We start from the raw sequence: 56569 nt of genomic DNA, 5'->3' as shown, positions 1-56569 counted from the left end.
ATGCCGTCTAGCGCACGCCTTCCGTGGAAGCGATGGGGCGCTGGAACTGCGAGATCATCGCTGTCCGGACCGATGATCTGAAGCGCGAAACCGAGATGCGGCAGAATGTCCGGCAGCAACACGGCACCGGACGAGTCAACTACGAGGACAGCCGGCCTTTCCCGTTCGAGTGTTTGGACGACACGCGATGCGGGATCCCCGGCGAACAGCGGCATGTAGGTCCAACCGCTCATTGGAGCGGCGATGCTTGCGACATACTGGGCAGCCTGACGGCTGCCGAGCGCTGCCATCAGCGACGGCTTCGCGTCCCGTCCGGCATTGTGTGAGCGGATTGCGACATTGCTCAGCCGGATCGCCGCGTCGAGCAGATCGCCGTATGACCAGCGCTCGCCGTCGATCACTAGCGCGATCCGGTCGGGTGCCGCAAGCGCCTGCCGATGGAAGCGGCTGACCAGGTTCGTGCGGGGGCCGACAGCGGCGGGCACGCTACGGGACAGATCGTGATCGCCCATCGCTCAACCCTCCACGAAGGCGGCGGCGGCGAACACCGCGCCGATCCCCGCCGTCGCGATCATCACGGCATCCCCGCGCCCAACCTGTCGGCGCTCGCGGCCCACGGCCCAATTGAACAGCATGTCCGCGCCGAAGCAGTGGCCTGTTTCCGGCAACAGATCGAGAAAGATTCGCTCGAATGGAAGCTGCAGAATCTTCGACACGCGCTGCCACGAGAACAGATTGACGTTGTGCGGAAATACGACCTTGATGTCGCTCCACTCGAGGCCCGCATCATCGAGGGTCTGCTTCATCACCTCCGCGAGCCGTTCGGGATAGGTCCGGTCGAATTCGCCGGCCTCCTCCCGCCGCTGCCAGATACCGCGCGAATGCTGGCCGAAGGTGTTGGTCCGCAGCGCGACCAGCCGGGCGCCCCGGTCGCGCTTGCCGAGCAGCATCGCGGCGGCGGCATCGCCGCAGAACGTCGTGTTCGGAATCCATCGCAGCGTTCGGGAAAATGCCTGGTCCGCCGTGACGACGATCGCTAGCGCGTCGTCGTCGGGATCTGTGGAAAGCAGCGACTCAAGGTTGCGCAACGCCACCATCGTCGACGCGCAGTTCGACGCTGTCATGCCGAACCCGACCGCATGGGTCAGCCCCACGTCGTTGCAGATTTCGGCCGGGAGGCTGCGCATGTACGGCCACGTCATCTGCGCGGTATGGCAGTGCACGAGGTACTTCACTCTTGCGGGATCAACGTTGTTTCGCTCGATCAGCGCCCTGACCGCCGGCGTCATCATCTGCTCGATTGGGCCGCGATGCACCGGCACGCGCGCGAGCCCGTAAATGCGGGTGTACACCTTCATCTCGGCATCGCTGAGCCCGATCTTGTCGCGCATCGGAGCGATGTCTTCGCGCTGCTCGGGAATCACGTAGCAGATGTCTTCGACCGTCAACATGAATGCATCCTTTTCACTGAATCCTCAGATGCCAGCAGACACGCCTGCCGCGTGTACCGCCGGCGCCGCGACCGCTAGCTCCTCCTGCGCCATCTGCACGAGGCGCTTGCGATCGACCTTGCCGTTTGTCGACGTCGGCAGGCTGCGCACATGGAAGAAGCGCAGTGGCCGGTGATAAGCGGCGAGGCGGCGGTGCGCCTCCGCGTCCATCAACTCCTCGAACTCATCGCCGAACGGGCCGCGCACGAACGCCACGAACGCGTCGTCGGCAGTAGCGGGCTGCGGGACCGGCGCGATCGCGACGTCCGCAACGCCGGGGAACGCGCGAATTGCCGCCTCGACCTCCAGCGGCGACACCTTGCGTCCACGGATCTTCATCGTCTCGTCGGCGCGTCCGATGAAGAAGAAATAGCCGTCTTGGTCCAAATAGCCGAAGTCGCCCGTGTACAGCGCCCGGTCGCCATAGACCGGATGCACGCCGATGCGCCGCGCGGTCAATTCCGCTCGCCGCCAGTAGCCGCGCATCACCGTCGCGCCGCGCACGACTAGCTGGCCGACGACACCCGGCGCGCACAGCTGGTTCTCGTCGTCGACGACGACGATCTCGGTGTTCGGGATCGCCACGCCAACGCTGTCCGGTTTGCGCTCGAGATCGTCTGGTGGCAGATACGTGCACCGCTTGCATTCGGTCAGCCCGTACATCGAGAACAATCGGGCGTCGGGAAATACGGCGCGCACGACATCCATGTGCTTCGACGTCAATGCCGCGCCGGTGTTGGTCACCATGCGTACCGAGGCGAGCGATGCCGTCACGCGCAGCCGGAATTCACCGAGCAGTGTCGCAAGCGAGGGCACGATCGGCATCACGGTGCAGAGGTGCTCGTCGATGCGCTTGAAGACTGCGGCGGGGTTGAGCAAGCCTTGTTCGAGGACGATTGTCGCGCCGACCGCAACAGCCATGATCGCCTGATAGAGGCCGTAATCGAACGATAGCGGCAGCACGACCAGGATCACGTCGTTCGCGTCCAGGCCGAGATAGCGCGTGATCGAATCGCACGCTGCGACCATGTTGTCGTGGCCCATGACCACACCCTTCGGCTCGCCCGTCGATCCCGACGTGAAGATGATCGATGCAAGATCGACGGACAGCGGCGGCGTCCAGCGCATGGCGAGGTCCGCCGGCCGGGCGATCCACTCCTGCAAGCAGTCGGCACCCGGCGGCACGAGCGCGCGTTGTGCATCGTCGCGGCAGTGCGCGACCAGACGTACCCTGCCGCTCGCGAACACTTCGTCCGCGGCGAGTTCGTTAGCCAGCTCGATCGTGCACACGAGCGCCTTCGGCTCGGCGTCGGCGACGATGAATCGGATCTTGTCCGTGCCCTGATCCGGCGCGATCACGGACGGACAGACGCCCATTCGCAGCGCCGCCCAGAACACCAGCAGCGTTTCGGGCACGTTGCCCATGCAGATCACGATGCGGTCCTGACGCTCTACGCCGGCATCCAGCAGCGACTGGATGATCGCGCGCGTGGCGCAATCGAAATCGCGATACGTGTACGAGCGCTTTCCGAAATGGAGCGCAACCTTCTCGGGAACATTTTCAAGAGTTTGGCCGAAATATTCGGCGAGCGTGCGAATCATAGGGAACCTCCATGAGCAAGCGTGCGGGGTGGACGATGAACCGCGGATTTGCGGACAATGACGAACAACGCGAGCGCGGTGACCACGTTGCACGCCGCGATCGCGATGAAGACGTCGCCGATCAGATGGCTGCGCGCCGCGACGGCGTATGCGCAGACGAACGTCATGCCGAGTGACGCCACGTTGAACAAAAGCGCGAGCCGGCCTTGCCCCATCTGCTCCAGGTAGATCAGCAAGGCCAGCATCGGGCCGAAGAAAACGAACGACGGACAAACGATCAGCAGGTATTCGCCCAACACCGCCGCTGCGCCGGCTTCGGCCATCAACGGCGTGATCAGCGGCCGCGCGGCGATCACGATTGCCGACACGAGAGCGTAGAGCACGATGCCGACGACGAGCCCGCGGCCGGCAAGGCGCGCGACACTGACGTCGCTGGCCGAGGCGCCGATGCGGTGCATGCCGCCCGCGCGGATCGCAAGGGCGGTGCCCAACGCGACCGCCGGCATCATCAGTAGGCTCTGCAGGCGATTGGCGATACCGAATCCGGCAACCGCATCCGGTCCAATCGACATGAGAACGTCGTTGAGGGCCGCGGCATAGATGCTCAATACCAGATAGCTGCCGAACACTGGGATCGCAATGCCGCGCGTCATCGCGATCACACGGCGAGCGGCGGATCGCCAGTGTTGCCAAACTCCCGCCGAGCGAGGCAGGCTCGCGAACGAGGCCGCGAGCATCACGCTACCGGCGACGCCCGTCCCCCACGCGCCTCCAAGCGCCCCTTGCCGCAGCAGGAACGAGCAGCCCGCGGTTACCACGAGGTTGACAAGGTTGGCCGCGATCGAGATTGCCAGCGCGCGGCGTGCGAGCCCGCGCGCGAAGACCGCCGCGTTCGCGAGTACGCCGGCCGCCAGCACGGCGCTCGAAAGCTGCATGCAGGTCACGAAGCGTGCCGCGTGCTGCAGCGTTTCGCGCGGCGCGTCGAGGCGGATGAAGACGCGATCGCCGACCACGCCGACCACGGCCGCGACGAGCAGCATCAGCACGGCGCCAAGCCCCGCGAAGCCGCCGACCATCAGGCGCAGCTCGCGCGCCTGCGCCGCCTGCGTGACATACACGGTCAATGCCGCACGCAGGCTTTCGGTGACAGCGACGATCAGCATGCTGAACGGCAGGAACAGCCCCGACAGCAGTAGACCGCTCGGCTCCGAGCGCCCAACGATCACGGTGTTGGCGAGAATCGTCAGGCTAGACAGCACCGAGCCGGTCAGCAACGGCATCATCAGGCCCAACAGGGTTCGGACATCCTGCCTGAAGGGTTTCACAGCGATGGCACCGGGTTCGGACGAACAACGTGGAGTCATGGCGGCCCGACCTTATGCCAGTGCGGCGACTTGCGTCGTTGCGAGCTTGCGGCGGCGTGCCAAATGCGCGCCGGCGTTGTCGAGGTGGACATTGGCCGTGCCCTCCATGAACTCGAACGCGCGAGCATCACGGACGGCCTTCTCCAGCCACGGATGGTCGAGCAGCGCTGCCGTGCCCAACAGTGCGGGAACTTGGTCGGCGATGCGCTCGCAGAGCTGTGTCGCGGTCACCTTGCACAGCGGCACGTGCCAAGCAGCATCCGAGTCGCGATCGACCTCGTCCGCGGCGAGGTGAACGAGACGGCGGGTGGCCGCGAGCTGCGCGCACCAGAAGTCGAGCTGCGAGCCTGCAACGCCTCGCGGCGCGACGTGTTTGCGGGCGAAATCGACCATCGCCTGAGCGTGTCCGAGCGCCAGCGCGGCGACGGTCGGGCGGAACCGGCTGAAGGTCCGGATCAGCGCCATCATCCCGCGCTGGAGTGGATGCAGATGAGTGCCGAGCAGCGCCTGCGCGTTCAGCTGATGGCCGTCGAACGCCATGTAGCCCAGGACCGCACCGCGCAAACCAACGGTTCGCAGGCTCTCCCGCCGCAGCGTCGGCCCCTCGTGCAGATCGTCCGGCGTCAACAGCACCGCTCCCAGGCTCAGCGGGCCGGGGCCGGTCCTGACCATCAACACACCTACGGAACCCGTGGCGGCATGGCCGACCAGCCATTTTTCCCCGTGCAGCCGGCCGTCGTGGTCGAGACTTGCAGTCATCGCACCTGCGTCGGATCCCTTGCCCGGCTCGGTCACGGCGAGAAAGGTACGGGAACGGCCGAGCTCAACATGGTCGAAAAAGATGTCCTGCTGAGCCGGCGATCCGAGCTCGCGCACGATCACGCCGGGCAGACCGGTGCCGGGTGCGCTCAGCAACGCACCCGGATCGCCATACGATAGTGCCTCGAACATCCGCACCCGCTGCGCGGCCGTGATCGGACGCCGGTCGCAGAGCAGGCGGATCAGCGGGTGATCCAAGTGCGACAGCATCGCTTGCGGGTCGCGGTCGATCGCGGGCCCAAGATGCCGCAGCCAGTCCGCAAGCTCATACAGCTCCGCGGGATAGAGGCGCTTCCAGCTCGTGTGAGAAATATCATTCATGTTGGAGACCGGGGTAGATATTGACGAGGAATGCGTACATCGCCGCTGCGTCACAAAGGTTGCCCGACAGGAAGCTGCGGCCGCCTCCCAGGCGTGCGAGCGAGGCGCTGAATGCCGCGAGCTCCGTCGCTAGCCCGCTCGATGCTTCGCCAGCTGCGTGCAGCCACTCCTCGAAAAACCGCAGCTGACGTTGCGCGTCGCCGAGCTGATGGCGTAACGTGGCGATCTTCGCCAGCGAACCGGTGCCCGCCTGTCGCGCGCTGAAGTAGTCCTGAAGCAGTTCGAGCACTTGCTCGCACCACGCAAGCTGCGCCGACACGATCGCGGCGCCGACGCGGCGGGCCGACGACGCCGACGACTCGATGCGCTCGCGCGCCGAGGCATCGACGCGCAGCACCTGAAGCGAGAAGCGCTGCGCAAGGTCGAAGCTGTCGTCAGCCTGCAGAACGGCGCGCGCGTCCGCGTCCTCGATGTCGGCGATGCGGGAGCCGCCGGCGGGCAGGCAGCCTGCGCTCGTTACAGCCCAGCCGCCGCGCACGACGATCGTCCGTCCGGTTCCCCCATCCAGCGCTTCTGCGAAATCTGGCAGTGGGACCTCTGGCACGCAGCCGCCGAAACGGCAATACGCGTCCAGACGATCGGCGCCGTCCGTCGGCGTCGCGACGGCGGTGTAGTTTTCGATCATGTCAGTCTCCCTTGCGCCACGCGCGCGGCCCTTCGAACATCGCCCAACCCAACGCCAACGTCTCGACGTCCTCGTCGATCAGCAGCGTGTGTCCCTGCTCGCGGGTGAGATCGCCCCTTAGGCCCACATGCAATTGCTCGAACAGGCGCATGCTCGTCACGCCGGTCGGCGCCCACTGCACCGCAAATGGTGTGCGCTCTCCGGGCGGTCGGTCGTGGTGCCGATAGCGATAGTGCTTGCCGACGAAGCAGTCGAACGGCATTAGCACGGTCAGCCCGGCCGGATCGATGCCAAGCCGCTCGCACAGCCCGTTCACGAACCAGGCGAGACGGAAGCGGCCCTCCTGCAGAGTGCTCTCGGGTTCGACGCCGGCGTCGAGCAACTTCCCGGCGCGATCCGTCGCGCGTGCGGACAGCACGATCGCCCCCGCGGACGATCGCAGCGGCACCGGCAGGTGATCCCGTGCGTCGCGGGCGATCGTGGTCTGCTCGAAGCCGACCACCACGATATCGCGCACGCGGTCGGCCGGTCGCGTCGCCCTCTCCATCACGAGCTGCGCATGCGCGAGCTTCAGCGCCGCGAACGCGCCGACGCTGCCTCGATCGCAAACGTCGGCGATCGTGCCGCCGGGCACATAGGTCTTGAGGAAGTACATACCGAACGCGGAATGCTCGGGGTTGTATTCGGGTGTCCAGTACGCGAGCACGATGCTGCCGACGTTGTCGAGCATCTCGTTGCGCTTCAGATCATCGAGCACCGGCGATCCCAGCTCGGTGTACGAGTAGCCGCCGCCGTCCGCGACCGTCCGCCAGTCGAGACGCTTGCCCGCGTGCTCGAACAGGTCTTCCTCAAATTCGAGCGCGCGCTGGCGCCCTCCAGACGTGGACGTATTGCGCGGATAAGTGCGGAACAGCACGTCCTTGATGCAGGTGTGGATCGCGCTCATGCCGCGGCCACGCGTGCATGGACGAAGCGGGCAACCGACGCGATCGTCTGCAGATCGTCGTGCTCGAGTTCGTCGACCTGAATGCGAAAGTTGCCGATCCGTTCTTCGAGCGCCATGAAAAACGCCAGGACGCTCATCGAGTCCAGCCCAACGTCGTCGACGAGGCTCGCTTCGGCTGGAAGCTGCCCGATGTCGGAGCGGCGCGTGACTTCGGCCAGTGCATCCTTGACGCGATTGACGAGGTGGTCGAACGACAGGGCTGCTTGAGATTGCGACATATCCCCTTCTCCTATTTAGATATCCAAAATTAAGTGAATGCGGCCGCGTGGCGCGGGCAGTTACTCAGCGTTCAATGGGCGAAAACGTTGCGCTGCAGGCGTGTCAGATCCGCCGGTGTATCGCGCTCGCGTACTAGGTACGCGCGTTGCCGAACGATCAGCACCTCGGCCGGATGGCCATGCCCGATGAATCCGACCGGCGACGCGGAAGGGCCGTATGCCCCCGCACAGTCGATCGCAATCAGCGCGCCTTCGTACAATGCGTTCAGGCGTAATCTGCGTGCAAGGACGTCGCCGGGTGTGCACAGCGGGCCTGCGAGGTGCACTGGTCTGGCATCGATGTCCTGGGCAGACGGTGCCGTTCCGGTGTCGATCGTGCGCACGGGGAAATTGCGCTGAATGACGGAACCCATGCCCGCCGCGGCCATGAAACAGTTGTAGCCTGCGTCGATCACGGCGAAGCGCTCGCCGTGGGACTCCTTGAGCGCATGTACGCGGGCGAGGAGCGTCCCGGAAGTCGCGACGAGAAAGCGACCGCTTTCGGTGATGAGGCGGCACTGCGGGTGCCGCTGCCGGAACGATTCGAAGATCGGCCTCAGTGAACCCGCGAGCGACGCTTTGTCGAGCGGCAATTCAGAGGCGAAATATGGCACCCCCCAACCTCCGCCGATGTCGACGATCTGCGGTTCGATATCGAGTGCCTCCGAGATTCTCTCGGCTAAGGCGATAATTCGCTCGATATTCGACGCCAGGGCCGTAGCAGACAGTACGCGGGAGCCGTTGTAAATGTGGATGCCGAGTATCTCGATTCCGGGCAGCTTGAATGCCGTGCAGCCCTTAAGGACGATGTCCTCGGAGATGCCGAACTGCGTTGCCACGCCACTCATCTTGATTGGTGCGTCATCCATCTTGAAGTTGGGATTGATCCGTAGCAGCACCGGGATGGGGCGATCCAATCCTCGCGACAGCGCGCTGATGCGCGAAAGCTCCTCGAGCGAGTCGACAACGATTGCGGCGATTCGAGCATCGATGGCCATCCGCAGTTCGGTATCGGTCTTGAACGGCCCAACGAAGATGATGTCGATCGGAGCGAAACCGGCCGCCAGTGCGGTCTGCAACTCAGTCAGCGAGCTTACTTCTGCGCCCGATCCCAGCAAGCGCAGCTGAGCCGCTATTGACACGTTGGGGTTGGCTTTGAGCGAAAAGAAGATTTCCGCTTGACCGCAACATAACGCGTTAAGCTCGTTGTAATTTGACTTGATTCGAAACGCGTCGTAAACGAAAACGGGCGTCCCGAATGTCTTGATGATATCCAGCTCTGGAGCATCACGATCAATTTCAATGAAATCAGGGCACGGCATCTTGACTACCCTCGGAAAGATTGCAATTTATTTTTGTAAATCTATTTCTTGAGGCGCGGTGCTTTTATGGTTTGTCCGGCTTTTTCCGGTAATCTCGCCGCTAATAAGCTTAATCACCGGCAATATATAAAATCACGAACGACATGTGGAAACCCAGTAGGACACGTGGCTTGAAGCGACTGCGCCTGTTTAAGTCGCTGAGCAGCTTCTGTCGCCGCGCACTGGTCACCGAAAGCATCCCGATGAGGCGTATCGATGCGCCCCGAGGTGAAAATGTGAATCGATTGCGTTATGGCGATAGTTTGCCAACTCAAGGCGGCCGTCAACCCCCTTGCCATGTGCAAGGTTGCTTTCCCCGCACCAATGCCTCCAGATAGGGCGGTGTGCGATACTGAGGATTGTTAAATAAGGTTAAGGATGGACGGGTAACTACGGCGAGCGCGGCCTGCGCTCGACTGTCCGCTCGTACGGACACAGACCACAAGTCGCAGAGGGCTTTCGCACGGAGAATCTATAAAAATCAATGAGCTACGTTTTCGATTTATAGTGAGGCGGAATTCTTGGATTGCCGGGGTTTGGGCGTGTGACCGGAGATGGCGGAATTTTTGAGTATTGAAGAGGCGTGAGGGGAATTGAAGGAGCCGCGCGGCCGAACGTCGGCGCATGATCTGAAGGGAATAGTGGAATGGCGGCGCCCTAGGACGTGCTGTGGCGATGGTGCCTTGGGGCAGCGCATCTCCAGGATTCACTCGCCGTTTCGCGATTCCATCTTCGGCGGCAAGCTTGCGTACTGGGGAAACAGGCGCTCCGAAACCGACCACTACGCCGGTCGTACGCCAAGCCCTCCGCACCGACCAATCCCATAAGCGCCTTATCCACCTTTTCCACCGGTGAGCCGGACGGGAAGTGCGAACGATCTTTGCTGCGACTGTAGAACGAGCAATGTTGCCCGAATCCCATTGCCATGGGGCCTATTCGGAGAGTGGTTGATAGCGTTGACGCTTGCTGCTTAATCTCTAGTTCCAAGTGCAACACCTTGAATCAAGTAAGGTGTTGCGATGAAGAAGAAGTACCAGCATCTGAGCGCGGAGGACCGCGCGGCAATCATGATCGAACGTCAGCGGGGAACCAGCATGCGAGAGATCGCGCGGCGGTTGGGGCGCAGCGCTTCGACGGTTTCTCGCGAACTGGCTCGTAATCGGAATGCGGCAACGCCGCGCTACGACGCAACCCAGGCGGCCTCGTCCTATCGGCTTCGCCGTCGGCGTTGCGTACGGCGTCGTAAGTTGAGCGAAGGCAGTGCGCTGTACTGGCATGTGCATCATCAACCGATCTATCGACGCTGGTCGCCGCAGCAAATTGCTGCCAGACTCCGCGACATGCATCCAGACAATCCCGACCAGCGCGTCAGCCACGAAACGATTTACGCCGCGATCTATACCCATCCCCGAGGTGGACTCAAGCAGGCGATGATCGAGGCGCTTCGCCAAGAGAAGCCTGCGCGCGGCACCACCCGTCGAACCCTTGCGCGCAAGAGCTTCGTGCCGGAGGAATTGCGCATCATTCATCGGCCTGAGCAGATCGAAACGCGGCAATGGCCGGGACATTGGGAAGGCGACCTCGTCAAAGGCGCGTTCAATCGATCCTGCGTTGGAACGCTGGTCGAGCGTAAAACACGGTTCGTAGTGCTGTGCCGCATGGACGGCTGTACCGCCCAGGACGCACTCGAGGGCTTCACGCGCCAGATGAAGAAGGTGCCGGCCTTCCTGCGTGAGAGCCTGACGTACGACCGAGGATCGGAGATGACCTGTCATGTCGAGCTTGCCGAGCGACTGAACCTCGATATCTGGTTCGCGGACCCATACGCTCCGTGGCAGCGCGGCAGCAACGAGAACACAAACGGCCTACTACGCCAGTTCTTGCCAAAGGGCATGGACCTGTCGAGCGTCACGCAGACGCAATTGAACGACATCGCCAAGCTGCTCAATGGACGCCCTCGCCAGACGCTCGGTTGGAAAACGCCCGAGGAAGCCATGGCCATGGAACTGGCAGCCGAGGGGTTAGCAAAACGTTGCACTTGACTCTAGAAACCGCCCTGTCATGCCTCGCGTTACGCACAGAAGGGACGCGTCGTAGCGCAACCATCCGTGCCGCCGTCATTTGCAGTGTCGGACGCATCGGCTGGCGGCTCCGTGGCTTTCGCAGAGCGCAGGTTCAGTGTGGCGCATGGGATTTTGCGAATCCACTGGGGCGAGCAAACAAAGTTGGCAAGTGTCACGGCTGTACTTGCGCGCTCGCGGCAAGCGAGGTTCCGACCGTGGGACTATCAAATGTCCGAACTCTTTTATGCGTTGCTCGCAGCAAGCTCGCGCCGCGCGTCCAGCCGCGCGAGTACCGCGCGCTTCGCGTCGTCGTCGGATGCTCGCCACGCCTTGATTTCGTCGCGGGTCCGCAGGCAGCCCGCGCACCATTCGGTGCGCGGATCGATCTTGCACACGCCCGTGCACGGCGACGCGACGGCGCTTTCCGGTACGTCGCTCATGCGGTTTCGCGCAGCGCGACGTCCGCGACCGGCGCGCCGGTCAGCGTGACGAGTTCCTGCGGCGACAGGTTGAACACCGCGTGCGGATGGCCGGCTGCTGCCCACAGGCTGTCGAGCGCGAGCAGATCGGCGTCGATCAGCATCACAGGTTCGACGAGATGGCCGATCGGACACACGCCGCCGATTGCATAGCCCGTGTTGTCGCGCACGAATTTCGCGTCGGCGCGGCCGACCTCGCCGACCTGCGCGGCCACCTTCTTCTCGTCGACGCGATTCACGCCGCTAGCGACCACCAGCACCGGCGCACCGTCAGCCTGGCGGCGAAACAGGATCGACTTCGCGATCTGCGCGACCGAGCAGCCGAGCCCGGCTGCCGCCTCGGCGGAGGTCTTGCCGGTTTCGGCGAGCATCACGATGCCTTTCGCGTGGCCGCGCTCGCGCAGCAGCATCGCGACGCGTCGCGCCGAATCGGGGAGGGAGTCGAGAGAAGTGGGTATCGTCATGGTCAGGAATCCGTTGGATGCGTGAGGGTCAGACGCAGCTCGACGCGTCGGCCGCGCTTTGCGCCTTTGCGATGAGTGCGCGGCCGGCGCGCGACACGTTCGCGCGGCCGATCGCGTTCGAGATGAACTCGCCGGCGGCGACTACCTGCGCGAGATCGACGCCCGTATCGATGCCGAGGCCCTGCATCAGGTACAGCACGTCCTCGGTCGCGACGTTGCCGGTCGCACCCTTCGCGTACGGGCAGCCGCCGAGGCCCGCGACCGATGCGTGGAAGATCTCGATGCCTTCGAACAGCGCCGCGTAGATGTTCGCGAGCGCCTGGCCGTAGGTGTCGTGGAAATGGCCCGACAGGCGCTCGCGCGGAAACACGCGCGTGACGGCCGCGAGCACTTCGCGCGTGCGTTTCGGCGTGCCGACGCCGATCGTGTCCGCGATGTCGATCTCGTCGCAGCCGAGCGCCGCGAAGCGTTCGACGACGTCGACGACCGACGCGACCGGCACCTCGCCCTGGTACGGACAGCCGAGCGTGCACGACACGCTGCCGCGCAGCCGCAGGCCCGCGTCCTTCGCGGCCTTCGCGACGGGCTCGAAGCGCGCGATGCTCTCGGCGATGCTGCAGTTGATGTTCCGCTGCGAAAACGCTTCGCTCGCCGCGCCGAAGATCACCACCTCGTCCGCGCGCGCGGCGAGCGCACCCTCGAAACCCTTCAGGTTCGGCGTGAGCGCCGAGTAGATCGTGCCGGCGCGCCGCTCGATGCCGGCCATCACGTCGGCGCCGTCGGCCATCTGCGGCACCCATTTCGGCGACACGAACGACGCGGCTTCGACGTTGCGGAAGCCGGCGCGCGACAGGCGGTCGACGAGCGCGATCTTCACGTCGGTGGGCACGAAGGTCTTCTCGTTCTGCAGCCCGTCGCGCGGGCCGACTTCGACGATCTTGACGGCGGTGGGGAAGGTCATGGCTGTCTCCTGGTATTTGATATCGGACATTCAGTAGCCGCGCGCGTAGTCGACGACGCCGCTGACCGGCTCGCCGCGCTCGAACGCGCGGATCTTGCCGGCGATCTGCGCGATGGCTTCCGTGCGCAGCGTCTCGGCCGAGCTGTGCGGCGTGATCGTGATGCGCGGCGCGTGCCAGAACGGATGGTCTTCCGGCAGCGGTTCGTGCTGGAACACGTCGAGCGTCGCCGCCGCGATGCGGCCGCTCGCGAGCGCGTCGAGCAGGTCGGCTTCGACGAGATGCGCGCCGCGCGCGACGTTGATCAGGTACGCGCCGGGCGCGAGACGCGCGAACGTGCGCGCGTCGAGGATCCCGTCGGTGTCCGGCGTGCTCGGCAGCAGGTTGACGAGCACCTTCGCGCCGTCGATGCACGCGTCGAATTCGGCTTCGCCCGCGTAGGTCGCGATGCCGTCGAGCTGCTTCGGGCCGCGGCTGTAGCCGCGCACCGGCAGCCCGAGCCCGGCGAGCGCCTGAGCGACCTGCGCGCCGAGCACGCCGAGGCCGAGCACCGCGATCGTGAAGGTCGCGCGCGCGTGCGGCTCGAGCGCCTGCCAGCGGCGCGCGCGCTGCAGCGCTTCGTATTCGTCGAAGCGGCGCAGGTAGCGCAGCACTGCGTGCGTCACGTATTCGACCATCTGCTGCGCCATCCCCGAATCCTCGAGGCGCACGAGCGGAATGTCGGGAGGCAGCGTGCCGGGATGCGCGCGCTCCAGCGCGAGCAGCGCGTCGACGCCGGCGCCGAGGTTGAAGATCGCGCGCAGGCCGTCGCGCGGCGCGAACAGCTCGCGCGGCGCGCGCCACACGAGCGCGTAGTCGGCGGCGGCCGTGTCGCCCGGCAGCCACGCGCGCAGGTCGGCTTCGGGCAGCGCCTGCGCGATCTCGGCGCGCCATGCGCCAGCATCCTGGTAGGACGAATGGAACAGGATCTTCATGCCTGTTACTTCGCGAACAGTTGGCCGATGTCGGCGAATGCCTTGAATTCGAGCGCGTTGCCGCACGGGTCGAGGAAGAACATCGTTGCCTGCTCGCCGACTTCGCCCTTGAAGCGGATGTGCGGCTCGATCACGAAGCGGGTGTGCGCGGCCTTGAGCCTGTCGGCGAGCGCTTGCCATTCGTCCATCGACAGCACGACGCCGAAGTGGCGCACCGGCACGTCGTCGCCGTCGACCGGGTTGACCGCGCTCGCGCCGGTTTCGTCCGGCGCGAGATGCGCGACGAGCTGATGGCCGAAGAAGTCGAAGTCGACCCAATGCTCGGAGCTGCGGCCTTCCGGGCAGCCGAGCAGGCCGCCGTAGAACGCGCGGGCGTCGGCGAGGCTCGACACGGGAAAGGCGAGATGGAACGGGCGCAGCGCGCCGGACGGCGAAGCGGGCATCGGGTGTCTCCTTTCTGGAACGTCACATTCTACGGTTTCGCGGGCGGTTGCGTTGCGGTGACCGGGGGCGGGGCGCGCAAACGGCGGGCAGGCGGCGGGCAGGCGGCCGATGCGCGGCGTGCCGCACGCCTCCATCCGCGGAAAAGCAAAGCACGAAATATTGGTTCGGTCGCCACGCGCGGCGCGCCACAATCGAGCTTCGTGTACCAGCTCGCGAGGGGGATCATGATGCGCGCATGCAGCAAATCGGCCTGGCCGCCGCGGCTCGTCACCGTTCCCGGCCTGCACGGCAGCGAAGGCGCTCACTGGCAGACCTGGCTCGAGCGGCAGTTTCCGCGTTCGCTGCGCGTCGAGCAGCACGACTGGGACGCGCCGGATCTCGCGGGCTGGGCGCAGTCGGTGCGCGCGCTGCTCGAACGCGAGCGCGGCCCGTTCGTGCTCGCCGCGCATAGCTTCGGCTGCCTTGCCGCAGCGCATGCGCTCGCGCAGTGGCCACAGGCGGGCGACGTTGCCGGCGTGCTGCTCGTCGCGCCCGCGAGCCCGAAGAAATTCACGTTTGCGGGACCGTTTGATGCGCAGCGTCTCGTCGTGCCGTCGATCGTGATCGGCAGCGAGACCGATCCGTGGATGTCGCTCGGCGACGCGCGCACGCTCGCGCAGCGGCTCGGCAGTGCGTTCGTCAATCTCGGCGACGCAGGCCATATCAACACCGCGGCCGGCTTCGGGCCGTGGCCGCGCGCGAAATATTTCATCGATACGCTCGTGCATTGCGCGGCGCCGCTGCGCTTTCGCGACGAAGCGGGGGAGTTCGAGCCGGCATTTGTCGGCGGCCCGCTCGCGCACGCGGTGTGACCGATTCCGCATCGCGATGAAAAAGAACAATCCCTGCTCAGCGTAGTCCGCTGGGTAGGGATCGGGCTGACCATCTCATTAACACCGTGCAGCGCGGCGCGAGAGCGAGCCGTTCGCGCTGGCCTTTACTTCCGGCTGAGCGTGGTGGCGGCGCCTGCTGACTAGTTGACGGTATGCAGGACGCGGCGGCGGCTGGATGACGTGGTGCTTTTCACGTCGAGTCTGCGAACGGGAACGGTAATCGCGGATCAGCCCGCTGTCGACGCAGCGGCGGCCGAAGCTGCGCCCGACGCGCCGGCGGCGGGCTTCGCGGTGTCGTCGTCATCGTCGGGCGGGTAGTGGACGACGGGCGGCGCGAGCGGTGCGGCAGCGTCCGACGCGGCATTGCCGCCTGACGCGGCGCTGTTGAACGCGCTCGCCGCGCCGGCCGATGAGCCGGCCTGCTGCGTCCCGTTGGCCGTCTGCGCGCCGTGCGGTGCGTCGTCGCTGCAGGCGGCGGCGAACATCGCGGCACAAAGGGCAAGGGCGGTGGCAACGCGGCGCATCGTATTTCTCCATTGATGGCTGATCCGGAACGTCTGCGAGTATGCCGATCCGATGAGGCGTTTTGGTGAAACGTTTGCGAGTATGTCGCAATTGCCGAACGCGTTCCGTGGGAAGGCGCGCATTTCGATCTGCGCGAGGGCGGCTTCATGGTCCGCCCACCGCACGAGCCGCGACCCGCGACCCGCAAGCCGCAAGCAGGTGACGAAGCCGCCTTCGTGTCAGCGGCGCGGCGTGCGGCGGCGCACTTCGCTGCGCAGCCAGTCGAGCCACGTGCGGATCGCCGCTTCCTTCGGATGGTCGGGACGCCAGACGACATAGTGCGCGTACACATCGGTCACGCGGATCGTCGACACGCGCACGAGCGTGCCGGCCGCGAGTTCCGGCTCGATCAGCGAGCGGCGCGCGAGCGCGGCCGGCTGCGTGCTGCAAGCGCCGGCTCGAAAGCGCGCTCGAGCACGCTCAGCCCCTGGCGCACCTGCAGCGCGAGTGCGTGCGCGGCATGCGTCGGTGTCGCGCCGCTGCGCTCGCGCGTGAAGAGCGGATAGCCGAGCTGCGCCTCGAGCGCGCGGATGTGCTGGCTCACCGCGCCCTGCGTGAGCGCGAGCGCGTCGGCCGCGCGCGTGAAGCTCTGCAGCCGCACGGCGGCCTCGAACGCACGCAGCGTCTGCAGCGGAGGAAGGTGGATCGGTCGCATCGCACGTATTGGTAGCACTAATGCCCGAGCACGACAATTCATCGTTTGTCGGCACCGGCCGCGCATTCCTAAACTCGCTGCCATCTTCCACACGGCCTCCAGGGCAACGTCGACATGAACGCCTACCGTCTCTACTACTCGCCGGGCGCCTGCTCGCTCGCCACGCACATCGCGCTCGAGGAAACCGGTGCGCCATTCGATCGTCGATCCGTTCCTGCTCGTGCTGTATCACTGGGGTGCGGCGATCGGGCTCGACATGACGCGGCACGTCGCGTGGGGCGCGCATGCGCAACGCGTCGCCGCGCGGCCGGCCGCACAGCGCGCGCTGGCGACAGAGGGGCTTTGACGCTTGGCGCGGCGCGGGGCCGTGTGAGTGGACATTGACGGGCACAGTCTCGCGCCGTACATTCATCCTGAAATTCGGGAAATTCTTGATGAATCATTCGGTAAAGCGGGATGGTTGATATGTCGAACAGCGATGTGATCCGGCCCTCGATGGCCCAGCCCAATTTCGACATCGGCGCACTGCGCAGCCTTGTTGCGGGCATCGATCTCGGCAGTTTCGCGAAGGCGGCGGATCGCGTCGCGCGCTCGTCGTCGGCGGTGAGCGCGCAGATCCGCAAGCTCGAGGAGCAGGCGGGCACGCCGCTGTTCGTCAAGTCGGGGCGCGGGCTCGCGCTGACCGATGCCGGCGACGCGATGCTGCACTACGCGCGACGGATGATCGAGCTGAACGACGAGGCGGCCGCCGCGGTGCGCGGCGTGAATCTCGACGGCTGGGTGCGGATCGGCCTGCAGGAGGATTTCGGCGAGGCGATCCTGCCCGGCGTGCTGGGTCGCTTCACGCGCGCGCATCCGAAGGTGCGGATCGAGGCGCGCGTCGCGCGCAACGCCGAGCTGCTCGACGGGCTCGATGCGAACCGGCTCGATCTCGCGCTCGTGTGGGGCGATCCCGCGTCGGCGGCGTATGTTGCGCGCACGGGGATCGACAGCGAGGAGATCGCGCGCGTGCCGATGCAGTGGGTCGGCGCGGCAGGCCTGGGCTCGGCCGGCTCAGGCGCGCCCGGCCTGGCCGCGGCCGGGTTGAACGTGGCCGGAGAGGGCAATGCAGACGAGTTGTCGATTCGCATGCAGGACGAACCGCTGCCGCTCGTCGTATTCGACCGGCCGTGCCGCTTCTTCGGCGCCGCGACGGCCGCGCTCGATCGCGCGGGCGTGCCGTGGCGCGTCGCGTTCACGACGCCGAGCCTCGGTGGCCTGTGGGCTGCCGCCGCGGCGGGCCTCGGGCTGACGGTGCGCTCGCACTATGGGCTGCCCGCGTCGGTTCGGCTGCTCGACGCCGCGTCGTTCGGCCTGCCCGATTTGCCGAGCCTGCCGCTGATGCTGCTGCGACGCGCGTCGTCGACGACGCCGACGGTCGACCGGCTCGCGCGCATCGTGACGCAAGCGGTGCGGGAGGCGACGGATGCGCCGGTGGCGGCGCTTGCGGCCTGATATCGAGCGGCAGGCGTGCGTTCGGCTGGCCGTTCGGCCTATTGGAGCAATGGCGCGAATGTGGTGAAAATGGTGGTCACTCAAAGGAGATCATCATGCAAGTCGCAAACCTCCACGAAGCCACGCTCGACCTGCAGCGGCTGCTCGACGCCGCAATCGCCGGCGAACGCGTCGTGATCACGCAGGACGGCAAGCAGTCGGTCCGGCTCGTGCCGCTCGAGCCCATCCATCGGTTCGGCGCCCTCAAGGGACAGATATGGATTGCCGACGATTTTGATGCGCCGCTTTCCGCCGAAGAGCTGGCCGAGTTCGAAGGGAAGTAATGCGGTTGCTGGTCGATACGCACATCTTTCTCTGGCTGTGGGGCGATGATCCGAAACTGAGCGTTCGTGCGCGCAGGCTGATCACCGCCGCCGATGCCGTGTTCGTCAGCAGCGCGAGCATCTGGGAGATGGCGATCAAAGCCGGGAAGGGAAAGCTGGACGTCGACGTGGATCTGCTGGTCGATGAGATCAAGGCGAGCAAGTACCGCGAGCTACCGGTCCGGGCCACGCACGGCGCTGCCGTGCGCCATCTGCCTCATCATCATGGCGACCCGTTCGACCGGTTGCTCGTCGCGCAGGCGTGGTGCGAACCGTTGTTGCTCGTCACGGCTGACAGCCACCTCGCGCAATATGGCGAGTCCCGAATCCTGACAGTCTGAAACAGTTTCGGGATCGAAATCCTACGCTGCCACGACAGCCGGCGTGGATGCTTCCAGCGCCGCATGAAGCTCGACCAGCCTCGCCCGCAGCGCATCGCTCGCCGGCACGAACGGCAGCCGCAACCCATCCTCGCACCACTCCTGCGCGGCCAGCAGCGCCTTCACGGGCGCCGGATTCGGCTCCGCGAACAGTGCCGCGACGAGCGGCTGCAGCGCGACCGCGAGCCGTCGCGCGTCGGCGAGCCTCCCGTCGCGCAGCAGCATGTGGATGCGCACATGCCATTCGGGCAACAAGTGCGCGCTGCTCGCAATCGTGCCGTGCGCGCCTGCGCACAGCGCGGCGAAGTTCTGGTTGTCGTCGCCGGACAGGATCGCGAGCGGCGTCTCGTGCACGAGACGCGTCATCCGGTCGAGGGTGCCGCCGCATTCCTTGACGCCCGCGACGCGCGGATCGCGCGCGAGCGCCTGCAGTGTCTCGAATTCGACGTTTACGCCGGTGCGATATGGGATGTTGTAGACGAGCACGGGCAGGTCGGCCGCTTCGACGATCGCCTCGATGTGCCGCCGGATGCCGTCCTGCGTCGGCCGAACGTAGACGGGCGGCGTGACGAGCAGCCCGTCGGCGTGCAGCGCGGCGAGCTCGCGCGCGCGAATCGCGGCGAAATGCGTCGCGCTCGCGGTCAGCCCGACGACGATCGGGTGGTCCGGCGCGGCGTCGCGGATCGTCGCGAACACGGCGTCCTGTTCGCGTGCGTCGAGCAGTGCGCCTTCGCCTGTCGTCGCACCCGCGACGAAGCCGGCGATACCGGCGGCCGCATAGCGGCGCGCGAGCCGCGCGAGCGCCGCGTGGTCGACTTCACCGTGGTGAAACGGCGTGATGATCGGCAGCCAGATACCTTCGAAACGTGATTGCATGCAGAGCCTCATGGTGAAAACGGAAGTGGGAGAGAACCGTTCCGCCGGCGCGGGGGCCGGAGCGAGGCGTGCAAGCGAGGAGAAAGAAACGACCTGCAGGCATCCCGTCCGGCATTCGCCTGACGGGACGCGACATCCCCGTCAGTCGAGGTGTCGTTTTTTCAGTTTCAGCCCGGCCGCGCGTGCGCCTGCCGCAACGGCGGCAAGGATCGGATGCGAGCGCAGAGCAGCGGACATGGATGAACCGTGAAGTGGGCTGAACGGCGATCTTAGCATCAGATCGGGCGCGTGCGCGAGCGGCCGCCGCCGTTTAGCAGGATTCATGCTTTGCATTCCATGACTGATTGGAAGGCGCCGCGTGGCCCCCCGCTAGAATGCCCGCTTACGTTTCGATGACGGTGCGTGCGTGCGCCGTCACGCATCAACCACTGGAAGCGGGGCAACCAACGATGGGATACACGAACGGAATCGGCGGCCGGCTGTTGAAGGGCGTCGCGGCGGCGGTGCTGGTCGTTGCGACGGCGGCCGCGCACGCGGACACGTCGCTGTTGAACGTGTCGTACGACGTGACGCGCGAGCTGTACAAGGACATCAACGCGGGCTTCGCCGCTGCCTACAAGCAGAAGACCGGCGAGACGGTCGCGATCAGGCAGTCGCACGGCGCGTCGAGCGCGCAGGCGCTGTCGGTGCTGCAGGGCCTGCAGGCCGACGTCGTGACGATGAACCAGCCGAACGACATCGATCTGCTCGCCGAGCGCGGCCAGCTGCTGCCGAAGGACTGGCGCGCGCGCTTCCCCGACAACAGCTCGCCATACTCGACGACGATGGTGTTCCTCGTGCGCAAGGGCAACCCGAAGGGGATCAAGGACTGGAGCGATCTCGCGAAGCCGGGCGTGCAGGTGATCATCGCGAACCCGAAGACGTCGGGCAATGGCCGCTACGCGTATCTCGCCGCATGGGTCTACCAAAAGCAGAAGGGCGCGACCGACCAGCAGGCGCTCGACTTCGAGAAGGCGATCTTCCGCAACGTGCCGGTGCTCGATTCGGGCGGCCGGGGCGCGACGACGACGTTCACGCAGCGCGGCATCGGCGATGTGCTCGTCACGTTCGAGAACGAGGTCGCGCTGATGGACGGCGGCGCGTCGGGCGCGCAGTTCGACGCCGTGTATCCGTCGGCGAGCATCCTCGCGGAGCCGCCCGTCGCGGTCGTCGACAAGGTGGTCGACAAGAAGGGCACGCGCAAGGTTGCGCAGGCCTATCTCGACTACCTGTACACGCCGGAAGCGCAGGAGATCATCGCGCAGCATCACCTGCGTCCGCGCGATCCGAACGTGCTGAAGAAGCACGCGGCGGAATTCAGGGCGCTGAAGACGTTCAGCGTCGAACAGGTGTTCGGCAATTGGGCGAACGCGCAGAAGACCCACTTCGCGGACGGCGGCACGTTCGACCGGGTGATCGTCGACCGGCAATGACGGCGGCTTGATGCGGCACGGTGGGTGCGGCGTGGCGGGCGATGCGCACGCCTCGGCCCGCGCGCCATAGACCGCGCGCATCTTCACGACCTCCGCCTTCCATTCGTCGAACGACAGTGGCTGCTGGCGAGTCACCATGCCGACCGAATGGCAGAGCAGGCAGTGCAGGTTACGATGACCTCGATGTCGTGCAGCATCTTCACCCAGCACGGCGAATACCAGCCGGGCACGACGAGGCGCACCGGGAAACCGTTGAGCAGCGGCAGCGGCTGCCCGTTCATTGCGAACGCGACCATCACTTCGCCGTCGCGCGCGCGATCGACGTCGACCGTCCATATTAGGCGTTATCCGTTGCAATATCCGGTGCTGCCCGCGCCGCGCAATTCCGCTCGAGCGACCCGCGTGCTACGCTCATCGCCTTCCTGCTTCCAGCTTCCAGCCTTTGGCACCGCGCGATGAACGTCGATCCTTCTTCCGCTCCTCCCCGTGGCCGCGGCCGCAAGATCTGGTCTGGCACGCGCTACGTGATCGCATACGGGATGCCGTCGCTCAGGTGGAGTGATTTCTATCACCGTGCACTCATGATGAGCTGGCCGGTGTTTTTCCTGTCCCTCGCGGTGCTGTTCCTGCTCCTCAACGGCTGTTTCGCGACGCTGTACATGCTTGGCCATGCGCCGATCGCGAACCAGTCGCCGGCCGGGTTCGGCGGCGCGTTCTTCTTCAGCGTCGAGACGCTCGCGACCGTCGGCTACGGCGACATGCATCCGCAGACCGTCTACGCGCACTTCGTCGCAACGCTCGAGATCTTCGTCGGGATGTCGGGGATCGCGCTGGCCACCGGGCTCGTGTTCGCGCGTTTCTCGCGGCCGCGCGCGAAGGTCCTGTTTGCGCGCTACGCGATCGTGCGGCCGCTGAACGGCCGGATGACGCTGATGGTGCGGGTCGCGAACGCGCGCCAGAACGTGATCGCCGAGGCGCGCGCGAAGCTGCGGGTGATGCGTGTCGAAAGCACGCGCGAGGGCTACACGCTGCGCAAGATCCACGACTTGCCGCTCGTGCGCAGCGAACATCCGATCTTCCTGCTCGGCTGGAACCTGATGCACGTGATCGACGAGTCGAGCCCGCTGTCCGGCGAGTCGGCCGAATCGCTCGCGGCGCGCGACGCGTTGCTGATGATCACGATCGAAGGCTCGGACGAGACGACGGCGCAGGTGATGCAGGCGCGTCATTCATGGGAGCACGGCGAGATCCGCTGGTTCCACCGCTACGTCGATCTGATGCACGACGAGGGCGGCATCACGCACATCGACTACACGCGTTTTCACGAGATCGTGCCGGTCGACGCCGACACCGACTCTGCGGGCGGCACGCCCGGTGCGACCGTCGTGTCTGCCGCAGCGCGCACGGCAGGCCCGGGCGAGCCAACGGTATAGCTCAGGTTCGGGGCCGGAAGGCCGCCGCCCGACGGCGGGCAGCGACGCGTCGCAGGCGCGGCGGGATCCTCGACACGCACCGGGCAAGATGCGCGTCAGGGGTGCAGGAGCCGCGCCACTTCGCGCTGTTCGATTGCGACCGCGCGGCGGAAGCCGTCGCGGTCTTCCGCGCGCTCGACGTAGTCGCCGAGCACGCCTTCGTGCGGCAGCAGGTGTGCGTCGAACGCGATCTTCAGCGTGCTCGCGAGCAGCAGGTCGGCCGCGGTGAAGTGCTCGCCGACGAGCCACGGACTGTGGGCGAGCGTTTGCGCGAGCGCACGCTGCACCCGCGTGATGTTGCCCCAGCCGAACGCGACCGGGTTGCCTGACGCGCCGGTGAATTTCTCCGCCATCGCCGGCTCGAGGCAGGTCGGCGTGAAGAACATCCATTGCAGGAAGCGGCCGCGCTGCGGATCGTCGGGCGCGACGCCGAGCTGCGCGTCCTGGAAGCGGTCGGCGAGATACAGCAGCACCGCGCCGGATTCGGCGAACGGCGTGCTGCCGTCGTCGAGCGCGGGCAGCTTCGCCATCGGATTGACCTGGATGAACGCGTCGCTGCCCTGCTCGTGCGAGCGCAGGTCGATCGGCACCAGCTCGTAGGCCGCGCCGATTTCCTCGAGCATCCACAATGCCCGGAACGCCCGGGTCTTCGGCCAGTAGTAGAGCTTCATCGCGCCTCCGCGAGTGGGTGTCGGTGGATGGTCAAGCGTACCCGAGCCGTGGAGGTTCGGACAGGGGCAGCCTGCGAGGGGCGCCGGCGAGGGGCGAGGTGCGGCCGGTAAGGCGCGATCGGCCGGATGCCGCTGGCCAAACGTGCGGGCTGACCGATGCGGATATGCTGGAGATAGAATAACTAGTCATGGGTTAACTAGTTAAAATTCTGTGCGGCCAGTAAGCTTTTCAGGCGCTAACCGAGCCTCCGCAAGCGTGAACGACGTGCTGAATCGGAAGGGCGCCGCGCGCGTGAGCGATTGGCGGTTCACGGCGCCGGCCGGTCGGATGAGCGCGTGTGTATGCGCCGGGCAGAGTGTTTGGACGGTTGTGGACAACCGGCCCTCGAAGCGACTCGAAACCCTGTGGATTTCAGCGGTGAGGGTGAGCAGCAGATCGAACGGGGCGCCGATTCCGATGTGGATAACCACCCTCCACAGCAACTCGAAACGCTGTGGATTTCAACGGTGAGGGTGAGCGGCAGATCGAACGAGGTGCCGATTCCGATGTGGATAACCACCCATCGCGGCAACTCGAAATCCTGTGCATTTTAACGGTGAGGGTGAGCGGCAGATCGAACGGGGTGCCGATTCCGACGTGGATAACCACCCACCGCAGCAACTCGAAACCCTGTGCATTTTAACGGTGAGCGTCAGCGCCCCAGACCGGCCTGACCCGCGTCGCGCGGCGCACGCGCGGCTACCGCTCCGCCGTGACCTCCTTTCCCGGCAACCCGCTGCTTCGCCAGCGAACCGCACACCCGTCGCCGTCCGCCCTTGATCCGCCGCCGGTCCATCACGCGCGAGAACTCACTCAAATCCCGGACAAATGCAGGGTAGTTTTTCTCGCTACGGGGCCGTCCGCGCAAGATGAGAAAAAACATTCTTCGTCCCGCGCGAAAAAATAGAGCCATTCCGCTGCCGCCGGCCGACGCGTCTCCCGACGCACCGCCGCGGCAGCCAAGAACAGCAGAAACCTGCACAAATCTGGAGACGTCCCCATGACCGCCCGCCTGCCCATCGACGGCACGCCCGCCCTATCCGACTATCGTCTGACCGACAACCTGACCGCGACCCGTGGCCGGATCTTCCTGACCGGCACGCAGGCGCTGGTGCGCCTGCTGCTGATGCAGCGCGCGGCCGACACCACGCAGGGCCTGAACACGGCCGGCTTCGTCAGCGGCTACCGCGGCTCGCCGCTCGGCATGGTCGACCAGCAACTGTGGAAGGCGAAGAAACTGCTCGACGCAGGCGGCGTGCGCTTCCTGCCCGCGATCAACGAGGAACTCGGCGGCACCGCGGTGCTCGGCACGCAGCGTGTCGAGGCCGATCCGGAGCGCACCGTCGATGGCGTGTACGCGATGTGGTACGGCAAGGGCCCGGGCGTCGATCGCGCGGGCGATGCGCTGAAGCACGGCAACGCGTACGGTTCGTCGCCGCACGGCGGCGTGCTGGTGGTCGCGGGCGACGATCATGGCTGCGTGTCGTCGTCGATGCCGCACCAGAGCGACTTCGCGATGATCGCGTGGCACATGCCGGTCGTGAACCCGTCGAACATCGCCGACATGCTCGAATTCGGCCTGTACGGCTGGGCGTTGTCGCGCTACTCGGGCGCGTGGGTCGGGTTCAAGGCAATCTCGGAGACAGTCGAATCGGGTTCGACCGTCGATCTCGATGCGCTGCAGACGCAGTGGCCCGCGCCGGCCGGCTTCGCGCCGCCGGCGGGCGGGCTGCACAACCGCTGGCCCGACCTGCCGAGCCTCACGATCGAAGCGCGCCTCGCGGCGAAGCTCGACGCAGTGCGCCACTTCGCGCGCACCAACAGCATCGACAAGTGGATCGCGCCTGCCGCGCACGCGAACGTCGGCATCGTCACGTGCGGCAAGGCGCACCTCGACCTGATGGAAGCGCTGCGCCGGCTCGACCTGACCGTCGCCGATCTCGAAGCGGCCGGCGTGCGGATCTACAAGGTCGGCCTGTCGTACCCGCTCGAGATGACGCGCATCGAGCACTTCGTCGACGGCCTCGCCGAAGTGCTCGTGATCGAAGAGAAGGGCCCGGTGATCGAGCAGCAGATCAAGGACTACCTGTACAACCGCACCGAAGGCGCGCGCCCGCGCGTGCTCGGCAAGCATGATGCCGACGGCGCATGCCTGCTGTCCGAACTCGGCGAACTGCGTCCGTCGCGGATCCTGCCGGTGTTCGCCACCTGGCTCGCGCGCCACAAGCCGGCGCTCGACCGCCGCGAACGCGTCGTCGATCTCGTCGCGCCGCAGATCCTGTCGAACGAAGCGGACGCGGTGAAGCGCACGCCGTATTTCTGCTCGGGCTGCCCGCACAACACGTCGACGAAGGTGCCGGAAGGCTCGATCGCACAGGCCGGCATCGGCTGCCACTTCATGGCGTCGTGGATGGAGCGCGACACGACCGGGCTGATCCAGATGGGCGGCGAGGGCGTCGACTGGGCCGCGCACGCGATGTTCACCAACACGAAGCACGTGTTCCAGAACCTCGGCGACGGCACCTACTTCCACTCGGGGATTCTCGCGATCCGCCAGGCGGTGGCCGCGAAGGCGAACATCACGTACAAGATCCTGTACAACGACGCGGTCGCGATGACGGGCGGCCAGCCGGTCGACGGCAGCATCTCGGTGCCGCAGATCGCGCGGCAGGTCGAGGCGGAAGGCGTGTCGCGCTTCGTCGTCGTGTCCGACGAGCCCGAGAAGTACGACGGCCATCACGGGCTGTTCCCGAAGGGCACGACGTTTCATCACCGCAGCGAACTGGACACGGTGCAGCGCGAGCTGCGCGAGACGCCGGGCGTCACCGTGCTGATCTACGACCAGACCTGCGCGGCCGAGAAGCGGCGCCGCCGCAAGAAGGGCGAGTTCCCCGACCCGGACAAGCGCCTGTTCATCAACGACGCGGTGTGCGAAGGCTGCGGCGACTGCGGCGTGCAGTCGAACTGCCTGTCGGTCGAGCCGCTCGAGACGCCGCTCGGCCGCAAGCGCCGCATCGACCAGTCGTCGTGCAACAAGGATTTCTCGTGCGTGAACGGCTTCTGCCCGAGCTTCGTGACGGTCGAAGGCGCGGCGCTGAAGAAGGCCGCGGGCGCGGCGTTCGACGAGGCGGCGCTCGCCGCGCGCGTCGACGCGCTGCCGATGCCGGCGACGCATCTCGACGCGGCGCCGTTCGACATGCTCGTGACGGGCGTCGGCGGCACGGGCGTCGTGACGGTCGGCGCGCTGATCAGCATGGCCGCGCACCTCGAAGGCAAGAGCGCGTCGGTGCTCGACTTCATGGGCTTCGCGCAGAAGGGCGGCTCGGTGCTGTCGTTCGTGCGGATCGCCGCGCGCGACGAATGGCTGAACCAGGTACGCATCGACACGCAGCAGGCGGACGTGCTGCTCGCGTGCGACATGGTTGTCGGCGCGAGCGCGGAAGCGCTGCAGACGGTGCGCCACGAGCGTTCTCGGATCGTCGTCAACACGCACCGGATCCCGAATGCGTCGTTCGTGCAGAACCCCGACGCGAGCCTGCACGCGGACGCGCTGCTCGAGAAGATGCACCACGCGGCCGGCGACGGCTATCTGTCGAGCTGCGACGCGCAGGCGCTCGCCGCGAAGTTCCTCGGCGACACGATCGGCGCGAACATCCTGATGCTCGGCTTCGCATGGCAGCTCGGCCTCGTGCCGGTGTCGCACGCGGCGATGATGCGCGCGATCGAGCTGAACAACGTCGCGGTGCCGATGAACAAGCTCGCGTTCGCGGTCGGGCGGATGGCGGCCGGCGACCCGGTCGGCCTCGACGCATTGTGGAACGCGCGGCACGCGGTGACGGCGCCGGTCGCGCTCGAGACGGTCGGCGAGCTGATCGCGGATCGCGAAGCGCGCCTCGATGCGTACGGCGGCGCGCGCTACGTCGAGCGCTATCGCACGCTCGTGAATGCCGCGCGGGCGAAGGGCGACGATGCGCTGACCCGCGCGGTCGCGACGACGTTCTATCGGCTGCTCGCGGTGAAGGACGAATACGAAGTCGCGCGCCTCTATGCGGACGGCGCGTTCCGCACGGCGCTCGAAGCGCAGTTCGAAGGCGTGCCGGGGCAGGACTATCGCGTGAAGTTCAACCTCGCGCCGCCGGCGGTCGCGAAGGCCGGTCGCGACGGCAGCGTGCCGAAGAAGCGCGTGTTCGGCCAGTGGATGTGGCCGGTGCTCGGCATGCTTGCGCGCGTGCGCAGCCTGCGCGGCACGGCGCTCGATCCGTTCGGCCGCACCGTCGAGCGCCGGATGGAGCGCGCGCTCGCCGACGACTACGAGACGACGCTGACCCGCGCGCTCGCCGCGACGACGGCCGGCAACGCAGCGCGCGTCACGCAGCTCGCCGACCTGCACGCGCGCGTGCGCGGCTTCGGCCACGTGAAGCTGCGCAATCTCGCCGGCGTGAAGCGGGCCGAGCGCGAGCTCGCGCTGCAGCTCGGTATCGACGCGGCGACGAGTGCGGCGGTGCAGCACGCGCTCGACGAGGTGAAGGGGGCAGGGATGCTGAAGGGCATTCCGGTCGTCGCCGCGAAGTAACGCGGCGGCTTGCGGAAGGCAAAACGGCGACGCTGCGGCGTCGCCGTTGTCGTCTGGGCGTGCCGATGCTCGTCACCGGCATCGGGCGCCGACCGCGAGCGGCCGGTTGCCAGGCCTGTCCGTTGCGAACGGATACGCGCGCCATCTGCACGGCGCGCGTCGCACATGATCAGACGATTCCCTTCTTGCGCGTCGACAGCGCCGTTTCCGACAGGTCGATCTCGCGGATCAGCTTCGTCAGCGTCTCGTCGGAGATCTGGTGATCGCTGCGCATCCGGTACAGCATCGAGCGCTCCGCGCGCACCGCCGCGATCTTCATCTGCAATTCCATCGTTTCGGCCTGCTTCGCGTCGGCGCGCGGCGCGGGGCCGCCGTCCGACAGCGCCGCGAGGCGGCGGCGGTACAGGTCCATCACGCGCGCGGAGACGTCCGCGCAACGCGCGGCGCCCGATTCGTCGAGATCGGCCCCGATCGCATTGTGCGTCGCGTCGATCGCGCGAATGGCCGCCTGCGCGGCGGCCGCGCGCGCGGCGCGCTCTTCCTCGGCGAGCGCGTTGCGCGTCGAGCGCACGCCGCGCAGCAGCAGCGGCAGGCCGATCACGGCAAAGACCAGCGAACCGAGGATCACCGCCGACGCGACGAAGATCGCGGTGTCGCGGCCCGGCAGCGGCGTGCCGTCGGCGAGCGCAACCGGAATCGACAGCACGCCGGCGAGCGTCACCGCGCCGCGCACGCCGCCGACGGTCATCACCGCGATCGTGCGCACGCCGGCCATCGTGCCGGCCAGGCCCTGGCGCGCGGCGCGGCGGCTCGCGATCCAGCGCAGCAGCCACACCCACAGGAAGCGGATCGCATAGAGCGAGGCCATCATCGCGAACACGTTGAACAGCATCCGGCCGACGAGCGCGTCACTCGTGTGGTGCGCGTCGACGAGCGCGCGGCCGATGATGTGCGGCAGCTGCAGCCCGAGCATGATGAACACCATGCCGTTGAACACGAACTCGATCATCGCCCACGTGCTTTCCGCGCGCACGCGCGACGCGACGGTGCTTTTGCGGGAGAAGCTCGTGTAGTTCATCATCATCCCGGCCGAGACGGCCGCGAGCACGCCCGACAGGTCGAGATGCTCGGCGATCAGGTAGGCCGCGAACGGCACCAGCAGCGTCATCACGATGCCGGGCGCCGGGTCGCCTTCCTGTTCGGCGTTCAGGAATCGCGTGGACAGCGCGCTGAACGTCCACGACACCGCGGCGCCCGTCGCGAGCCCGCCGGCCGCGACGATCACGAAGGTGACCGACGCGTCGCGCAGCGAGAACACCCCGGTCAGCGCGGCCGCGATCGCGAATTTCAGCGCGACGAGGCCCGACGCGTCGTTCATCAGCGCCTCGCCTTCGAGGATGTGCATCAGTTGCGGCGGAATCCGGCCCTTGCCGGCGATGCCCGACAGCGCGACCGCGTCGGTCGGCGACAGCACGGCCGCGAGCGCGAATGCGATCGGCAGCGGCAACTCGGGAATCAGCCAATGCGCGAAATAGCCGACTGCGAGTACCGTCATGAACACGAGCCCGAACGCGAGCATCAGGATCGCGCGGCGCTGCAGGTACAGCTCGCGTTTCGGAATCCGCCAGCCGTCCGCGAACAGCAGCGGCGGAATGAACAGCAGCATGAAGATTTCAGGATCGAACGTGACGTGCAGGTTGAACTTCGGCCACGCGAGGATCGCGCCGAACGCGATCTGCATCAGCGGCAGTGGCAGCCGCCACGGCAGCACGCGTGTGAGCGCGCCGGACAGCGCGACGGTGAGCAGCAGGATCAGGACTGTGAAGACGATTTCCATCGATACGTCGAAAACGGGGAATGAAACGACCGTACGGAGTGTAGCGTGCTGCCGGGACGGCTGCGCTCAAGCGTCCCGGTGCGTGCGCACCTGAATGGTGCGCTCGGATGCGCCAGACCGGTGCGTCGGCCGTGCGAACCGGCATCGCGGGCCTGACGCCAGTGCGCACGGAGCTTGCTTGATGTGCTGACCGACAAGCCACAACAACCGGAAATCCGAGGGTCAGTTCATGAGATATCGCGCGCCGTCCAGTTCGTCAGCCGCCGCGTTTGCCAGCATCAGGAGGAGGGGGGTATGACGATCGTGCAACAGGAGCGTCCGGCCGCCGCGTCGCCGTACCGCTTTGAACGCGAGGTGACGTCCGGCTTCGAGCGTCTCGCGACGCAGCATCACGAGCTGACGCTCACGAGCGTGTTCCAGCCGATTTTCAGCCTGTCGCACCAGCGTGCGGTCGGCTACGAGGCGCTGCTGCGCGCGCACGACACGTTCGACCGGCCCGTGTCGCCGCTCGACGTGTTCGGCGACGCCGCGCGCCACGGCGAGCTGATGCAGCTCGACCGGCTCGCGCAGGCGCTGCATCTCGAGAACTTCGCGCTGCTCGGCGCGGAGCGCGAATGGCTGTTCCTGAACGTGCATCCGGGCATGCTGACCGATCCGTTCCAGGCGGCCGCGCTGCTCGCGAACCTGAAGCGCCTCGGCATGCCGCCGCGCCGCATCGTGCTCGAAGTGCTCGAGCAGCGCGCGGACGATCTCGAACGGCTTGCCGATGCGCTGCGCGAATTCCGTGCGCAGGGCTTCCTGATCGCGCTCGACGATTTCGGCGCCGGCCACTCGAACCTCGAGCGGATCTGGCAGCTCAACCCCGATCTCGTGAAGCTCGACCGGATCATGCTGTCGCATGCGGCGCACCGCACGGGGCTCACCGCGATCCTGCACGGCCTCGTTACGCTGCTGCACGAGGCCGGCAAGCTCGTGCTGGTCGAGGGAATCGAGACCGAGCACGAGGCGCAGATCGCGCTGTCGTGCGAGGCGGATTTCGTGCAGGGCTATTTCTTCGGCCGCCCGGCGCCAGGGTTGCCCGACAGCGCGGCCGCGACCGTGTGCATCGGCGAGCTGACCGAGCGCTTTCGTCAGCAGGCCGAAGCGCGCGAGCGGCGCGACGCGCAGCGGCTCGCGCCGTACGTGCGCGCGTTCGAGCGGGCGGCCGAGCGCGTCGCGGCCGGCGAGCCGCTCGACGAGGTGTGCTGGAACTTCCTCGCGCTCGACGACGCGGCGCGCTGCTTCCTGCTCGACGCGCAGGGCCGGCAGGCGGGCCGCAACGTCGTGCTGCGCGCCGATCGCGCGACGCGCGAGACGCGCTTTCTGCCGCTCGCGGACGCGCAGGGCGCGAACTGGCTGCGGCGGCCGTACTTCCACACCGCGATCGGCGAACCGGGGCGCGTGCAGGTGACGCGGCCGTACCTGTCGATCAACGAGGCGCAACCTTGTGTGACATTGTCGGTCGCGATTCGCGTCGGCGACGCATTGCGCGTGCTGTGTGGCGATATCGACTGGATCGACGACGAAGCGGACGCCGTGTAAGCGGACGCCGTGATCCGCGATGCCGCGGCAACCCGATGCCGAGCGTCGGGTAAACGAAAAAAGCCGGGGCGTGCCCCGGCTTTCCTCATCACGCTGCAGCGCCGCGCTTACGCGTCCGTGCCGAGCGCGTCCGGCTGGCTCGCGCGAATCCCGAGACGCTCGAACAGCGCACGGTCGCGCTGGGTCTGCGGGTTGCTGGTCGTCAGCAGCTGGTCGCCATAGAACATCGAGTTCGCGCCCGCGAGGAAGCACATCGCCTGCAACCCGTCGTCGAGCTGCTCGCGGCCGGCCGACAGCCGCACCACGGCCTTCGGCATCGTGATCCGCGCAACGGCGATCGTGCGGACGAACTCGAGCGGATCGAGCGCCGCGGTGCCTTCGAGCGGCGTGCCCTCGATCGCGACCAGGTTGTTGATCGGCACCGAATCCGGATACGGGTTCAGGTTCGCGAGCTGCGTGATCAGCCCCGCGCGCTCGCGGCGCGATTCGCCCATCCCGATGATCCCGCCGCAGCACACGTTGATGCCCGCGTCGCGCACGCGATCGAGCGTGTCGAGGCGATCCTGGTAGGTGCGCGTCGAGATGATCTGGCCGTAGAACTCCGGCGACGTGTCGAGGTTGTGGTTGTAGTAGTCGAGGCCCGCGTCGGCGAGCTCCTTCGCCTGCTCGTCTTCGAGCATGCCGAGCGTCATGCAGGTTTCGAGCCCCATTTCCTTCACGCCGCGCACCATCTCAGTGAGCGCCGGCATGTGGCGTTCCTTCGGGTTGCGCCACGCGGCGCCCATGCAGAAGCGGCTCGCGCCGTTCGCCTTTGCGGCGCGCGCGGCGTCGAGCACCGCGTCGACGTCCATCAGCTTTTCCGCCTTCAGGCCCGTGTCGTGATGCGACGACTGCGAGCAGTAGCCGCAATCCTCTTCGCAGCCGCCCGTCTTGATCGACAGCAGCGTCGACAGCTGCACCGCGTTCGCGTCGAAGTGCTCGCGGTGCACCTGCTGCGCGCGGAACATCAGGTCGTTGAACGGCAGCTCGAACAGCGCGACGACGTCGGCGACGCGCCAGCGCTGCGCGGCCGGCGCGGCCACGGGGATTGCATCGGATTGCACGGCGGCGGTCTGGGCTTGGGTCATATCGTTCTTCCTGGATGCGGGGAAATAGGGTTTGATCAACGCTGCGCGGCGCGCAGCGTGTCGACGAGCGCGGCGACGTCGAGCATCGCCGCGGCGGATTCGGGGGCGGCCGGGCTCAGGTGCGGAATGCGGCCGAGCAACGGCGCGCGGTGTTCGCGGGCGAGCCAGTCGCGGATCGTCGCGACGTTCTCGTCCGGGAACGACATCGCCGGATCGACGTGGTTCGCGACCCAGCCGGCGAGCGTGAGGCCGCGCGCGGCGATCGCGTCGGCGGTGAGCAGTGCGTGGCTGATGCAGCCAAGCCGCACGCCGACGACGAGCACGACCGGCACGCCGAGCGCGACCGCGAGGTCGGCCATGTCATGGGTGTCGGAAAGCGGCACGCGCAAGCCGCCGGCGCCTTCGACGACGACGATGTCCGCGCGCGTCATCGCTTCGCGATGGCTTGCGACGATCGTGTCGATGTCGAGCGTCACGCCTTCCTGCGCGGCGGCGAGATGCGGCGCGGCGGGCGCCTTCAGCAGGAACGGCGTGCGCAGCTCGGGCGGCAGCGCGACGTTCGCGGCTGCGTCGAGCTCGTCGGCGTCCTCGTTGCGCCACACGCCGTCCTGTTCGTATGCGCCGGCCGCGACCGGCTTCAGCGCGGCCGCGCGCAGGCCGTGTCGCGCGAAGCCGTGCAGCAGCGCGGCGGACACGAAGGTCTTGCCGATCTCGGTATCGGTGCCGGTGACGAACAGCGAAAGCGGGGCACTCATGCGGCCTCCCGCCCGGCTGCTTCGACGGCGGCCGTCGCCGCGTCGCTCGCGTCGATCAGCGCCGCTTCGAGGCGCGCGAGGTCGTCGAACGAATGCGCGGCCGACAGCGAGATGCGCAGCCGCGACGTGCCGACCGGCACCGTCGGTGGCCGGATCGCCGGCACCCACAGTCCGTGCGCGTCGAGCGCGCGCATCGCGGCGAGCGTCGCGTCGTTGCTGCCGATCACGAGCGGCTGCACGGCCGTGTGCGAATCGACCGGCTGCCAGCGCGTGTTGCGCAGCAGTGCGCGGGTGCGCTCGATCAGCGCGGCGAGGTGCGCGCGCCGCGCATCGCCTTCGTCGCCGGCGATCACCTTCAGGCTTGCCGACACCGCATGCGCGACCGCGGGCGGCGCGGCCGTCGTGAAGATGTAGCTGCGCGCGCGCTGGATCATCCATTCGATCACCGTCTCGTGCGCGACGACGAATGCGCCCGCGACGCCGGCTGCCTTGCCGAGCGTGCCGACATAGACGAGGTTCGGCGAGCGCAGCGCGGCGGCTGCGAGCGCGCCGCGCCCCTGGGGCCCAAGCACGCCGAAGCCGTGCGCGTCGTCGACGACGAGCCATGCGCGGTGGCGTTCGGCCAGCGCGACGAGTTCGGCGAGCGGCGCGAGGTCGCCGTCCATGCTGAACACGGTGTCGCTGACGATCAGCTTCGTTTGCGCGTCAGACGCTTCGAGCAGCGCGGCGAGCGCGGCCATGTCCGCGTGCGGATAGACCTGCACGTTCGCGCGCGACAGCCGGATGCCGTCGATCAGCGATGCATGGTTCAGCGCGTCGGAGAAGATCGTCGCGTGCTTGCCCGTCAGCGCGGTCATCGCGGCGAGGTTCGCCATATAGCCGGTGCTGAAGTACAGCGCGCGCGGCGCGTCGGAGAAGCCGCCGCAAAAATCGGCCAGCTCGTCCTCGAGGCGCGCGTGCGCGCGCGAATGGCCGCCGAGCAGGTGCGAGCCGCCGCTGCCGGAGCCGTAGCGCTGCGCGCCTTCGCCGAACGCGGCGACGAGCGCCGGATGCGCGGCGAGGCCGAGGTAGTCGTTGCTTGCGAAGCCGACGATCTCGCGGCCGTCGACCGTCATGTGCGCACTGCACGCGCTATCCGCGGTGCGGCGCACGCGGTGCAGGCCTTGCGCGTCGAGTTCGGCAAGGCCGCGTTGCAGGGTGTCGAGCAGGGTCATCGGGCGATCTCCGCGAGGGTGGCGTCGAGCGTGTCGCGCGTGCGCTGCGCGAGCCACGCGATGTCGGCGTCGTCGATCACGTACGGTGGCATCAGGTAGACGGTCGTGCCGATCGGGCGCAGCAGCAGCTCGCGCTCGAGCGCGCGTTCGAAGAAGCGCCGCGAGAAGCCGCGTGCGGCGTCGCCGTCGAGCGCGACGTCGAATGCGAACAGCGTGCCGCGCTCACGCAGGTGGCGCACCCGAGGATGCGTGGCGAGCGGCGCGAGCGCGTCGCGCAGCGCGGCGGAGTTGCGTGCGTTGCGCGCGAGCACGTCGTCGCGTTCGAACAGGTCGAGCGTTGCAAGCGCCGCGCGGCACGCGAGCGGGTTGCCGGTGTACGAATGCGAGTGCAGGAAGCCGCGCGTCGTGTCGTCGTCGTAGAACGCCGCGAAGATGTCGTCGCGCGACAGCACCAGCGACAGCGGCAGGTAGCCGCCGCTGATGCCCTTCGACAGGCACAGGAAATCGGGCCACACGCCGGCCTGCTCGCACGCGAAGAACGTGCCGGTGCGGCCGCAGCCGACCGCGATCTCGTCGGCGATCAGGTGCACGCCGAATTCGTCGCACAGTGCGCGCAGCCCGCGCACGTACGACGGATCGTGCATCGCCATGCCGGCCGCGCACTGCACGAGCGGCTCGACGATCACCGCGGCGATCTTGCCGTTGCGCTCGGTGAACAGGCGCCGCACGTCGGCGAGCGCGCGGTCCGCGACGTCGGCGGCCGTCTCGCCCGGCTGCGCGAGCCGTGCGTCGGGCGACGCGACGACGTGCGCGTGGCGGATCAGCGGGTCGTATGCATCCTTGAACAGCGCGACGTCGGTCACGCCGAGCGCGCCGATCGTCTCGCCGTGATAGCCGTTCGCGACGCAGACGAATTCGCACTTGTCCGCGTGGCCGCGGTTGCGCCACGCGTGGAAGCTCATCTTCAGCGCGATCTCGACGGCCGACGCGCCGTCCGACGCAAAGAACGCGTGGCCGAGCGTGTGCTGCGTGAGCGCAGTGAGCCGTTCGGCGAGCTCGATCGCGGGTGCGTGCGTGCAGCCGGCGAGCATCGCGTGCTCGAGCGTGTCGAGCTGGTCCTTCAGCGCGGCGTTGATGTCCGGGTTTGCATGGCCGAACAGGTTGACCCACCACGAGCTGATCGCGTCGAAATAGCGGCGGCCGTCGCGGTCGTACAGCCACACGCCCGCGCCGCGCGCGACGGGGATGAGCGGCAGCCGCTCGTGGTGCTTCATCTGGGTGCAGGGGTGCCAGACCGCGCGCAGGCTGCGCGCGACCCAGTCGTCGGTCGCTTGCGTACTCAAATCGGCTCCGGTGAGAAACAGATGGCGCGCGGCATCGTGCGGGATGCGTCGCGGCCGGCATCGAATGACGGCCATGCAGGCCGTCATGGCGGCATGCAAAACACGCTAAACATGAAAACGCGCTGAGATTAGCGTGTTCCGCGGCTTCCTGCACTAGCGGTTACAAACGCCGCAAAGCCTTGGCTGGCGGGAGTTTGGCGCAGTTCGAAGCGGCTCGGAACGGTACGATTCAGATGTCCATAATTGCGTGCAGATGACGACGTTCGAGTGACACCCCCCAGCAGAAAAAAATCGTGGGCCGGCGGTGTGGTCGGGTTCGAAAAAAGGGGAATGAAGGGGCGGGGCGAGCAGCGGGCGGCACGGTTGACGCGGGCGAAAGCGGGCGAAAGCGGGAAAATGGGCCAGATCGAGCGGCGGGATGGCGTGGCTGCGGCGCGTGTGTGGCGTGCAGCCTTTCACTGCGCGCGATGCGATCGCGAACGGAGAGACTGATCGGAGGAGAAACCGGAGAAGAAGCGGAGAATCAGCCGAACGCGCGATCAGCGCGACGCGAGGGCGTGCGCATCGTCGCCGCCGTTGTCCGCGGTCTGCGACGCATGCGCGTTCCACACGACGCGATCGTTGACCGCATACAGCCGGCATGCGCCCGCACCCTGCTTCGCGCAGTTGTCGAGCGCGAGCGCCATCGGATCGTCGCCGCCTTCGGCCCACGACCACGCGCCTTCATCCGACACCGCGAACGCACGGCTCGGATGCTGGTTCAGGAAGCGGCGATAGCCTTCGCGGCCGGCCTCGTCGACGAACGGCACCGCGTCGACCGCATCGATCGACGCGAAGCCCGATGCCTTCGGCTCGCGCGGGTTCGCGACCGCATAGCGCACCGCGGTCGGCAGGTTCAGATCGGCGAGGAACGCATGGACGGCCGGCCACCAGACGGGCACGCCGTCGCGATCGACGATCAGCCGGTGCGCGTCATCCTTGTAGCGGCCGAAGTCGACGAACTGCACGTGCGTGCCATGCGACGCATATGCGTCGTGCATCTGCGCGACGAGCGCCGGCGTCCACACCGAATCGTTGTCGCCGTAGAGCCACAGCGACGGCACCGCGCTGTGCGCGCCGTACTGACCGAACGCGTCGACGAGATTGCGCTGCCAGCCATCGCAGAGGTCCTGGCGCAGCCCGCCGGAGAAATTGATGATGCCGCGCACGCCGGATGCCGCCTCGGTGCCGTACGCGATCGACGCGAGCCCGCCGTGCGACGTGCCGGCGACGACGATGTGCGACGCGTCGATATACGGCTGGTGCGCCATGTAGCGGACCGTCGCACCGACGTCGGCCGCCTGCGAGAGACCGTTTTTCTCGACGTTGCAGCCTTCCTGCTGGTAGGTGCCGCCGGAGCCGGCGAAACCCTGACGGTTCGGCGCGATCACCGCATAGCCGCGGCGCACGAATTCGCGCGCGAACGCGAGCGGGCGGCTGCGCGGCTGCTGGTGGAGATCGCCGGGATTCTTGCCGTGGTTGAACACGACGAGCGGGAACGGGCCGGGGCCGTCCGGCTTGAACAGCGTGGCCTCGAGCGTCACCGTGCCCGACGCGTCGGCGGGAATGCGGATGACCTGCTCGTTCAGGTTCGCGGCGACCTGCGGCAGGCCCGACCCGCTGTAGTCGAAGCGATCGGCGCGGGCGAGCGGCCCGCCCGGGGTACCGGCGTTCGGCAGCGTATCGGCCAGAGCGGCCGACAGCGTACAAGCCGCCATCCATCCCACCAATACCTTGCTGAACGTCATTCGTAAGCCCTGCCATGCAACTGACCAAACTGAGGCTCATCGTAGCCTGACAATTTTGGGTTGTGCAATGCGGGAATTACCCGGCGTATGACACAGCAACTATTTGTCAGCGCTCGCTTACATCGCCGTCAACATAGCGCCAGAAGCCGTGCTCGTCGCGCTCGAAACGGCTCGTTTCGTGGAGCCGGTACGCGCGCCCGCCAACCTTGTAGCGGGCCACGAATTCGACCTCCGCGTGGCGTTCGTCGCGCGGCGTGTGGCGTTTCACCGCGAGGCCGAGCCAGCGCGGCGCATCGGGCGCCGTGGGGTCGGCATCCAGATCGGCCGGGCAGGTGCGCGCGTCCCACGTCGCGCGCAGGTAGTCGATCGCGCCGAGCACGTACGCGCTGTACCGCGAACGCATCAACTCGAGCGCGGTCGGCGCGATCTCGCCGCCGTCGATGAAACGGCCGCAGCACGCGGCATAGCGGGGCGCCGGCGCGCGGCCGGCGGGAGCGGGCGACGCGCCGCCGCACGGGCACGCGTCAGGTCGGGTAGGAATCATGCGCAACGTGAATTAACGACGGATTGTTGTTACCAGGTCAGCTCGATGCCGTCGTACTGGAAGAAGCGGCCGTTCGCGAGCGCGACGTCCGCGCCGGCTTCGGCGATCACGCGGCGCATGCCGGTGACGCTCGTTTCCGGATCTATCGCCGCCTGCGCGCCGCCCATGTCGGTGCGCACCCAGCCCGGATGCAGCGAGATGCAGGCGGCGTGCCGGGTCTGCAGCGACGCGATGCGCAGCACGTCGTTCAGCGCGGCCTTGCTCGCGCGATAGAGCCAGCCGGTCGTGCCGGTCGCCTCGCCGATGCTGCCCATCCGGCTCGACACGACCGCGAGCACGCCGCGCGCATCTTCGACGAGCGGCAGCAGGATCGGCAGCAGCTGCATCGGCCCGCGCACGTTGGTGTGCATCACCGCGTCGAACTCCTCGGCGCTGATCGTTTCGACCCCTTCGGTGCGCGGCCCGTAGACACCCGACACGACGACGGCCGCGTCGAGCCGCTCGCCGTCGAGCTTCCAGCCGAGCGCGGCGATCTGCTCGGGCTGCGCGATGTCGAGCGCATGCGCGTGCGCGCCGAGGTCGCGCAGCGCCGCGAGCGACGCGTCGTCGCGTGCGGTGGCGATCACGTTCCAGCCGTCGCGCCGGTATTGCCGGACAAACTCGCGGCCGAGGCCGCGCGACGCGCCGACGATCAATACGGTTTTCATGCTCGCCACTCCTTCGTAGTCCGTGGGGTCAGGGTGTCAGATCAGCTCGATGCCCATCGCGGTTGCCTCGCCGCCGCCGATGCACAGGCTCGCGACGCCACGCCGGCCGCCGCGCGCGCGCAGCGCGCCGATCAGCGTGACGACGATGCGTGCGCCGGACGCGCCGATCGGATGGCCGAGTGCGCACGCGCCGCCGTTCACGTTCACCTTGTCGTGCGGCAGGTCGAATTCGGTCATCGCCGCCATCGTGACGACCGCGAACGCCTCGTTGATCTCGAACAGGTCGACGTCGGCCGCGCGCCAGCCGTTCTTGCCGAACAGGCAGCGGATCGCGCCGATCGGCGCGGTCGTGAACTTTGCGGGCGCCTGCGCGAACGTCGCATGGCCGACGACGCGCGCGAGCGGCCTGATGCCGAGCCGCGCGGCAGTGGATGCGCGCATCATCACGAGCGCGGCCGCGCCGTCGGAGATCGACGACGCATTCGCGGCGGTCACGGTGCCGGTCTTGCCGAATGCGGGCTTCAGCGCCGGGATCTTCGACGGATCGGCCCGGAACGGCTGTTCGTCGCGCGCGACGACCGTGTCGCCCCCCGTGTCGCCCCTTTTGCCGGCAACCGTCACCGGCGCGATTTCCCAGCGGAACGCGCCATCCTCGTTCGCGCGTTTCGCGCGCGCGAGCGACTCGATCGCGAACGCGTCCTGCGCTTCGCGCGTGAACCCGTATTCGCCCGCGCATTCCTCGGCGAACGTGCCCATCAGCCGGCCCTTGTCGTACGCGTCTTCGAGGCCGTCGAGGAACATGTGGTCGAGCACCTGGCCGTGGCCCATGCGCAGCCCCGCGCGCGCTTTCGGCAGCAGGTAGGGCGCGTTCGTCATGCTTTCCATCCCGCCCGCGACGATCACGTCGGCCGAGCCGGCGACGAGCATGTCGTGCGCGAACATCGCCGCGCGCATCCCGGAGCCGCACATCTTGTTGACCGTCGTGCAGCCGGTCGCGAGCGGCAGGCCCGCGCCGAGCGCCGCCTGGCGCGCGGGCGCCTGGCCCTGGCCGGCGGGCAGCACGCAGCCCATCACCACTTCGTCGGCCTGCTCCGGCCCGAGGCCGGCACGCGCGAGCGCCGCGCCGATCGCGACACTGCCGAGCTGCGGTGCCGCGAGCGACGCGAAGTCGCCCTGGAACCCGCCGATCGGCGTGCGCGCCGCCGCCGCGATGACGATCGGATCGTCGTGATCAACAGCTGTCATGGTGTGTCTCCTGTAGCGCGTTGGCGCTTGCTCGAGCCCCATGCATTGCGCTCGACCGGCGTCGGCGCATCAGCGCTTACTCTGGCCCTGCACAGGGCTTCAGCGTATCCGCGACGGACTGCGCGACTTCGGTGAGCTTCGCCGCATCCGCCGCGACCATGTCGTTGCCGCGTGCGTGGTCGCCGCGCGCGCTCAGCGCGGCCACCGCGCGCCGGTAGGTGTCGTCGAGCGCATCGGCGTTCGACACGGCCATTCCGAGATCGCGCATGCGGCCGTCGTGCACGCCGTACACGAGCGCGTGCACGGTGAGCTGCTGGCCGCGTGCCCACGCGTCGTTGACGATCGTCGTGCGGCACACGTTGACGACCTGCTCGATCGCGTTCAGCTCGATCAGGCGGCGATAGCGCGCTTCGCCGACCGGCCATTCGTCGAGTAGCGCCGCGTGTCGCGCGCGCACGTCCTGCACGTGGTGCAGCCAGTTGTCCGCAAGCCCGACGCGGCGGTTGTGCAGCGCTGCGTTCACGCCCGAGCAGCCGTAGTGGCCAACCACCATGATGTGCTTCACGCGCAGCAGGTCGACCGCGAACTGGATCACCGACAGGCAGTTGAGGTCGGTGTGCACGACGACGTTCGCGATATTACGGTGCACGAACACTTCGCCCGGCGGCAGGCCGATAATCTGGTTCGCCGGCACGCGCGAATCCGAGCAGCCGATCCACAGGTATTCCGGCGCCTGCTGGTCGGCGAGACGCGAGAAGTACTGCGGATCGTCGCCGAGCTTGCGCTTGACCCAGGCGTCGTTGTTGTCGAACAGGTGTGAGAGCGGATGGTCGTTGGTGTTCATCGGTGTGGCATTCCGTGTGCGGAAATCGGGTCGGTTCGTGGCGCGGGTTCAGGCGGCGCGCTGCGCGCCGCCTTCGTCGTCGTCCGTCGTGTCGAAGTGTGCGGGATAGCGTACGCAGAAGCGCAGCGACGCGTCGTACGGATAGAAGTCGGGCAGCTCGCCCTGCAGCAGCTTGTCCTTGCTCGCCTGCCACAGCGCAGGCTCGAAGAAATCCGCGTGATGCTTCAAGAATACGTCGCGCACGCGCGGATCGCCGAGCAGGAACGGCCCGTAGGTTTCGGGGAAGATGTCGTGCGGGCCGACCGAATACCACGGCTCGCCGGACAGTTCGTCCTCTTCGTGGCGGGGCGGCGGCACGTGGCGCACGTTGCAGTCGGTCAGGTACTCGATCTCGTCGTAGTCGTAGAACACGACGCGGCCATGACGCGTGACGCCGAAGTTCTTGTACAGCATGTCGCCGGGGAAGATGTTCGCCTTCATCAGCTCTTTCACCGCGTTGCCGTACTCTTTCACGCCGTGCTCGATCTCCGCGTCGCTGCCGTTCTGCAGGTACAGGTTGAGCGGCGTCATCCGGCGCTCGATGTACAGGTGCTTGATCACGAGGCTGTCGTCCTCGTATTCGAGCAGCGACGGCACCTCCCGCTCCAGCTCGCGCACGAGCGCGTGATCGAGCCGCGCGAGCGGCAGCGCGACGCTCGAATACTCGAGCGTGTCGGCCATCCGCCCGAGGCGGTCGTGGCGCTTCACGAGCTGGTACTTTTCCATGATCTGCTCGCGCGTCGTCTCCTTCGGCGGCGGGAAATGGTCGCGGATGACTTTGAATACGTACGGAAACGACGGCAGCGTGAACACGAGCATCACGAGGCCCTTGATCCCCGGGGCGATGATGAAGCGGTCGCTCGAATGCGACAGGTGATGCAGCAGGTCGCGGTAGAACAGGTTCTTGCCCTGCTTCTGCAGGCCGACCGACGTGTAGATTTCCGCCTTCGGCTTGCCCGGCATGATCGTGCACAGGAAGTCGACGTACGCGGACGGCACGTTCATGTCGACGAGGAAGTACGAATGCGTGAAGCTGAACACGATCTCGAGATCGCGGCGGCGCAGCAGCACCGTATCGAGCGCGAGCAGGCCCGGGCGTACGTGGCGGATCGGCAGCGCGAACGGCAGCACGCGGTCCGCGTTGATGATGCGGCCGACGATGTACGCGGTCTTGTTGCGGAAGAACAGCGACGACAGCACGTGGATCTGGAAATTCGTCGCTTCGTCGAAGCGGCCGAATTGGTCGTGGATCGCATGCATCACGCACGTGATGTCGCGCACGAGATCCTCGAACGGCGGCTCGAGCTGGAAGTTCGTGACGATCCGCTCGAGCGTGACCGCGAGCCCGTCGGTGGCGGGATAGTACGCGCGATACGTCGGCTTGGCCGCCGGCTCGTCGTTCTCGAGATACTCGGTCGAGATCGCCGGGCGCACGAAGATGAAATCGTTGCTGAAGTACGAGCGGTGCAGGATCTTGCAGCACACCGAGTTGAAGAACGTCTCCGCGCATTCGGGCTGGCGGTGCGACGTCAGGAGACCGATGTAGTGCAGCTTGATCTGCTGCCACACCTCGTCGTCGATGTTCTCCGCGTCGTATTCGTCTTCCAGCATCTCGACGCATTCCTGCACGCGATCGTCGTACGATGTGATCCGTTCGCGCGCGAGCCGCTGCAGTCCGTGCCAGTCGGCGTGCTCGAACAGCGTCTTCGCGTCGATCGCCGCTTCGCGGAAGATCCGGTAGTGGCGATCGAAGTTCTCGAGCATGGACTGCGCGACATCGAAGCCGATCTGCGACGACAGCAGTTTGGGGAAGTGATTCATTGCGTGCAGGCTCGCTCAAAAGGGCTGGAACCAGTCGCCATTCTAGCGCCCAAGTCGGCGCTTACAGCGCATCCGCCGCTACGGCGCAGTCGATTGCCAGACGGCACGATGCGCGTCGTTGCATACCGTTCGGTGTATCTTCGCGTAAAGATGCGGGTACGGAACCGATTCTGACGCGAACTTTATTTGCCGCGCAAGCGGCGCGGATCACGGGCTGCGCGATTGAGCGATAGAATCGTCCGAACGCCCGCGTCGGCCCGCCGCCCGGCCGTGCACCGGCTCCGCACGAATAAACACGAGACACCCCACCGATGAACGCACTGGAACACCAACTCGACTACCCCTTCGCCGATACGCTGCCCGCCGCGGGCGACACGTTCGAGGTCGCGCCCGGCGTGCGCTGGCTACGCATGCCGCTGCCGTTCTCGCTCGACCACATCAACCTCTGGTTGCTGCGCGACGAGATCGACGGGCAGGCGGGCTGGACGATCGTCGACTGCGGGATCGCATCGGACGCGATCCGTGAGCACTGGGAACGGATCTTCGACACGCACCTCGACGGCCTGCCGGTGCTGCGCGTGATCGTCACGCACTGCCATCCCGATCACTTCGGGCTTGCGAACTGGCTGTGCGAGGGCGGCGACAAGTCGCGCTGGAATGCGCGGCTGTGGATGACGCTCGGCGAATACATGTTCGGCTGCCTGATGGCCGCGGGGAACGGCTCGAACGCCGGCGGCGCCGCCGCGGCCGATCACTTTGCGCGCCACGGCCTTGCCGATCCCGCGTCGCTCGACAAGCTGCGCAACCGTCGCAGCTACTACTCGGATCTCGTGCCGGCCGTGCCGCCGCGCTATCGCCGCCTGCGCGAAGGCGACGCGGTGACGATCGGCGCGCGCACGTGGCGCGTCGTTACCGGTTACGGCCATTCGCCTGAACATTGCGCGCTTCACAGCGAAGCCGATGACGTGCTGATCTCCGGCGACATGGTGCTGCCGCGCATCTCGACGAACGTGTCGGTGTTCGATCTCGAGCCGGAGGCGAACCCGCTCGCGCTGTACCTGCAGTCGCTCGGCCGCTACGAGACGATGGCTGCCGACACGCTCGTGCTGCCGTCGCACGGCAAGCCGTTCCGTGGCGTGCACACGCGCATCGCGCAACTGCGTGCGCACCACGACGCGCGCCTCGACGAAGTGCGCGTCGCGTGCGCGGAAAAGCCGATGAGCGCGGCCGACATCGTGCCGATCATGTTCCGCCGCCGCGAGCTCGACATCCACCAGATGACGTTCGCGCTCGGCGAGGCGATCGCGCACCTGAACCTGCTGTGGCTCGCGGGGGAGCTCGTGCGCGAGCAGGGCGAGGACGGCGTGCTGCGGTTCAGTCTCGCGCGCTGACTGCGCTCCATCATCCTCACGCGACGGGCTCGTAGCGCCACCCGTCGCGATGCCACTGCATCGTGTGCGTCGGTTCGAGTGCCGCGAGAAACGCGGTGTCGTGCGACGCGACCACGAGGGCGCCAGGAAAGCCGACGAGCGCCGCTTCCACCGCCCGCACCGACTCGAGATCGAGGTGATTGGTCGGCTCGTCGAGCACGAGCAGGCCGGCATCCGACAGCAGCGCGCCGATCAGCGCGCCGATCAGCGCGCCGATCAGCGCGACGCGTGCAAGCTGGCCGCCGCTCAGCGCATGCACGGGCGTTGCGGGCTGCACGTCGAGCGCGGCGATTTCCGCGACGGTCCGCATGTTGGCGGGCGCGTCATCGTCGTCGTTCCGCTGCACGACGTAGACGACCGGCGTGTGCCGGTCGATCGTCCCCGAAAGGGGTGCGCGGCGCCCCGCGATCAGTTGCGCGAGCACGCTTTTGCCGACGCCGTTGCGGCCGACGATACCCGTCGGCGTGCGGTCGATCGCAAGGTCGAGCGAAGCGAACAGCGTGAAGCCGTCGTCGAAGCGGAAGGAAACGTGATGAAGCGCGACGAGCGCGCCGGTGGGCGTGGCTGCAGCCATAAGCACCTCCGAAAATGCGTGAAAAACTTCGCGCGGCGTGCGTGACGCGGCGGCGAAAACATTTTGGGAAGGCTTAGTTGTTCACTTTGGCTGGAGTCCGGCGAGAGAAAAGATGGGCGGAGCGTAGCAAGTGCGGCGCGCGGTGTGCAAGCGACGGGTCGTCACACCCGTCGCTTGCACACCGCGGCCGGGCGTGCGTTACTGCACCGACACCGTCGCGAAATTCTGGCGTCCGAACGGACTCACGCGATAGCCGCTGACGTTCGCGCGCGTGAGCGCGGCCGCCGTTGGATAGCCGAGCGGAATCCACAGCGCCTGGTCGTGGATGAGCTTCTGCGCGGATTCGTACAACTTCGTGCGCTTGCCCTGATCGGCCGTTTCCTTGCCGTCGGCGATCAGCTTGTCGAGCTGCGAGTCGCAGTAGCGCGCGAAGTTGATGCCGGACTTCACCGCGTTGCAGCTGAACTGCGGCGTCAGGTAGTTGTCGGGATCGCCGTTGTCGCCGGCCCAGCCCATGAACAGGATGTCATGCTGGCCGAGCTTCGCCTGCTTGATCAGCTCGCCCCATTCGATCACCTTCAGGTCGGCCTTCACGCCGATCTTTGCGAGATCGGCCTGCAGCAGCTCCGCGCCGGCCTTCGGGTTCGGGTTCAGCACGCTGCCCGTCGGGCGCACCCAGATCGTCGTCGAGAAGCCGTTCGGGAAGCCCGCCGCGGCAAGCAGCTGCTTCGCCTTCGCCGGATCGTACGCATACGGTGCGACGTCCTTCGCGTAGCTCCACGTGTTCGGCGGATACGGGTTGTTCGCGGGCGTCGCGGTGTTGTCGAACACGACCTTCAGGTAGCTCGTGCGGTCGAACGCGAGATTCAGCGCCTGGCGCACCTTGTCGTTGTCGAGCGGCTTCTTCTGCGTGTTCAGCGCGACGAACGCGGTCATGAACGCGGGCGTCTGCACGACCTTCAGCGCGCTCTCGCCCTTCGCGGCGAGCACGTCCTGCGGCTTCGGCGACAGCGCGATCTGGCATTCGCCGGCTTTCACCTTCTGCAAGCGCACCGACGGGTCGGGCGTGATCGCGTAGATCAGCCGGTCGACCTTCGGCTTCGCGCCCCAGTAGGCCGGGTTCGCGTCGTAGCGGATCAGCGCGTCCTTCGTGTAGCTCTTCAGCATGAACGGGCCGGTGCCGACCGGCTTCGCGTTCAGGTCTGCCTGCTTGCCGGCCTTCAGCAGCTGGTCCGCATATTCGGCCGAGTAGATCGACGCGAAGCCCATCGTCAGGATCGGCACGAACGTCGCGTTCGGCTCGTTCAGCACGAACTTCACGGTGTCGTCGTCGACCTTCGTGACCGATTTCACGAGCTTGATCAGGCCCATCGACTGCGCATGCGGAAAGCCGCTCGCGCCGGCGACCTTGTGCCACGGATTCGCGTCGTCGAGCATCCGTTCGAACGTGAACACGACGTCGTCGGCGTTCAGCGCTCGCGACGGCTTGAAATAGTCAGTGGTCTGGAACGCGACGTTCGGGCGCAGGTGGAACGTATAGGTGAGGCCGTCGGCGCTCGCGTCCCATTTGTCCGCGAGCGCGGGCACGACTTTCTTCGTGGCTTCGTCGTACGACACCAGCGTGTTGAAGATCACGTCGGCCGACGCGTTGGTCGTGACGAGCGAGTTGTACTGCACGACGTCGAAACCGTCCGGGCTCGATTCCGTGCAGACGGTGAGCGGCTTGGCGGCGACGAGGACGGGGGCCGCGGCCAGTGCGACCGCGGCGAACAGCTTGAAGTGCATAGGATCTCCGACGTGGCTTGTGCTTTTTGCTTGATGACGGGAGGCGGATGCGCGGCCGGGAATTCGGTCCGGTCCGCGGTCCGGTCCGGCGCAGCTGACGAATAGCATACCGTCAAAGCGCGCGCCGCGTGGAAAAAGGCACCGGAACGCTGCGCGTTGAGTGGAAAACGGCTGCGATGACGACGGAACGGGCGTTTGAGCGTGGGGAAACGGGCGGGTCGAGCCGGGGGCTCGAGCGGAATGCCGGAAGCGGGGGCGGGTGAGGCGCAAGCGCGCCGCAACGACGAAGCAGCGCCGTCCGGCCGCGCGCACGCACGCGCCCGGACCGGCGGCCGCTCAGTGCGCGCTCGCCTTCGGCTTGCGCGGTGCCTTTTCGAACAGGCGGTCGTAGAGCCAGCGCGGCATCACGTGCAGCACTTTCGCGACGACGCCCATCTGCCACGGAATCACGCGGAACGCGCGCTGCCGCGCGATTGCCCGGGCCGCGCGCGCGGCGAAGCGGTCGGCGTCCATCAGGAACGGCATCCGGTACGGATTGTGCGCGGTCATCGGCGTGCGGATATAGCCGGGCGCGATCGTCACGACGCCGACCCCGGCGGGACGCAGCTCGACGCGCAGCGACTCGAGATACTTGATCGCAGCCGACTTCGACGCGCTGTACGCGCCGGAGCCCGGCAGGCCGCGTACGCCGGCGACGCTCGCGACGCCGACGAGCGTGCCGCGCCGCGCGGCCGTCATCGGGCCGACGAACGGCTCGAACGTCGCGACCATCCCGAAGTAGTTGACGTCCATCACGTTGCGGAACGTCGCGAGGTCGCCCTGGCCCGTCACCGCGCCCTGGCTGATGCCCGCGTTCGCGATGACGACGTCCGGGCAGCCGTGCGCGGCGATGAACGCCGCGGCGGCGCCCGCGAGCGCGTCGGGGTCGCGCACGTCGGCCGAGTAGACCGTGATGGACAGCGCGGGGAAGCGTCGCGCGAACGCGTCGAGTGCATCGGTGCGCCGCGCGACGAGGGCGAGCGTTGCGCCCTGGCGCGCGTATTCCTCGGCCAGCGCGAGGCCGAGGCCGCTCGACGCGCCGGTGATGAAGACCTTCAGCGGCGGCGTCGTGGCGGACCTGGCGGAGATCAAAGCTTCTTGTCCTGCACCTGCTTCACGAGATAGTCGAGGACCTGCGCGGTACCCGGAATGCTGTTCGTGTAGGCCGGACCGGTCTTGTACTTGCCCTGGACGACGATCGTCGGCACGCCGTCGATGTTGTAGTCCTTCAGCAGCTTGGCCGACTGATTCACCTGGCCCTGCACGCTGAACGAGTTGTACGCATCCGTGAACTGCTTCTTGTCGACGCCCTGCGTTGCGAGGAAGTCGGCCTGCGCCTGCGGCGTCAGCAGGTAGTTCTTCTGCTTGTGGATCGCGTTGAAGATCGCCGGCGTGACTTTCTCCGAGATGCCGAGCGCGGACACCGCGTAGAACAGCTTCGAGTGCGGGACGAAATCGTCACGGAATGCAACCGGGATGCGCTTGAAGTCGATCTTGTCGCCTTGCTTCTTCACCCACGCCTCGACGGTCGGCTCGAACTCGTAGCAGTGCGGGCAGCCGTACCAGAAAAATTCGATCACTTCGACCTTGCCGGCCGGCGCGGACACCGGCTGCGGCGCCTTCATCACCTCGTAGTCCTTGCCGGCCACCGGTGCGGCCGGGGCCGCGTGGACGAAGCCGGCCACGAGGCCCAGGGACAGGAGAAGCGTGCTGAGCAGTTTTTTCATGTTGTGAACGTCGGATCAGTTGCTTGAGTAGCGAAACGTAACGGGATCAGCGTAGGCGCGGCCGGTTTCACTGCTTCGTGAAGCGGATCACTGCCGTGTCGACACCTGCATCGGACAAACGCTGGCGCGCCGAGTTCATATCCTCGAATTTCGAGAACGGGCCCACGCGCACGCGGAAGTAGGTGACGCCGCTGACGTCGCGCTTCGACACCTTCGACTCGAATCCCTGGAAGCCGAGGCGCGCGCGCTGCTGCTCGGCGTCGCTTTCCGTTTTGTACGCGCCGACCTGCAGGAAGTAGCCGGTGTTCGCGTCGTTCGCGGTCGGCGGCTTCGCGGCGTTGCCGGGCGCATTGCTTGCGACCGTCGTCGACGACGTGGCCTTCGACGCATTCGCCTGCTCCTGTTGCGCCTTCTGCGCCTGTTGCTGCTGCGCCATCTTTTGCGCGGCAAGGCGCGCGAGGTCGTCTTCGCCCGCCGTCGCCTGCGGCTGCTTCTTCGGCGGCGTGTTGTCGGCCGGCTTCGGCGCGACGGCGACGCCGTTGCTCGACGACCCGCGCGATGCGTTCGACCCGTTAGAAGCGCTCGACCCATTCGAGGCGTTCGACCCATGCGAAGCGCTCGACCCGTTCGAAGCGCTCGATCCGTTCGACGCACTCGATCCATTCGAAGCGCTCGATCCATTCGAGGTGCTCGACCCGTTCGACCCATTCGACGCGCTCGGGGCGTTGCCGTTGGCCGACGGTGGCACTTCGACGATCTGCGGCTCGGGCAGCAGGCCCGGCTGCGTCTGGTTGCCGGCCTGGCCGGGCGCGGTATTGGGCGGCGTCGGCTGCGCGGCCTGCGGCGGCACCGGCTGGCCGGGCGTCTTGCCCTGCAGCGCGCGGTTCGGATCGAATTGCTGCGGCTGGCTCGCGGCGTTGTCGGCCGGCGGCGGCGCCACCTTCGACACGAACGGCGACGGCGAACGCGTGATGTAGAGCGCCACCACCACGGCGATCGCGAGGCCGACGATCAGGCCCAGCACGATGCCCAGAAATGTTCCTCCGGCTTGTTTCGATTGCTTCGACGTGCGGCGTGGTTGTGCCATTGCTTGAGTCACCTGCAAAAAGAATCGTGAAAAGGCCGCGGCGGGCATCCGACGGCGGGCGGCCGCGGCCTGTCGCTGCCCGTACGGGCCGCTTACATCTTGGCGGGTGCGGACACGCCGAGCATTGCCAGACCGTTCTCGAGCACCTGCCGGGTCGCGGCGAGAAGCGCGGCGCGCGCGGTGCGCGGCGCTTCGTCGTCGACCAGCACGCGCTCCGCATTGTAGAACGAGTGGAATTCGCCAGCGAGGTCGCGCAGGTAGAACGCGACCGCGTGCGGCGCCAGCTCGTTCGCGGCGTGCGTGAGCATGTCCGGATACTCGGCGAGCTTCTGCATCAGCGACGCGGCCTGCGTGCTCGTGAGCTGCGACAGGTCGGCGCCCGGCAGCTGCGCGGCGTCGCCGTTGTAGCGCGACTTCCATTCGTTGAGCACCGAGCAGATCCGCGCGTGCGCGTACTGGACGTAGTACACCGGGTTTTCGTCGTTCTGTTTCAGCGCGAGGTCGATGTCGAACACGAACTCGGTATCGGCCTTGCGGGAGATCAGGAAGAAGCGCACCGCATCGCGGCCGCGCGTGATCGTCGCCTCGTCGATCAGGTCGGGCGCCGCCTCCTGGCCCGGCACTGCGCCGCCCGACCATTCGATCAGGTCGCGCACCGTCACGTAGCTGCCCGCGCGCTTCGAGATCTTCACTTCCTGGCCGTCGCGCATCACGGTGACCATCTTGTGCAGCACGTAGTCGGGGTAGCCCTTCGGGATGCCGATGTGCAGCCCCTGCAGGCCCGCGCGCACGCGTGCGATCGTGCCGTGGTGGTCCGAGCCCTGGATGTTGATCACCTTCGTGAAGCCGCGCTCCCATTTCGTCACGTGGTACGCGACGTCCGGCACGAAGTACGTGTAGGTGCCGTCCGTCTTGCGCATCACGCGATCCTTGTCGTCGCCTTCGTCGGTCGTGCGCAGCCACAGCGCGCCGTCCTGCTCGTAGGTCATGCCGGCCTTGATCAGCGCGTCGACCGTCTTCTCGACGCGGCCTTCCGTGTACAGCGACGACTCGAGGTAGTACTGGTCGAACTTCACGCCGAACGCCTGCAGGTCCATGTCCTGCTCGTGGCGCAGGTACGCGACCGCGAACTTGCGGATCGCGTCGAGGTTCTCGACGTCGCCTTCGCCCTTGACCGGCTCGCCGTCCTTCGCGGCGACCGTCTCGCCGTTCAGGTAGTCGCGCGCGATGTCGGCGATGTATTCGCCGTTGTACGCGGCTTCCGGCCAGCCCGCGTCGCCCGGCTTCAGGCCGCGTGCGCGCGCCTGCGTCGAGATCGCGAGGTTGCCGATCTGCACGCCGGCGTCGTTGTAGTAGAACTCGCGGTGCACCGCGTAGCCCTGGCTCGCGATCACGTTCGCGAGCGCATCGCCGAGCGCAGCCTGGCGGCCGTGGCCGACGTGCAGCGGGCCGGTCGGGTTCGCCGACACGAATTCGAGCAGCACTTGCTTGCCATGTTCGCGATCCGACGTGCCGAACGCGCGGCCCTGCTCGAGCACCGCGGCGATCACGGCCTGCTTGGCTGCCGCCGTCAGGCGCAGGTTGATGAAGCCCGGGCCGGCGATCTCGGCGGCCTCGACGAGGCCTTGCGCGCCCGGCTGCGCGGTGAGCGCGGCGACGATCTTCTCGGCGAGCTGGCGCGGGTTCGCGCCGAGCGGCTTCGCGAGCTGCATCGCGACGTTGCACGCGACGTCGCCGTGCGCGGCGACCTTCGGGCGCTCCAGCGTGATCGCCGGCGCGACGAACGCGGAGTCGTCGCCCTTCAGGGCGTGGGCGACCTGCTTGACGCTATCCGCGAGCAGGGCTTCGAGGGTCTGTTTTTGAGCTGGCAGCATGCTGGTAGAAGGCTTCGTTGGTGGCGGCCGGGAATCTCGGCGCGCCGGCGCGCTTTTTAAGCGCGCGTTTCAGGGATCGCAGAATTTTAACAGGTGCTAATATGCCGCTCAGGCGGCCCGTGTCCGCGCGGCCGGACGCCGGTCTGCCGGCGTTCCCCAACCGCGCGCGGCGGGCACAACAAGATTAAAAGGGATTTGTCATGATTACGTTCAAGAGCAAGGCGGCACAGGATCTCGACGTGCTGAAGGATTTCGCCGTGTATGTGCTGGGTCTCGTCGGCAAGCAGCTGGGCGAGCGCGGCGTGATTACGCACGACGAGCTGGACCACGCGATTTCGAAGCTGGAAGATGCCGTCGCGCAGGCGAAGCAGGAGCGTGCCGAGCACGCGGGCCATTTCCACGAGGACGAGGTCGAGCACGCGCACCACGAAGTGCCGCCGAGCCTCGCACAGCGTGTCGCGCCGTTCCTCTCGATGCTGCGCGAGGCGAAGGCCGGCGAGGCCGACGTGCACTGGGGCTTCTGAGCTTTCGCGCCCCGCCGTCCGAAAGGAACGAAAGGCAATGAAAAGCCCGCTTTCGAGCGGGCTTTTTGATTTGTCTGACTAAAAGCGCAGGCGCGCCTTTCGGCGGCCGGCCGCCCGCCGGTGGGCGGGTCAGAGTTGCGGCGCGAGCGCGCGGCGCGCGTCGTCGAGCGACAGCGCCATGCGCTGCGCGTAGTCCTCGAGCTGATCCTGACCGATTTTCCCGACCGAGAAGTACGTGCTGTCCGGATGCGCGAGGTAGAAGCCCGACACGCTCGCGGCCGGCAACATCGCCAGCGAGTCGGTCACGCTCATGCCGATCTCGTCCGCGTGCAGCGCGTCGAACATGTCGCGCTTCACGAGGTGGTCGGGGCAGGCCGGATAGCCGGGCGCCGGCCGGATGCCCGCATATTTCTCAGCGATCAGCGCGTCGTTGTCGAGCGTCTCGCCGCTCGCATAGCCCCACAGCTCGCGGCGCACGCGCGCATGCATCGCTTCGGCGAGCGCTTCCGCGAAGCGGTCCGCGAGCGCCTTCAGCATGATCGCGCTGTAGTCGTCGTGGTCGGCTTCGAACTGCTTTTCCTTCACGTCGACGCCGAGGCCGGCCGTCACCGCGAACATCCCGATGTAGTCGGCGACGCCCGATTCCTTCGGCGCGATGAAGTCCGCGAGCGAGCGGTTCGGCCGCATCACGCCGTCGACCACCGGCCGCACGCTCTGCTGGCGCAGGTTGCGCCACGTGAGCAGCACTTCCGAGCGCGATTCGTCCGTGTAGATCTCGATATCGTCGTCGTTGACGGTGTTCGCCGGCAACAGCGCGATCACGCCGTTCGCGGTCAGCCAGCGGCCCTGGATCAGCCGTGCGAGCATCGACTTCGCGTCGGAGAACACGCGGCGCGCCGATTCGCCGACGATCTCGTCGTTCAGGATCGCCGGGTACGGGCCCGCGAGATCCCAGGTCTGGAAGAACGGGCCCCAGTCGATGTAGTTCGCGAGTTCGTTCAGGTCGTAGTTCTTGAACACGCGGCGGCCAATGAACTTCGGCTTGACCGGCTGGTAGTTCGCCCAGTCGACCTTGGTCTTGTTCGCGCGCGCGTCGGCGAGCGTCACCATCGGCTGCGCCTTGCGGTTCGCGTGCTGGTCGCGGATGCGGTCGTAGTCGGACTTCAGCTCGTCGAGATACTTCGTCGCGCCTTCGTCGGACAGCAGGCTCGCCGCGACCGACACCGAGCGCGACGCGTCCGGCACGTAGACCACCGGGCCTTCGTAGTTCGGCGCGATCTTCACGGCCGTGTGCACGCGCGACGTGGTCGCGCCGCCGATCAGCAGCGGAATCTTCTTCACGCGGAAGTAGTCGTCGCGCTGCATTTCCGACGCGACGTAGGCCATTTCCTCGAGGCTCGGCGTGATGAGGCCCGACAGGCCGATGATGTCCGCGCCCTCGACCTTCGCCTTCGCGAGGATCTCGTTGCACGGGACCATCACGCCCATGTTGACCACTTCGAAGTTGTTGCACTGGAGCACGACCGACACGATGTTCTTGCCGATGTCGTGCACGTCGCCCTTCACGGTCGCGATCACGATCTTGCCTTTCGCGCGCACGTCGCCGCCCGCTTCCGCGAGCAGGCGTTTTTCTTCCTCGATGAACGGGATCAGGTGCGCGACCGCCTGCTTCATCACGCGCGCCGATTTCACGACCTGCGGCAGGAACATCTTGCCCTGGCCGAACAGGTCGCCGACGATATTCATGCCGTCCATCAGCGGGCCTTCGATCACGTTGATCGGGCGGCCGCCCGCCGCGGCGATCTTCGCGCGCACCTCTTCCGTATCCTCGACGATGAAATTCGTGATGCCGTGCACGAGCGCGTGCGAGAGCCGCTTCTCGACCGGCTGGTTGCGCCACTCGAGGTTTTCTTCCTTCTTCGCGCCACCCGCCTTGAACTTGTCGGCGATTTCGAGGAGCCGGTCGGTCGAATCGTCGCGGCGGTTCAGGATCACGTCCTCGACGCGCTCGCGCAGCTCCGGGTCGAGCTCCGCATACACGCCGAGCTGGCCCGCGTTGACGATGCCCATGTCCATCCCCGCCTGGATCGCGTGGTACAGGAACACGGTGTGGATCGCCTCGCGCACGGGGTCGTTGCCGCGGAACGAGAACGACACGTTCGACACGCCGCCGCTCACCTTCGCGTACGGCAGGTTCTGCTTGATCCAGCGGGTCGCCTCGATGAAGTCGACCGCGTAGTTGTTGTGCTCCTCGATGCCGGTCGCGACCGCGAAGATGTTCGGGTCGAAGATGATGTCTTCCGGCGGGAAGCCGACTTCGTTGACGAGGAAGTCGTACGAGCGCTTGCAGATCTCGGTCTTGCGCGCGTAGGTGTCGGCCTGGCCGGTCTCGTCGAACGCCATCACGACGGCGGCCGCGCCGTAGCGGCGGATCAGGGTCGCGTGGTGGCGGAACGCGTCCTCGCCTTCCTTCAGCGAGATCGAGTTGACGATCGCCTTGCCCTGCACGCACTTCAGGCCCGCCTCGATCACATCCCACTTCGACGAGTCGATCATGATCGGCACACGCGCGATGTCCGGCTCGGACGCGATCAGGTTCAGGAAGCGCACCATCGCCGCCTGCGAGTCGAGCATCGCCTCGTCCATGTTGATGTCGATCACCTGCGCACCGTTCTCGACCTGCTGGCGTGCGACCGCGAGCGCTTCGTCGAACTGGCCGTTGAGGATCATCCGCGCGAACGCCTTCGAGCCGGTGACGTTGGTGCGTTCGCCGACGTTGATGAAGAGCGTCCCGGACGTGACGTTGAACGGCTCGAGGCCGGCAAGGCGCATCATGTGATCGGTCATGGCGGTGTGGTGCGTTGCGTGTTGGGTGGGGCGGGCGTGCTCGTGCGTGGTGCGCAGGTCGGGCGTCAGGCGGCGTCGCCGTACTGGCTCGGCCAGCGGCGCGGCTTCACTTCGGCGAGCGCCTTCGCGATTTCGGCGATGTGCTCGGGCGTCGTGCCGCAGCAGCCGCCCGCGAGGTTCACGAGCCCGGCCTGCGCGAATTCCTTCAGCAGGCCCGACGTGACGTCCGGCGTCTCGTCGAAGCCGGTGTCGCTCATCGGGTTCGGCAGGCCCGCGTTCGGGTAGCACGACACATAGGTGTCGCACAGCTTCGCGAGCTCGGCGATGTACGGGCGCATCAGCGCCGCGCCGAGCGCGCAGTTCAGGCCGAACGTGAGCGGCTTCGCGTGGCGCAGCGAATTCCAGAACGCCTCGACCGTCTGGCCCGACAGGATGCGCCCCGACGCGTCGGTGACGGTGCCCGAGATCATGATCGGCAGGCGCTCGCCGGTGTCTTCGAACAGCTGGTCGAGCGCGAACAGTGCGGCCTTCGCGTTCAGCGTGTCGAAGATCGTCTCGACGAGAAACAGATCGACGCCGCCGTCGAGCAGCGCCTTCGCCTGCACGTAGTACGCGTCGCGCAGCTCGTCGAACGTGACGTTGCGCGCGCCCGGATCGTTGACGTCCGGCGAGATGCTCGCCGTCTTCGGCGTCGGCCCGATCGCGCCCGCGACGAAGCGCGGCTTGTCCGGCGTCGCGTATTTCGCAGCCGATTCGCGTGCGAGCTTCGCCGATTCGACGTTCATCTCGACGACGAGGTCTTCCATCCCGTAGTCGGCCTGCGCGACCGTCGTCGCGCCGAACGTGTTGGTCTCGACGATGTCCGCGCCGGCCGCGAAGTACTGGTCGTGGATCTCGCGGATGATCTGCGGCTGCGTGATCGACAGCAGCTCGTTGTTGCCCTTCACGTCGCGCGCGAAATCCTTGAAGCGCTCGCCGCGATACGCGGCCTCGTCGAGCTTGTAGCGCTGGATCATCGTGCCCATCGCGCCGTCGAGGATCAGGATGCGCTGTTGCAGCAGCGCAGGCAGCTGGGCGCCGCGCGTGTACGAAGCGGTGAGCGCGGCGGACGGAGCGGCGGGAACGGCGGATGAAGTCGCAGACATGGCGGATGACCGGCGAAGCAGGAAAACCGCCATTGTAGCCGGTGCGGCCCCGCACCGCCCGGCCTGGCGCGGCGTGCGGCCGGGGCTGCGGTGCGCGTCGGCGGGCCAAATGAAAACCCCCGCGCGGCGGACCGGGCGGGGGCGGGATCGGAGTGCTCGGCGGCGCAGGTGAACCGCGCGCCGCGTGCGGTGAGCCCGGCCGCATCATGCGCCGGGCCCGGGTGCCGTCAATGCAGGACGACCGGCTGCGTCATCAGGCTGTCGAACTGTCCGAGGAATTCGTCGACTTCGTCGAGCGACGGTTCTTCATCGATCAGCTGTTTGACGTGTTCGCGAAACCGTGCAGCGAGTTCGCCGTCGATGAAGATCTCGCGCTGCGCGTTCTTGTCGACGATTTCGTAGCCACCCGAATTCATCGCATGGTGGCCGACCTGCGGCGGGAACTCGACGACGCAGTAATTGGGGCTGTTGTAGATCATTTGCATGGCGGCACTCCTCTTCGCAGTGGCATCTGGCCTTGTTGTCCCCATACGTGGGGCAGGCTGCGCCGGTTTCAAGGGGCTTGCGCTGCACACCCCGTTCCCGTTGCATGGGGTGTATCGGTTAGAAGCCGATATCTCCTAAACGTTTCCTATTGTGGGACGGTGTACCGAAATAGTTGTTAAAGAGTGTCATGCCTAATCTTACGGCACATGACTGTCGATCTTTAGTGGCGATCTTTGTGCGATCTTAGTGGTACGGCATCGGTCGAATTTGCCGATTCGCGCGTCGCCGCGCGAGCTGTCAGGATACCTCAGTCGAGGCGGCGCGCGCCGCCGACGGCGATGAAGCTGGCGTTGCAGGTGCGGGAGGAGTGGGAGCGGAGGCCGGTGCGGGCGATGCGGCCGGCGCAGGTGACGTGCTCGGCGCGGGTGACGTTTCCGGTGCGGCTGGAGCCGAAGCGCCGGCCGCCGGCGCCGGTGCGTGGCGGGTGC

Annotated in this window: 50 protein-coding genes and 4 pseudogenes (2 of these 54 cut by a window edge); 13 read left to right on the top strand and 41 right to left on the bottom strand. The window is 67.0% G+C overall.

From position 1 onward, the window contains the following. The 9 genes from DID96_RS15285 to DID96_RS15245 form a co-directional block, all read right to left on the bottom strand. On the bottom strand, nt 1-512 hold the 5' portion of the coding sequence (locus tag DID96_RS15285; RefSeq protein WP_124600130.1) for an AMP-binding protein. 1126 nt of this gene lie to the left of the window's left edge; only the first 512 of its 1638 coding nucleotides appear in the window; the start codon lies at nt 510-512; its stop codon lies off the left edge, out of view. Nucleotides 513-515: 3 nt separating this feature from the next. Next, nucleotides 516-1451 (bottom strand): ketoacyl-ACP synthase III family protein, encoded by a 936-nt coding sequence (locus DID96_RS15280; RefSeq protein WP_124600129.1) that lies wholly within the window; start codon nt 1449-1451, stop codon nt 516-518. 24 nt (nt 1452-1475) lie between these two features. Continuing rightward, nucleotides 1476-3092, bottom strand: coding sequence for a class I adenylate-forming enzyme family protein (locus DID96_RS15275; protein ID WP_124600128.1), 1617 nt, complete (start codon nt 3090-3092; stop codon nt 1476-1478). Beyond that, the gene (locus DID96_RS15270) at nt 3089-4168 is read right to left on the bottom strand and encodes an MATE family efflux transporter (RefSeq protein WP_185732263.1); all 1080 of its coding nucleotides are present in this window, start codon (nt 4166-4168) and stop codon (nt 3089-3091) included. The genes DID96_RS15275 and DID96_RS15270 overlap by 4 nt, the downstream gene beginning before the upstream one ends. A gap of 300 nt (nt 4169-4468) precedes the next feature. Then, on the bottom strand, nt 4469-5596 hold the full coding sequence (locus DID96_RS15265; RefSeq protein WP_124600126.1) for an acyl-CoA dehydrogenase family protein: 1128 nt from the start codon (nt 5594-5596) through the stop codon (nt 4469-4471). Further along, the gene (locus tag DID96_RS15260; RefSeq protein WP_124600125.1) at nt 5589-6281 is read right to left on the bottom strand and encodes a hypothetical protein; all 693 of its coding nucleotides are present in this window, start codon (nt 6279-6281) and stop codon (nt 5589-5591) included. Before DID96_RS15260 ends, DID96_RS15265 begins: the two co-directional genes overlap by 8 nt. 1 nt (nt 6282) lies before the next feature. Beyond that, on the bottom strand, nt 6283-7227 hold the full coding sequence (locus DID96_RS15255) for a hypothetical protein (protein WP_124600124.1): 945 nt from the start codon (nt 7225-7227) through the stop codon (nt 6283-6285). Continuing rightward, on the bottom strand, nt 7224-7505 hold the full coding sequence (locus DID96_RS15250) for an acyl carrier protein (RefSeq protein WP_124600123.1): 282 nt from the start codon (nt 7503-7505) through the stop codon (nt 7224-7226). Before DID96_RS15250 ends, DID96_RS15255 begins: the two co-directional genes overlap by 4 nt. 71 nt (nt 7506-7576) lie before the next feature. Then, entirely contained in the window at nt 7577-8866 is a 1290-nt protein-coding gene (locus tag DID96_RS15245; RefSeq protein WP_124600122.1) for an alanine racemase, read from the bottom strand. 1058 nt (nt 8867-9924) lie between these two features. Between DID96_RS15245 and DID96_RS15240 the strand changes: the two genes are divergently transcribed. Then, nucleotides 9925-10947: an IS30 family transposase gene (locus tag DID96_RS15240; protein ID WP_124600121.1), complete on the top strand. Its 1023-nt coding sequence runs from the start codon at nt 9925-9927 to the stop codon at nt 10945-10947. Between the two features lie 263 nt (nt 10948-11210). Here the strand turns inward: DID96_RS15240 and DID96_RS15235 are convergent, their stop codons facing one another. From DID96_RS15235 to DID96_RS15215, 5 genes are read right to left on the bottom strand one after another with little or no spacing between them, the layout of a single operon-like run. After that, complete coding sequence (locus DID96_RS15235; RefSeq protein WP_124600120.1) at nt 11211-11408, bottom strand: DUF1289 domain-containing protein; 198 nt, start codon at nt 11406-11408, stop codon at nt 11211-11213. Beyond that, nucleotides 11405-11911: a YbaK/EbsC family protein gene (locus DID96_RS15230; protein WP_124600119.1), complete on the bottom strand. Its 507-nt coding sequence runs from the start codon at nt 11909-11911 to the stop codon at nt 11405-11407. The genes DID96_RS15235 and DID96_RS15230 overlap by 4 nt, the downstream gene beginning before the upstream one ends. A gap of 28 nt (nt 11912-11939) precedes the next feature. Next, on the bottom strand, nt 11940-12872 hold the full coding sequence (locus DID96_RS15225) for a hydroxymethylglutaryl-CoA lyase (RefSeq protein WP_124600118.1): 933 nt from the start codon (nt 12870-12872) through the stop codon (nt 11940-11942). A gap of 30 nt (nt 12873-12902) precedes the next feature. Next, nucleotides 12903-13844 (bottom strand): glyoxylate/hydroxypyruvate reductase A, encoded by a 942-nt coding sequence (locus DID96_RS15220; protein ID WP_124600117.1) that lies wholly within the window; start codon nt 13842-13844, stop codon nt 12903-12905. Nucleotides 13845-13849: 5 nt separating this feature from the next. Then, nucleotides 13850-14287 (bottom strand): VOC family protein, encoded by a 438-nt coding sequence (locus DID96_RS15215; RefSeq protein ID WP_185732262.1) that lies wholly within the window; start codon nt 14285-14287, stop codon nt 13850-13852. A gap of 228 nt (nt 14288-14515) precedes the next feature. On the opposite strand from DID96_RS15215, the gene DID96_RS15210 reads away from it, so the two are divergent. Next, nucleotides 14516-15139, top strand: a complete 624-nt coding sequence (locus tag DID96_RS15210; RefSeq protein ID WP_124600171.1) for an alpha/beta hydrolase — start codon at nt 14516-14518, stop codon at nt 15137-15139. 248 nt (nt 15140-15387) lie between these two features. Here the strand turns inward: DID96_RS15210 and DID96_RS15205 are convergent, their stop codons facing one another. Both DID96_RS15205 and DID96_RS39405 read right to left on the bottom strand, forming a co-directional pair. Beyond that, on the bottom strand, nt 15388-15684 hold the full coding sequence (locus tag DID96_RS15205; protein WP_124600116.1) for a hypothetical protein: 297 nt from the start codon (nt 15682-15684) through the stop codon (nt 15388-15390). Between the two features lie 219 nt (nt 15685-15903). Beyond that, a pseudogene (locus tag DID96_RS39405) lies at nt 15904-16379 on the bottom strand (LysR family transcriptional regulator). 181 nt (nt 16380-16560) lie between these two features. On the opposite strand from DID96_RS39405, the pseudogene DID96_RS15195 reads away from it, so the two are divergent. The 4 genes and pseudogenes from DID96_RS15195 to DID96_RS15180 form a co-directional block, all read left to right on the top strand. Beyond that, nucleotides 16561-16725, top strand: a pseudogene (locus tag DID96_RS15195) (glutathione S-transferase); the annotation flags it as partial. A 110-nt stretch (nt 16726-16835) separates the two neighbouring features. Continuing rightward, complete coding sequence (locus tag DID96_RS15190; RefSeq protein WP_124600115.1) at nt 16836-17873, top strand: LysR substrate-binding domain-containing protein; 1038 nt, start codon at nt 16836-16838, stop codon at nt 17871-17873. A gap of 95 nt (nt 17874-17968) precedes the next feature. Then, nucleotides 17969-18196: a type II toxin-antitoxin system Phd/YefM family antitoxin gene (locus DID96_RS15185; RefSeq protein WP_124600114.1), complete on the top strand. Its 228-nt coding sequence runs from the start codon at nt 17969-17971 to the stop codon at nt 18194-18196. Beyond that, complete coding sequence (locus tag DID96_RS15180; RefSeq protein ID WP_124600113.1) at nt 18196-18576, top strand: type II toxin-antitoxin system VapC family toxin; 381 nt, start codon at nt 18196-18198, stop codon at nt 18574-18576. The genes DID96_RS15185 and DID96_RS15180 overlap by 1 nt, the downstream gene beginning before the upstream one ends. 21 nt (nt 18577-18597) lie before the next feature. Here the strand turns inward: DID96_RS15180 and dapA are convergent, their stop codons facing one another. Then, nucleotides 18598-19491 carry a 4-hydroxy-tetrahydrodipicolinate synthase gene (dapA, locus tag DID96_RS15175; RefSeq protein WP_124600112.1) on the bottom strand — a complete coding sequence of 298 codons (894 nt, stop codon included), beginning with the start codon at nt 19489-19491 and terminating at the stop codon, nt 18598-18600. Nucleotides 19492-19632: 141 nt separating this feature from the next. Beyond that, nucleotides 19633-19815, bottom strand: a complete 183-nt coding sequence (locus tag DID96_RS15170) for a hypothetical protein (RefSeq protein WP_221624584.1) — start codon at nt 19813-19815, stop codon at nt 19633-19635. Nucleotides 19816-19940: 125 nt separating this feature from the next. On the opposite strand from DID96_RS15170, the gene DID96_RS15165 reads away from it, so the two are divergent. Next, on the top strand, nt 19941-20963 hold the full coding sequence (locus tag DID96_RS15165) for a sulfate ABC transporter substrate-binding protein (RefSeq protein WP_124600111.1): 1023 nt from the start codon (nt 19941-19943) through the stop codon (nt 20961-20963). 173 nt (nt 20964-21136) lie between these two features. Here the strand turns inward: DID96_RS15165 and DID96_RS15155 are convergent. Beyond that, nucleotides 21137-21289, bottom strand: a pseudogene (locus DID96_RS15155) (molybdopterin-dependent oxidoreductase); the annotation flags it as partial. A 129-nt stretch (nt 21290-21418) separates the two neighbouring features. Between DID96_RS15155 and DID96_RS15150 the strand changes: the two are divergent. Continuing rightward, on the top strand, nt 21419-22396 hold the full coding sequence (locus tag DID96_RS15150) for an ion channel (protein WP_124600110.1): 978 nt from the start codon (nt 21419-21421) through the stop codon (nt 22394-22396). A 95-nt stretch (nt 22397-22491) separates the two neighbouring features. On the opposite strand, the gene DID96_RS15145 is transcribed toward DID96_RS15150, so the two are convergent. Then, nucleotides 22492-23106 (bottom strand): glutathione S-transferase family protein, encoded by a 615-nt coding sequence (locus tag DID96_RS15145; protein WP_124600109.1) that lies wholly within the window; start codon nt 23104-23106, stop codon nt 22492-22494. Between the two features lie 405 nt (nt 23107-23511). Between DID96_RS15145 and DID96_RS15140 the strand changes: the two genes are divergently transcribed. Next, nucleotides 23512-23700 carry a hypothetical protein gene (locus DID96_RS15140; protein WP_124600108.1) on the top strand — a complete coding sequence of 63 codons (189 nt, stop codon included), beginning with the start codon at nt 23512-23514 and terminating at the stop codon, nt 23698-23700. 446 nt (nt 23701-24146) lie between these two features. Next, complete coding sequence (locus DID96_RS15135; RefSeq protein WP_124600107.1) at nt 24147-27719, top strand: indolepyruvate ferredoxin oxidoreductase family protein; 3573 nt, start codon at nt 24147-24149, stop codon at nt 27717-27719. A gap of 169 nt (nt 27720-27888) precedes the next feature. Here DID96_RS15135 and DID96_RS15130 read toward each other — a convergent pair whose 3' ends face one another. Then, the gene (locus tag DID96_RS15130; RefSeq protein WP_124600106.1) at nt 27889-29556 is read right to left on the bottom strand and encodes a Na+/H+ antiporter; all 1668 of its coding nucleotides are present in this window, start codon (nt 29554-29556) and stop codon (nt 27889-27891) included. Between the two features lie 294 nt (nt 29557-29850). Between DID96_RS15130 and DID96_RS15125 the strand changes: the two genes are divergently transcribed. Beyond that, nucleotides 29851-31137, top strand: coding sequence for an EAL domain-containing protein (locus tag DID96_RS15125; protein WP_124600105.1), 1287 nt, complete (start codon nt 29851-29853; stop codon nt 31135-31137). A 107-nt stretch (nt 31138-31244) separates the two neighbouring features. Here the strand turns inward: DID96_RS15125 and bioB are convergent, their stop codons facing one another. The 10 genes from bioB to aceK all read right to left on the bottom strand — a co-directional run bounded on the left by bioB (nt 31245) and on the right by aceK (nt 42563). Continuing rightward, complete coding sequence (gene bioB / locus DID96_RS15120) at nt 31245-32264, bottom strand: biotin synthase BioB (RefSeq protein WP_124600104.1); 1020 nt, start codon at nt 32262-32264, stop codon at nt 31245-31247. 35 nt (nt 32265-32299) lie between these two features. Beyond that, on the bottom strand, nt 32300-33019 hold the full coding sequence (gene bioD / locus DID96_RS15115) for a dethiobiotin synthase (protein ID WP_124600103.1): 720 nt from the start codon (nt 33017-33019) through the stop codon (nt 32300-32302). Then, nucleotides 33016-34233 (bottom strand): 8-amino-7-oxononanoate synthase, encoded by a 1218-nt coding sequence (gene bioF, locus DID96_RS15110; protein WP_124600102.1) that lies wholly within the window; start codon nt 34231-34233, stop codon nt 33016-33018. Before bioF ends, bioD begins: the two co-directional genes overlap by 4 nt. Continuing rightward, the gene (bioA, locus tag DID96_RS15105) at nt 34230-35576 is read right to left on the bottom strand and encodes an adenosylmethionine--8-amino-7-oxononanoate transaminase (protein ID WP_124600101.1); all 1347 of its coding nucleotides are present in this window, start codon (nt 35574-35576) and stop codon (nt 34230-34232) included. Before bioA ends, bioF begins: the two co-directional genes overlap by 4 nt. Before the next feature lie 539 nt (nt 35577-36115). Continuing rightward, nucleotides 36116-37363, bottom strand: a complete 1248-nt coding sequence (locus DID96_RS15095) for a dienelactone hydrolase family protein (protein WP_124600100.1) — start codon at nt 37361-37363, stop codon at nt 36116-36118. Nucleotides 37364-37469: 106 nt separating this feature from the next. Then, nucleotides 37470-37907, bottom strand: coding sequence for a YchJ family protein (locus DID96_RS15090; protein ID WP_124600099.1), 438 nt, complete (start codon nt 37905-37907; stop codon nt 37470-37472). A gap of 29 nt (nt 37908-37936) precedes the next feature. After that, the gene (locus DID96_RS15085) at nt 37937-38614 is read right to left on the bottom strand and encodes an SDR family oxidoreductase (protein ID WP_124600098.1); all 678 of its coding nucleotides are present in this window, start codon (nt 38612-38614) and stop codon (nt 37937-37939) included. A 36-nt stretch (nt 38615-38650) separates the two neighbouring features. Further along, nucleotides 38651-39859, bottom strand: coding sequence for an acetyl-CoA C-acetyltransferase (locus DID96_RS15080; protein WP_124600097.1), 1209 nt, complete (start codon nt 39857-39859; stop codon nt 38651-38653). A gap of 76 nt (nt 39860-39935) precedes the next feature. Then, nucleotides 39936-40703, bottom strand: a complete 768-nt coding sequence (can, locus tag DID96_RS15075) for a carbonate dehydratase (protein ID WP_124600096.1) — start codon at nt 40701-40703, stop codon at nt 39936-39938. Between the two features lie 48 nt (nt 40704-40751). After that, nucleotides 40752-42563 carry a bifunctional isocitrate dehydrogenase kinase/phosphatase gene (gene aceK, locus DID96_RS15070; RefSeq protein WP_124600095.1) on the bottom strand — a complete coding sequence of 604 codons (1812 nt, stop codon included), beginning with the start codon at nt 42561-42563 and terminating at the stop codon, nt 40752-40754. 311 nt (nt 42564-42874) lie between these two features. On the opposite strand from aceK, the gene DID96_RS15065 reads away from it, so the two are divergent. Beyond that, nucleotides 42875-43954 (top strand): MBL fold metallo-hydrolase, encoded by a 1080-nt coding sequence (locus DID96_RS15065; protein ID WP_124600094.1) that lies wholly within the window; start codon nt 42875-42877, stop codon nt 43952-43954. Nucleotides 43955-44027: 73 nt separating this feature from the next. On the opposite strand, the pseudogene DID96_RS15060 reads toward DID96_RS15065, so the two are convergent. From DID96_RS15060 to argS, 6 genes and pseudogenes are all read right to left on the bottom strand, one after another. Then, nucleotides 44028-44567 (bottom strand): annotated as a pseudogene (locus DID96_RS15060) (ATP-binding cassette domain-containing protein); the annotation flags it as partial. Between the two features lie 198 nt (nt 44568-44765). Continuing rightward, a complete protein-coding gene (locus DID96_RS15055) occupies nt 44766-46352 on the bottom strand; it encodes an ABC transporter substrate-binding protein (protein WP_124600092.1) in 1587 nt (528 codons plus the stop codon). 336 nt (nt 46353-46688) lie between these two features. Continuing rightward, nucleotides 46689-47480: an SDR family oxidoreductase gene (locus DID96_RS15050; protein WP_124600170.1), complete on the bottom strand. Its 792-nt coding sequence runs from the start codon at nt 47478-47480 to the stop codon at nt 46689-46691. Beyond that, nucleotides 47480-48118, bottom strand: a complete 639-nt coding sequence (locus DID96_RS15045) for a thiol:disulfide interchange protein DsbA/DsbL (protein WP_124600091.1) — start codon at nt 48116-48118, stop codon at nt 47480-47482. The genes DID96_RS15050 and DID96_RS15045 overlap by 1 nt, the downstream gene beginning before the upstream one ends. 67 nt (nt 48119-48185) lie before the next feature. Further along, on the bottom strand, nt 48186-49205 hold the full coding sequence (locus DID96_RS15040; RefSeq protein ID WP_124600090.1) for an SPOR domain-containing protein: 1020 nt from the start codon (nt 49203-49205) through the stop codon (nt 48186-48188). Between the two features lie 92 nt (nt 49206-49297). Next, entirely contained in the window at nt 49298-51079 is a 1782-nt protein-coding gene (gene argS / locus DID96_RS15035; RefSeq protein ID WP_124600089.1) for an arginine--tRNA ligase, read from the bottom strand. Between the two features lie 200 nt (nt 51080-51279). On the opposite strand from argS, the gene DID96_RS15030 reads away from it, so the two are divergent. Then, complete coding sequence (locus tag DID96_RS15030; RefSeq protein ID WP_124600088.1) at nt 51280-51603, top strand: DUF1840 domain-containing protein; 324 nt, start codon at nt 51280-51282, stop codon at nt 51601-51603. A 129-nt stretch (nt 51604-51732) separates the two neighbouring features. On the opposite strand, the gene metH is transcribed toward DID96_RS15030, so the two are convergent. From metH to DID96_RS15010, 4 genes are all read right to left on the bottom strand, one after another. Further along, entirely contained in the window at nt 51733-54507 is a 2775-nt protein-coding gene (gene metH, locus DID96_RS15025) for a methionine synthase (protein ID WP_260463907.1), read from the bottom strand. Between the two features lie 8 nt (nt 54508-54515). Then, nucleotides 54516-55595, bottom strand: coding sequence for a homocysteine S-methyltransferase family protein (locus tag DID96_RS15020; RefSeq protein WP_124600086.1), 1080 nt, complete (start codon nt 55593-55595; stop codon nt 54516-54518). A gap of 227 nt (nt 55596-55822) precedes the next feature. After that, complete coding sequence (locus tag DID96_RS15015; protein WP_124600085.1) at nt 55823-56080, bottom strand: DUF3567 domain-containing protein; 258 nt, start codon at nt 56078-56080, stop codon at nt 55823-55825. 298 nt (nt 56081-56378) lie between these two features. Then, nucleotides 56379-56569, bottom strand: the 3' end of a protein-coding gene (locus DID96_RS15010) for a DUF3108 domain-containing protein (protein ID WP_124600084.1). 1186 nt of this gene lie beyond the right edge of the window; only the last 191 of its 1377 coding nucleotides appear in the window; its start codon lies off the right edge, out of view — the gene reads right to left on this strand; its stop codon occupies nt 56379-56381.

It is taken from the genome of Burkholderia sp. Bp8963, assembly GCF_003854275.1.
GTDB lineage: Bacteria > Pseudomonadota > Gammaproteobacteria > Burkholderiales > Burkholderiaceae > Burkholderia.
The sequence above is the reverse complement of the archived record's forward strand: the minus strand, read 5'-3'. Positions and strand labels throughout refer to the sequence as shown.

What these genes read in the sequence shown, in the direction of transcription:
- DID96_RS15280 (WP_124600129.1), bottom strand. Translation starts at nt 1,451, where the DNA reads ATGTTGACGGTCGAAGACATCTGCTACGTGATTCCCGAGCAGCGCGAA.
- DID96_RS15275 (WP_124600128.1), bottom strand. Translation starts at nt 3,092, where the DNA reads ATGATTCGCACGCTCGCCGAATATTTCGGCCAAACTCTTGAAAATGTT.
- DID96_RS15270 (WP_185732263.1), bottom strand. Translation starts at nt 4,168, where the DNA reads ATGGTCGGCGGCTTCGCGGGGCTTGGCGCCGTGCTGATGCTGCTCGTC.
- DID96_RS15265 (WP_124600126.1), bottom strand. Translation starts at nt 5,596, where the DNA reads ATGAATGATATTTCTCACACGAGCTGGAAGCGCCTCTATCCCGCGGAG.
- DID96_RS15260 (WP_124600125.1), bottom strand. Translation starts at nt 6,281, where the DNA reads ATGATCGAAAACTACACCGCCGTCGCGACGCCGACGGACGGCGCCGAT.
- DID96_RS15255 (WP_124600124.1), bottom strand. Translation starts at nt 7,227, where the DNA reads ATGAGCGCGATCCACACCTGCATCAAGGACGTGCTGTTCCGCACTTAT.
- DID96_RS15250 (WP_124600123.1), bottom strand. Translation starts at nt 7,505, where the DNA reads ATGTCGCAATCTCAAGCAGCCCTGTCGTTCGACCACCTCGTCAATCGC.
- DID96_RS15245 (WP_124600122.1), bottom strand. Translation starts at nt 8,866, where the DNA reads ATGCCGTGCCCTGATTTCATTGAAATTGATCGTGATGCTCCAGAGCTG.
- DID96_RS15240 (WP_124600121.1), top strand. Translation starts at nt 9,925, where the DNA reads ATGAAGAAGAAGTACCAGCATCTGAGCGCGGAGGACCGCGCGGCAATC.
- DID96_RS15235 (WP_124600120.1), bottom strand. Translation starts at nt 11,408, where the DNA reads ATGAGCGACGTACCGGAAAGCGCCGTCGCGTCGCCGTGCACGGGCGTG.
- DID96_RS15230 (WP_124600119.1), bottom strand. Translation starts at nt 11,911, where the DNA reads ATGACGATACCCACTTCTCTCGACTCCCTCCCCGATTCGGCGCGACGC.
- DID96_RS15225 (WP_124600118.1), bottom strand. Translation starts at nt 12,872, where the DNA reads ATGACCTTCCCCACCGCCGTCAAGATCGTCGAAGTCGGCCCGCGCGAC.
- DID96_RS15220 (WP_124600117.1), bottom strand. Translation starts at nt 13,844, where the DNA reads ATGAAGATCCTGTTCCATTCGTCCTACCAGGATGCTGGCGCATGGCGC.
- DID96_RS15215 (WP_185732262.1), bottom strand. Translation starts at nt 14,287, where the DNA reads ATGCCCGCTTCGCCGTCCGGCGCGCTGCGCCCGTTCCATCTCGCCTTT.
- DID96_RS15210 (WP_124600171.1), top strand. Translation starts at nt 14,516, where the DNA reads ATGCGCGCATGCAGCAAATCGGCCTGGCCGCCGCGGCTCGTCACCGTT.
- DID96_RS15205 (WP_124600116.1), bottom strand. Translation starts at nt 15,684, where the DNA reads ATGCGCCGCGTTGCCACCGCCCTTGCCCTTTGTGCCGCGATGTTCGCC.
- DID96_RS15190 (WP_124600115.1), top strand. Translation starts at nt 16,836, where the DNA reads ATGGTTGATATGTCGAACAGCGATGTGATCCGGCCCTCGATGGCCCAG.
- DID96_RS15185 (WP_124600114.1), top strand. Translation starts at nt 17,969, where the DNA reads ATGCAAGTCGCAAACCTCCACGAAGCCACGCTCGACCTGCAGCGGCTG.
- DID96_RS15180 (WP_124600113.1), top strand. Translation starts at nt 18,196, where the DNA reads ATGCGGTTGCTGGTCGATACGCACATCTTTCTCTGGCTGTGGGGCGAT.
- dapA (WP_124600112.1), bottom strand. Translation starts at nt 19,491, where the DNA reads ATGCAATCACGTTTCGAAGGTATCTGGCTGCCGATCATCACGCCGTTT.
- DID96_RS15170 (WP_221624584.1), bottom strand. Translation starts at nt 19,815, where the DNA reads ATGAATCCTGCTAAACGGCGGCGGCCGCTCGCGCACGCGCCCGATCTG.
- DID96_RS15165 (WP_124600111.1), top strand. Translation starts at nt 19,941, where the DNA reads ATGGGATACACGAACGGAATCGGCGGCCGGCTGTTGAAGGGCGTCGCG.
- DID96_RS15150 (WP_124600110.1), top strand. Translation starts at nt 21,419, where the DNA reads ATGAACGTCGATCCTTCTTCCGCTCCTCCCCGTGGCCGCGGCCGCAAG.
- DID96_RS15145 (WP_124600109.1), bottom strand. Translation starts at nt 23,106, where the DNA reads ATGAAGCTCTACTACTGGCCGAAGACCCGGGCGTTCCGGGCATTGTGG.
- DID96_RS15135 (WP_124600107.1), top strand. Translation starts at nt 24,147, where the DNA reads ATGACCGCCCGCCTGCCCATCGACGGCACGCCCGCCCTATCCGACTAT.
- DID96_RS15130 (WP_124600106.1), bottom strand. Translation starts at nt 29,556, where the DNA reads ATGGAAATCGTCTTCACAGTCCTGATCCTGCTGCTCACCGTCGCGCTG.
- DID96_RS15125 (WP_124600105.1), top strand. Translation starts at nt 29,851, where the DNA reads ATGACGATCGTGCAACAGGAGCGTCCGGCCGCCGCGTCGCCGTACCGC.
- bioB (WP_124600104.1), bottom strand. Translation starts at nt 32,264, where the DNA reads ATGACCCAAGCCCAGACCGCCGCCGTGCAATCCGATGCAATCCCCGTG.
- bioD (WP_124600103.1), bottom strand. Translation starts at nt 33,019, where the DNA reads ATGAGTGCCCCGCTTTCGCTGTTCGTCACCGGCACCGATACCGAGATC.
- bioF (WP_124600102.1), bottom strand. Translation starts at nt 34,233, where the DNA reads ATGACCCTGCTCGACACCCTGCAACGCGGCCTTGCCGAACTCGACGCG.
- DID96_RS15095 (WP_124600100.1), bottom strand. Translation starts at nt 37,363, where the DNA reads ATGACGTTCAGCAAGGTATTGGTGGGATGGATGGCGGCTTGTACGCTG.
- DID96_RS15090 (WP_124600099.1), bottom strand. Translation starts at nt 37,907, where the DNA reads ATGATTCCTACCCGACCTGACGCGTGCCCGTGCGGCGGCGCGTCGCCC.
- DID96_RS15085 (WP_124600098.1), bottom strand. Translation starts at nt 38,614, where the DNA reads ATGAAAACCGTATTGATCGTCGGCGCGTCGCGCGGCCTCGGCCGCGAG.
- DID96_RS15080 (WP_124600097.1), bottom strand. Translation starts at nt 39,859, where the DNA reads ATGACAGCTGTTGATCACGACGATCCGATCGTCATCGCGGCGGCGGCG.
- can (WP_124600096.1), bottom strand. Translation starts at nt 40,703, where the DNA reads ATGAACACCAACGACCATCCGCTCTCACACCTGTTCGACAACAACGAC.
- aceK (WP_124600095.1), bottom strand. Translation starts at nt 42,563, where the DNA reads ATGAATCACTTCCCCAAACTGCTGTCGTCGCAGATCGGCTTCGATGTC.
- DID96_RS15065 (WP_124600094.1), top strand. Translation starts at nt 42,875, where the DNA reads ATGAACGCACTGGAACACCAACTCGACTACCCCTTCGCCGATACGCTG.
- DID96_RS15055 (WP_124600092.1), bottom strand. Translation starts at nt 46,352, where the DNA reads ATGCACTTCAAGCTGTTCGCCGCGGTCGCACTGGCCGCGGCCCCCGTC.
- DID96_RS15045 (WP_124600091.1), bottom strand. Translation starts at nt 48,118, where the DNA reads ATGAAAAAACTGCTCAGCACGCTTCTCCTGTCCCTGGGCCTCGTGGCC.
- DID96_RS15040 (WP_124600090.1), bottom strand. Translation starts at nt 49,205, where the DNA reads ATGGCACAACCACGCCGCACGTCGAAGCAATCGAAACAAGCCGGAGGA.
- argS (WP_124600089.1), bottom strand. Translation starts at nt 51,079, where the DNA reads ATGCTGCCAGCTCAAAAACAGACCCTCGAAGCCCTGCTCGCGGATAGC.
- DID96_RS15030 (WP_124600088.1), top strand. Translation starts at nt 51,280, where the DNA reads ATGATTACGTTCAAGAGCAAGGCGGCACAGGATCTCGACGTGCTGAAG.
- DID96_RS15020 (WP_124600086.1), bottom strand. Translation starts at nt 55,595, where the DNA reads ATGTCTGCGACTTCATCCGCCGTTCCCGCCGCTCCGTCCGCCGCGCTC.
- DID96_RS15015 (WP_124600085.1), bottom strand. Translation starts at nt 56,080, where the DNA reads ATGCAAATGATCTACAACAGCCCCAATTACTGCGTCGTCGAGTTCCCG.